General features: G+C 36.9%; 49 protein-coding genes, 1 tRNA gene, 5 rRNA genes and 1 other annotated feature (1 of these 56 only partly in view). Of the genes, 48 read left to right on the top strand and 7 right to left on the bottom strand.

The window, feature by feature from the left end; all coding sequences use genetic code 11:
- The first annotated feature begins 267 nt into the window (after positions 1 to 267).
- From ISP02_RS10585 to rrf (ISP02_RS10560), 6 genes are all read left to right on the top strand, one after another.
- Positions 268 to 3,190, top strand: a 23S ribosomal RNA gene (locus ISP02_RS10585).
- Positions 3,191 to 3,266: 76 nt separating this feature from the next.
- A 5S ribosomal RNA gene (rrf, locus tag ISP02_RS10580) occupies positions 3,267 to 3,381 on the top strand.
- A gap of 244 nt (positions 3,382 to 3,625) precedes the next feature.
- Positions 3,626 to 5,177: ribosomal RNA gene (locus ISP02_RS10575) — 16S ribosomal RNA — on the top strand.
- Between the two features lie 109 nt (positions 5,178 to 5,286).
- Positions 5,287 to 5,363 (top strand) — tRNA-Ile (locus tag ISP02_RS10570).
- A gap of 192 nt (positions 5,364 to 5,555) precedes the next feature.
- Positions 5,556 to 8,478 (top strand): 23S ribosomal RNA (locus ISP02_RS10565).
- Positions 8,479 to 8,554: 76 nt separating this feature from the next.
- Positions 8,555 to 8,669: ribosomal RNA gene (gene rrf / locus ISP02_RS10560) — 5S ribosomal RNA — on the top strand.
- The 16S, 23S and 5S rRNA genes sit together here with 1 tRNA gene alongside, the layout of an rRNA operon.
- Before the next feature lie 234 nt (positions 8,670 to 8,903).
- On the opposite strand, the gene pdxR is transcribed toward rrf (ISP02_RS10560), so the two are convergent.
- On the bottom strand, positions 8,904 to 10,277 hold the full coding sequence (gene pdxR / locus ISP02_RS10555) for a MocR-like pyridoxine biosynthesis transcription factor PdxR (RefSeq protein WP_195721526.1): 1,374 nt from the start codon (positions 10,275 to 10,277) through the stop codon (positions 8,904 to 8,906).
- A gap of 97 nt (positions 10,278 to 10,374) precedes the next feature.
- Here pdxR and pdxS point away from each other — a divergent pair, with 97 nt between their 5' ends.
- Together pdxS and pdxT are read left to right on the top strand one after the other, a co-directional pair.
- Positions 10,375 to 11,262: a pyridoxal 5'-phosphate synthase lyase subunit PdxS gene (pdxS, locus tag ISP02_RS10550; protein WP_195721525.1), complete on the top strand. Its 888-nt coding sequence runs from the start codon at positions 10,375 to 10,377 to the stop codon at positions 11,260 to 11,262.
- Position 11,263: 1 nt separating this feature from the next.
- On the top strand, positions 11,264 to 11,842 hold the full coding sequence (pdxT, locus tag ISP02_RS10545; protein ID WP_195721524.1) for a pyridoxal 5'-phosphate synthase glutaminase subunit PdxT: 579 nt from the start codon (positions 11,264 to 11,266) through the stop codon (positions 11,840 to 11,842).
- A 52-nt stretch (positions 11,843 to 11,894) separates the two neighbouring features.
- On the opposite strand, the gene ISP02_RS10540 is transcribed toward pdxT, so the two are convergent.
- Positions 11,895 to 13,109, bottom strand: coding sequence for a NupC/NupG family nucleoside CNT transporter (locus tag ISP02_RS10540; RefSeq protein ID WP_195721523.1), 1,215 nt, complete (start codon positions 13,107 to 13,109; stop codon positions 11,895 to 11,897).
- Positions 13,110 to 13,265: 156 nt separating this feature from the next.
- Here ISP02_RS10540 and ISP02_RS10535 point away from each other — a divergent pair, with 156 nt between their 5' ends.
- The 28 genes from ISP02_RS10535 to tuf all read left to right on the top strand — a co-directional run bounded on the left by ISP02_RS10535 (position 13,266) and on the right by tuf (position 44,296).
- The gene (locus ISP02_RS10535; protein ID WP_195721522.1) at positions 13,266 to 13,727 is read left to right on the top strand and encodes a CtsR family transcriptional regulator; all 462 of its coding nucleotides are present in this window, start codon (positions 13,266 to 13,268) and stop codon (positions 13,725 to 13,727) included.
- Between the two features lie 15 nt (positions 13,728 to 13,742).
- Positions 13,743 to 14,309: a UvrB/UvrC motif-containing protein gene (locus ISP02_RS10530; RefSeq protein WP_195721521.1), complete on the top strand. Its 567-nt coding sequence runs from the start codon at positions 13,743 to 13,745 to the stop codon at positions 14,307 to 14,309.
- Complete coding sequence (locus tag ISP02_RS10525) at positions 14,290 to 15,300, top strand: protein arginine kinase (RefSeq protein ID WP_195721520.1); 1,011 nt, start codon at positions 14,290 to 14,292, stop codon at positions 15,298 to 15,300. The genes ISP02_RS10530 and ISP02_RS10525 overlap by 20 nt, the downstream gene beginning before the upstream one ends.
- A 12-nt stretch (positions 15,301 to 15,312) precedes the next feature.
- Positions 15,313 to 17,775 carry an ATP-dependent Clp protease ATP-binding subunit gene (locus ISP02_RS10520; RefSeq protein WP_195721519.1) on the top strand — a complete coding sequence of 821 codons (2,463 nt, stop codon included), beginning with the start codon at positions 15,313 to 15,315 and terminating at the stop codon, positions 17,773 to 17,775.
- 336 nt (positions 17,776 to 18,111) lie between these two features.
- Positions 18,112 to 19,479: a DNA repair protein RadA gene (gene radA, locus ISP02_RS10515; RefSeq protein ID WP_195721518.1), complete on the top strand. Its 1,368-nt coding sequence runs from the start codon at positions 18,112 to 18,114 to the stop codon at positions 19,477 to 19,479.
- A 75-nt stretch (positions 19,480 to 19,554) separates the two neighbouring features.
- Complete coding sequence (locus ISP02_RS10510) at positions 19,555 to 20,619, top strand: PIN/TRAM domain-containing protein (RefSeq protein WP_195721517.1); 1,065 nt, start codon at positions 19,555 to 19,557, stop codon at positions 20,617 to 20,619.
- A gap of 356 nt (positions 20,620 to 20,975) precedes the next feature.
- Positions 20,976 to 22,430: a glutamate--tRNA ligase gene (gene gltX, locus ISP02_RS10505; RefSeq protein ID WP_195721516.1), complete on the top strand. Its 1,455-nt coding sequence runs from the start codon at positions 20,976 to 20,978 to the stop codon at positions 22,428 to 22,430.
- Between the two features lie 325 nt (positions 22,431 to 22,755).
- The gene (cysE, locus tag ISP02_RS10500; RefSeq protein ID WP_195721867.1) at positions 22,756 to 23,385 is read left to right on the top strand and encodes a serine O-acetyltransferase; all 630 of its coding nucleotides are present in this window, start codon (positions 22,756 to 22,758) and stop codon (positions 23,383 to 23,385) included.
- Complete coding sequence (cysS, locus tag ISP02_RS10495) at positions 23,369 to 24,769, top strand: cysteine--tRNA ligase (protein WP_195721515.1); 1,401 nt, start codon at positions 23,369 to 23,371, stop codon at positions 24,767 to 24,769. The genes cysE and cysS overlap by 17 nt, the downstream gene beginning before the upstream one ends.
- Positions 24,770 to 24,809: 40 nt before the next feature.
- The gene (locus ISP02_RS10490) at positions 24,810 to 25,160 is read left to right on the top strand and encodes a Mini-ribonuclease 3 (RefSeq protein WP_195721866.1); all 351 of its coding nucleotides are present in this window, start codon (positions 24,810 to 24,812) and stop codon (positions 25,158 to 25,160) included.
- A gap of 4 nt (positions 25,161 to 25,164) precedes the next feature.
- On the top strand, positions 25,165 to 25,911 hold the full coding sequence (gene rlmB, locus ISP02_RS10485; RefSeq protein WP_195721514.1) for a 23S rRNA (guanosine(2251)-2'-O)-methyltransferase RlmB: 747 nt from the start codon (positions 25,165 to 25,167) through the stop codon (positions 25,909 to 25,911).
- Positions 25,911 to 26,438 carry an NYN domain-containing protein gene (locus ISP02_RS10480; RefSeq protein ID WP_195721513.1) on the top strand — a complete coding sequence of 176 codons (528 nt, stop codon included), beginning with the start codon at positions 25,911 to 25,913 and terminating at the stop codon, positions 26,436 to 26,438. The genes rlmB and ISP02_RS10480 overlap by 1 nt, the downstream gene beginning before the upstream one ends.
- Before the next feature lie 68 nt (positions 26,439 to 26,506).
- The gene (locus ISP02_RS10475) at positions 26,507 to 27,088 is read left to right on the top strand and encodes a sigma-70 family RNA polymerase sigma factor (protein ID WP_195721512.1); all 582 of its coding nucleotides are present in this window, start codon (positions 26,507 to 26,509) and stop codon (positions 27,086 to 27,088) included.
- Between the two features lie 119 nt (positions 27,089 to 27,207).
- Entirely contained in the window at positions 27,208 to 27,351 is a 144-nt protein-coding gene (gene rpmG / locus ISP02_RS10470) for a 50S ribosomal protein L33 (RefSeq protein ID WP_195721511.1), read from the top strand.
- 88 nt (positions 27,352 to 27,439) lie between these two features.
- The gene (gene secE / locus ISP02_RS10465) at positions 27,440 to 27,619 is read left to right on the top strand and encodes a preprotein translocase subunit SecE (RefSeq protein WP_195721510.1); all 180 of its coding nucleotides are present in this window, start codon (positions 27,440 to 27,442) and stop codon (positions 27,617 to 27,619) included.
- Between the two features lie 14 nt (positions 27,620 to 27,633).
- A complete protein-coding gene (nusG, locus tag ISP02_RS10460; RefSeq protein WP_061855468.1) occupies positions 27,634 to 28,182 on the top strand; it encodes a transcription termination/antitermination protein NusG in 549 nt (182 codons plus the stop codon).
- Positions 28,183 to 28,361: 179 nt separating this feature from the next.
- Positions 28,362 to 28,784 (top strand): 50S ribosomal protein L11, encoded by a 423-nt coding sequence (gene rplK / locus ISP02_RS10455; RefSeq protein WP_195721509.1) that lies wholly within the window; start codon positions 28,362 to 28,364, stop codon positions 28,782 to 28,784.
- A gap of 185 nt (positions 28,785 to 28,969) precedes the next feature.
- Positions 28,970 to 29,665 (top strand): 50S ribosomal protein L1, encoded by a 696-nt coding sequence (gene rplA, locus ISP02_RS10450; RefSeq protein ID WP_195721508.1) that lies wholly within the window; start codon positions 28,970 to 28,972, stop codon positions 29,663 to 29,665.
- A gap of 85 nt (positions 29,666 to 29,750) precedes the next feature.
- Positions 29,751 to 29,894 (top strand) — a sequence feature (ribosomal protein L10 leader region).
- A gap of 75 nt (positions 29,895 to 29,969) precedes the next feature.
- On the top strand, positions 29,970 to 30,470 hold the full coding sequence (rplJ, locus tag ISP02_RS10445; protein WP_195721507.1) for a 50S ribosomal protein L10: 501 nt from the start codon (positions 29,970 to 29,972) through the stop codon (positions 30,468 to 30,470).
- 37 nt (positions 30,471 to 30,507) lie between these two features.
- Positions 30,508 to 30,876: a 50S ribosomal protein L7/L12 gene (rplL, locus tag ISP02_RS10440; RefSeq protein ID WP_195721506.1), complete on the top strand. Its 369-nt coding sequence runs from the start codon at positions 30,508 to 30,510 to the stop codon at positions 30,874 to 30,876.
- A 219-nt stretch (positions 30,877 to 31,095) separates the two neighbouring features.
- Positions 31,096 to 31,716, top strand: a complete 621-nt coding sequence (locus tag ISP02_RS10435) for a class I SAM-dependent methyltransferase (protein WP_195721505.1) — start codon at positions 31,096 to 31,098, stop codon at positions 31,714 to 31,716.
- Between the two features lie 192 nt (positions 31,717 to 31,908).
- A complete protein-coding gene (gene rpoB / locus ISP02_RS10430) occupies positions 31,909 to 35,460 on the top strand; it encodes a DNA-directed RNA polymerase subunit beta (protein ID WP_195721504.1) in 3,552 nt (1,183 codons plus the stop codon).
- A 198-nt stretch (positions 35,461 to 35,658) separates the two neighbouring features.
- Complete coding sequence (gene rpoC / locus ISP02_RS10425; RefSeq protein WP_195721865.1) at positions 35,659 to 39,255, top strand: DNA-directed RNA polymerase subunit beta'; 3,597 nt, start codon at positions 35,659 to 35,661, stop codon at positions 39,253 to 39,255.
- Between the two features lie 137 nt (positions 39,256 to 39,392).
- The gene (locus ISP02_RS10420) at positions 39,393 to 39,647 is read left to right on the top strand and encodes a ribosomal L7Ae/L30e/S12e/Gadd45 family protein (protein ID WP_195721503.1); all 255 of its coding nucleotides are present in this window, start codon (positions 39,393 to 39,395) and stop codon (positions 39,645 to 39,647) included.
- Positions 39,648 to 39,741: 94 nt separating this feature from the next.
- Positions 39,742 to 40,155, top strand: a complete 414-nt coding sequence (rpsL, locus tag ISP02_RS10415; protein WP_195721502.1) for a 30S ribosomal protein S12 — start codon at positions 39,742 to 39,744, stop codon at positions 40,153 to 40,155.
- 60 nt (positions 40,156 to 40,215) lie between these two features.
- Positions 40,216 to 40,686: a 30S ribosomal protein S7 gene (rpsG, locus tag ISP02_RS10410; RefSeq protein ID WP_048792368.1), complete on the top strand. Its 471-nt coding sequence runs from the start codon at positions 40,216 to 40,218 to the stop codon at positions 40,684 to 40,686.
- Between the two features lie 118 nt (positions 40,687 to 40,804).
- Positions 40,805 to 42,895, top strand: coding sequence for an elongation factor G (gene fusA / locus ISP02_RS10405; protein WP_195721501.1), 2,091 nt, complete (start codon positions 40,805 to 40,807; stop codon positions 42,893 to 42,895).
- Between the two features lie 213 nt (positions 42,896 to 43,108).
- Positions 43,109 to 44,296 carry an elongation factor Tu gene (gene tuf, locus ISP02_RS10400; protein ID WP_195721500.1) on the top strand — a complete coding sequence of 396 codons (1,188 nt, stop codon included), beginning with the start codon at positions 43,109 to 43,111 and terminating at the stop codon, positions 44,294 to 44,296.
- A gap of 316 nt (positions 44,297 to 44,612) precedes the next feature.
- On the opposite strand, the gene ISP02_RS10395 is transcribed toward tuf, so the two are convergent.
- A complete protein-coding gene (locus ISP02_RS10395) occupies positions 44,613 to 45,785 on the bottom strand; it encodes a M20 family metallopeptidase (RefSeq protein WP_195721499.1) in 1,173 nt (390 codons plus the stop codon).
- A 166-nt stretch (positions 45,786 to 45,951) separates the two neighbouring features.
- Here ISP02_RS10395 and ISP02_RS10390 point away from each other — a divergent pair, with 166 nt between their 5' ends.
- The 3 genes from ISP02_RS10390 (at position 45,952) to ISP02_RS10385 (ending at position 47,618) form a co-directional block, all read left to right on the top strand.
- Entirely contained in the window at positions 45,952 to 47,139 is a 1,188-nt protein-coding gene (locus ISP02_RS10390; RefSeq protein ID WP_195721498.1) for a glycine C-acetyltransferase, read from the top strand.
- 114 nt (positions 47,140 to 47,253) lie between these two features.
- Entirely contained in the window at positions 47,254 to 47,343 is a 90-nt protein-coding gene (locus tag ISP02_RS13210) for a sigma 54-interacting transcriptional regulator (RefSeq protein WP_328806048.1), read from the top strand.
- Positions 47,340 to 47,618, top strand: coding sequence for a P-loop NTPase family protein (locus tag ISP02_RS10385; protein WP_195721497.1), 279 nt, complete (start codon positions 47,340 to 47,342; stop codon positions 47,616 to 47,618). The genes ISP02_RS13210 and ISP02_RS10385 overlap by 4 nt, the downstream gene beginning before the upstream one ends.
- 116 nt (positions 47,619 to 47,734) lie before the next feature.
- On the opposite strand, the gene ISP02_RS10380 is transcribed toward ISP02_RS10385, so the two are convergent.
- Entirely contained in the window at positions 47,735 to 48,178 is a 444-nt protein-coding gene (locus ISP02_RS10380) for a hypothetical protein (protein WP_195721496.1), read from the bottom strand.
- Positions 48,179 to 48,397: 219 nt separating this feature from the next.
- On the opposite strand from ISP02_RS10380, the gene ISP02_RS10375 reads away from it, so the two are divergent.
- The 5 genes from ISP02_RS10375 to ISP02_RS10355 all read left to right on the top strand — a co-directional run bounded on the left by ISP02_RS10375 (position 48,398) and on the right by ISP02_RS10355 (position 52,056).
- Complete coding sequence (locus tag ISP02_RS10375; protein ID WP_195721495.1) at positions 48,398 to 48,976, top strand: GNAT family N-acetyltransferase; 579 nt, start codon at positions 48,398 to 48,400, stop codon at positions 48,974 to 48,976.
- Between the two features lie 4 nt (positions 48,977 to 48,980).
- A complete protein-coding gene (locus ISP02_RS10370; protein WP_195721494.1) occupies positions 48,981 to 49,484 on the top strand; it encodes a GNAT family N-acetyltransferase in 504 nt (167 codons plus the stop codon).
- A 183-nt stretch (positions 49,485 to 49,667) separates the two neighbouring features.
- Positions 49,668 to 50,372 carry a CoA transferase subunit A gene (locus ISP02_RS10365; RefSeq protein ID WP_195721493.1) on the top strand — a complete coding sequence of 235 codons (705 nt, stop codon included), beginning with the start codon at positions 49,668 to 49,670 and terminating at the stop codon, positions 50,370 to 50,372.
- Positions 50,365 to 51,012, top strand: a complete 648-nt coding sequence (locus ISP02_RS10360; protein WP_195721492.1) for a 3-oxoacid CoA-transferase subunit B — start codon at positions 50,365 to 50,367, stop codon at positions 51,010 to 51,012. The genes ISP02_RS10365 and ISP02_RS10360 overlap by 8 nt, the downstream gene beginning before the upstream one ends.
- 84 nt (positions 51,013 to 51,096) lie before the next feature.
- A complete protein-coding gene (locus ISP02_RS10355) occupies positions 51,097 to 52,056 on the top strand; it encodes an ornithine cyclodeaminase family protein (protein WP_195721491.1) in 960 nt (319 codons plus the stop codon).
- A gap of 57 nt (positions 52,057 to 52,113) precedes the next feature.
- Here the strand turns inward: ISP02_RS10355 and ISP02_RS10350 are convergent, their stop codons facing one another.
- Positions 52,114 to 52,347 (bottom strand): hypothetical protein, encoded by a 234-nt coding sequence (locus tag ISP02_RS10350; protein ID WP_208455793.1) that lies wholly within the window; start codon positions 52,345 to 52,347, stop codon positions 52,114 to 52,116.
- Between the two features lie 446 nt (positions 52,348 to 52,793).
- Here ISP02_RS10350 and add point away from each other — a divergent pair, with 446 nt between their 5' ends.
- Positions 52,794 to 53,771: an adenosine deaminase gene (gene add, locus ISP02_RS10345; RefSeq protein ID WP_195721489.1), complete on the top strand. Its 978-nt coding sequence runs from the start codon at positions 52,794 to 52,796 to the stop codon at positions 53,769 to 53,771.
- 84 nt (positions 53,772 to 53,855) lie between these two features.
- A complete protein-coding gene (locus ISP02_RS10340) occupies positions 53,856 to 54,197 on the top strand; it encodes a DoxX family protein (RefSeq protein ID WP_195721488.1) in 342 nt (113 codons plus the stop codon).
- Between the two features lie 70 nt (positions 54,198 to 54,267).
- Here the strand turns inward: ISP02_RS10340 and ISP02_RS10335 are convergent, their stop codons facing one another.
- Together ISP02_RS10335 and ISP02_RS10330 are read right to left on the bottom strand one after the other, a co-directional pair.
- The gene (locus tag ISP02_RS10335) at positions 54,268 to 55,653 is read right to left on the bottom strand and encodes a GntT/GntP/DsdX family permease (protein WP_195721487.1); all 1,386 of its coding nucleotides are present in this window, start codon (positions 55,651 to 55,653) and stop codon (positions 54,268 to 54,270) included.
- 177 nt (positions 55,654 to 55,830) lie between these two features.
- The gene (locus ISP02_RS10330; RefSeq protein WP_195721486.1) at positions 55,831 to 56,775 is read right to left on the bottom strand and encodes a LacI family DNA-binding transcriptional regulator; all 945 of its coding nucleotides are present in this window, start codon (positions 56,773 to 56,775) and stop codon (positions 55,831 to 55,833) included.
- Between the two features lie 123 nt (positions 56,776 to 56,898).
- Here ISP02_RS10330 and eda point away from each other — a divergent pair, with 123 nt between their 5' ends.
- Both eda and ISP02_RS10320 read left to right on the top strand, forming a co-directional pair.
- Positions 56,899 to 57,516: a bifunctional 4-hydroxy-2-oxoglutarate aldolase/2-dehydro-3-deoxy-phosphogluconate aldolase gene (gene eda, locus ISP02_RS10325; RefSeq protein WP_195721485.1), complete on the top strand. Its 618-nt coding sequence runs from the start codon at positions 56,899 to 56,901 to the stop codon at positions 57,514 to 57,516.
- Positions 57,517 to 57,518: 2 nt separating this feature from the next.
- A protein-coding gene (locus ISP02_RS10320) for a sugar kinase (RefSeq protein ID WP_195721484.1) crosses the window boundary here: on the top strand, positions 57,519 to 57,671 show its 5' end (the start). It continues 819 nt past the right edge of the window; the window shows 153 of its 972 coding nt (coding positions 1-153); it begins with the start codon at positions 57,519 to 57,521; its stop codon lies off the right edge, out of view.

Below are 57,671 nucleotides of genomic sequence, written 5' to 3'. Positions count from 1 at the left end.
TATATTCGGAACATCTTCTACGAAGATGAGAGGGATAACGTAGACATATTGTATTCAGTTTTGAATGCTCATAGAGTATTCAAAGATTGTACATTGAAAACTAGATAAGTAAGTAAAAATAGATTTTACCAAGCAAAACCGAGTGAATTAGAGTTTTTAAAAGCTTGAATTCAAACTAAAATAATCGCTAGTGTTCGAAAGAACACTCACAGATTAATAACATTTTGGGTTTTGAGTTAAACATTGCGTTTGACTTAAAAACAAAAAGATTAAGTTATTAAGGGCGCACGGTGGATGCCTTGGCACTAGAAGCCGAAGAAGGACGTTACTAACGACGATATGCTTTGGGGAGCTGTAAGTAAGCGTTGATCCAGAGATTTCCGAATGGGGAAACCCTACACGAGTCATGTCGTGTAATCAACATGTGAATACATAGCATGTTTGAAGGCATACCCGGAGAACTGAAACATCTTAGTACCCGGAGGAAGAGAAAGAAAAATCGATTCCCTGAGTAGCGGCGAGCGAAACGGGAACAGCCCAAACCAACAAGCTTGCTTGTTGGGGTTGTAGGACACTCTATACGGAGTTACAAAAGTTATTGTTAGACGAAGCATCTGGAAAGATGCATCAAAGAAGGTAATAATCCTGTAGTCGAAAACGATAGCACTCTTGAGTGGATCCTGAGTACGACGGAGCACGTGAAATTCCGTCGGAATCTGGGAGGACCATCTCCCAAGGCTAAATACTCTCTAGTGACCGATAGTGAACCAGTACCGTGAGGGAAAGGTGAAAAGTACCCCGGAAGGGGAGTGAAAGAGAACTTGAAACCGTGTGCTTACAAGTAGTCAGAGCCCGTTAATGGGTGATGGCGTGCCTTTTGTAGAATGAACCGGCGAGTTACGATTTGATGCAAGGTTAAGCAGGAAATGTGGAGCCGTAGCGAAAGCGAGTCTGAATAGGGCGTTGAGTATTTGGTCGTAGACCCGAAACCAGGTGATCTACCCATGACCAGGTTGAAGTTCAGGTAACACTGAATGGAGGACCGAACCGACTTACGTTGAAAAGTGAGCGGATGAGTTGTGGGTAGCGGAGAAATTCCAATCGAACCTGGAGATAGCTGGTTCTCTCCGAAATAGCTTTAGGGCTAGCCTCAAGTGATGATTATTGGAGGTAGAGCACTGTTTGGACGAGGGGCCCTTATCGGGTTACCGAATTCAGACAAACTCCGAATGCCAATCAATTTAACTTGGGAGTCAGAACATGGGTGATAAGGTCCGTGTTCGAAAGGGAAACAGCCCAGACCACCAGCTAAGGTCCCAAAATATATGTTAAGTGGAAAAGGATGTGGCGTTGCCCAGACAACTAGGATGTTGGCTTAGAAGCAGCCATCATTTAAAGAGTGCGTAATAGCTCACTAGTCGAGTGACACTGCGCCGAAAATGTACCGGGGCTAAACATATTACCGAAGCTGTGGATTGTCCGTAGGACAATGGTAGGAGAGCGTTCTAAGGGCGTTGAAGCATGATCGCAAGGACATGTGGAGCGCTTAGAAGTGAGAATGCCGGTGTGAGTAGCGAAAGACGGGTGAGAATCCCGTCCACCGATTGACTAAGGTTTCCAGAGGAAGGCTCGTCCGCTCTGGGTTAGTCGGGACCTAAGCTGAGGCCGATAGGCGTAGGCGATGGATAACAGGTTGATATTCCTGTACCACCTAAATTCGTTTTAAGCGATGGGGGGACGCAGTAGGATAGGCGAAGCGTGCTGTTGGAGTGCACGTCCAAGCAGTAAGACTGAGTGTTAGGCAAATCCGGCACTCATAAGGTCAAGCTGTGATGGGGAGAGGAAATTGTTTCCTCGAGTCGTTGATTTCACACTGCCAAGAAAAGCCTCTAGCTAGAATATTAGGTGCCCGTACCGCAAACCGACACAGGTAGTCAAGATGAGAATTCTAAGGTGAGCGAGCGAACTCTCGTTAAGGAACTCGGCAAAATGACCCCGTAACTTCGGGAGAAGGGGTGCTCTCTAGGGTTAACGCCCGGGAGAGCCGCAGTGAATAGGCCCAAGCGACTGTTTATCAAAAACACAGGTCTCTGCTAAACCGTAAGGTGATGTATAGGGGCTGACGCCTGCCCGGTGCTGGAAGGTTAAGAGGAGTGGTTAGCTTCTGCGAAGCTACGAATCGAAGCCCCAGTAAACGGCGGCCGTAACTATAACGGTCCTAAGGTAGCGAAATTCCTTGTCGGGTAAGTTCCGACCCGCACGAAAGGCGTAACGATTTGGGCACTGTCTCAACGAGAGACTCGGTGAAATCATAGTACCTGTGAAGATGCAGGTTACCCGCGACAGGACGGAAAGACCCCGTGGAGCTTTACTGCAGTCTGATATTGAAATTCGGCACAGTTTGTACAGGATAGGTAGGAGCCTTAGAAACGTGAACGCTAGTTTACGTGGAGGCGTTGGTGGGATACTACCCTCGCTGTGTTGGATTTCTAACCCGCACCATTTAGCATGGTGGGAGACAGTGTCAGATGGGCAGTTTGACTGGGGCGGTCGCCTCCTAAAGAGTAACGGAGGCGCTCAAAGGTTCCCTCAGAATGGTTGGAAATCATTCACAGAGTGTAAAGGCATAAGGGAGCTTGACTGCGAGACTTACAAGTCGAGCAGGGTCGAAAGACGGACTTAGTGATCCGGTGGTTCCGCATGGAAGGGCCATCGCTCAACGGATAAAAGCTACCCCGGGGATAACAGGCTTATCTCCCCCAAGAGTTCACATCGACGGGGAGGTTTGGCACCTCGATGTCGGCTCATCGCATCCTGGGGCTGTAGTCGGTCCCAAGGGTTGGGCTGTTCGCCCATTAAAGCGGTACGCGAGCTGGGTTCAGAACGTCGTGAGACAGTTCGGTCCCTATCCGTCGTGGGCGTAGGAAATTTGAGAGGAGCTGTCCTTAGTACGAGAGGACCGGGATGGACATACCTCTGGTGTACCAGTTGTCGTGCCAACGGCATCGCTGGGTAGCTATGTATGGACGGGATAAGTGCTGAAAGCATCTAAGCATGAAGCCCCCCTCAAGATGAGATTTCCCAACTTCGGTTATAAGATCCCTCAAAGATGATGAGGTTAATAGGTTCGAGGTGGAAGCATGGCGACATGTGGAGCTGACGAATACTAATCGATCGAAGACTTAATCAATTTTTAAATGTTTTGATTGGTTAATTTATATTTACTTACTATCTAGTTTTGAATGTATAAATGTTATACATCATTGTCTGGTGACAATGGCAAGGAGGTCACACCTGTTCCCATGCCGAACACAGAAGTTAAGCTCCTTAGCGCCGATGGTAGTCGGATTTACATCCCGCTAGAGTAGGACGTTGCCAGGCAATTCCATTTTTAGACCGCGAGGTCGTTTTTTTATGGAAGTTTTATTGAAAAGATTAAAAAGTTATTGACTTTGAAAGCTATTGTCTGTATAATTTATTCTTGTTGATTAAACAAATGAACATTGAAAACTGAATTGCAATATGTCAACGTTAATTCCAAACGCAACGATATAATCGTTGGTTTAAACGTGTTAGAGATAACACACAAATTAGTATTTTATGAGCTAATCAAACATCATAATTTTTTATGGAGAGTTTGATCCTGGCTCAGGATGAACGCTGGCGGCGTGCCTAATACATGCAAGTCGAGCGAACAGATAAGGAGCTTGCTCCTTTGACGTTAGCGGCGGACGGGTGAGTAACACGTGGGTAACCTACCTATAAGACTGGAATAACTTCGGGAAACCGAAGCTAATGCCGGATAACATGTAGAACCGCATGGTTCTACAGTGAAAGATGGTTTTGCTATCACTTATAGATGGACCCGCGCCGTATTAGCTAGTTGGTAAGGTAACGGCTTACCAAGGCAACGATACGTAGCCGACCTGAGAGGGTGATCGGCCACACTGGAACTGAGACACGGTCCAGACTCCTACGGGAGGCAGCAGTAGGGAATCTTCCGCAATGGGCGAAAGCCTGACGGAGCAACGCCGCGTGAGTGATGAAGGTCTTCGGATCGTAAAGCTCTGTTATTAGGGAAGAACATGTGCGTAAGTAACTGTGCGCATCTTGACGGTACCTAATCAGAAAGCCACGGCTAACTACGTGCCAGCAGCCGCGGTAATACGTAGGTGGCAAGCGTTATCCGGAATTATTGGGCGTAAAGCGCGCGTAGGCGGTTTCTTAAGTCTGATGTGAAAGCCCACGGCTCAACCGTGGAGGGTCATTGGAAACTGGGAGACTTGAGTGCAGAAGAGGAAAGTGGAATTCCATGTGTAGCGGTGAAATGCGCAGAGATATGGAGGAACACCAGTGGCGAAGGCGACTTTCTGGTCTGTAACTGACGCTGATGTGCGAAAGCGTGGGGATCAAACAGGATTAGATACCCTGGTAGTCCACGCCGTAAACGATGAGTGCTAAGTGTTAGGGGGTTTCCGCCCCTTAGTGCTGCAGCTAACGCATTAAGCACTCCGCCTGGGGAGTACGACCGCAAGGTTGAAACTCAAAGGAATTGACGGGGACCCGCACAAGCGGTGGAGCATGTGGTTTAATTCGAAGCAACGCGAAGAACCTTACCAAATCTTGACATCCTTTGACCACTCTGGAGACAGAGTTTTCCCCTTCGGGGGACAAAGTGACAGGTGGTGCATGGTTGTCGTCAGCTCGTGTCGTGAGATGTTGGGTTAAGTCCCGCAACGAGCGCAACCCTTAAGCTTAGTTGCCATCATTAAGTTGGGCACTCTAAGTTGACTGCCGGTGACAAACCGGAGGAAGGTGGGGATGACGTCAAATCATCATGCCCCTTATGATTTGGGCTACACACGTGCTACAATGGACAATACAAAGGGCAGCTAAACCGCGAGGTCATGCAAATCCCATAAAGTTGTTCTCAGTTCGGATTGTAGTCTGCAACTCGACTACATGAAGCTGGAATCGCTAGTAATCGTAGATCAGCATGCTACGGTGAATACGTTCCCGGGTCTTGTACACACCGCCCGTCACACCACGAGAGTTTGTAACACCCGAAGCCGGTGGAGTAACCATTATGGAGCTAGCCGTCGAAGGTGGGACAAATGATTGGGGTGAAGTCGTAACAAGGTAGCCGTATCGGAAGGTGCGGCTGGATCACCTCCTTTCTAAGGATATATTCGGAACATCTTCTATGAAGATGAGAGGGATAACGTAGACATATTGTATTCAGTTTTGAATGCTCATTTGAGCATTTTATTATTTTAACTAAAAAATGGGCCTATAGCTCAGCTGGTTAGAGCGCACGCCTGATAAGCGTGAGGTCGGTGGTTCGAGTCCACTTAGGCCCACCATTTATTTAAAATTGTACATTGAAAACTAGATAAGTAAGTAAAAATAGATTTTACCAAGCAAAACCGAGTGAATTAGAGTTTTTAAAAGCTTGAATTCAAACTAAAATAATCGCTAGTGTTCGAAAGAACACTCACAGATTAATAACATTTTGGGTTTTGAGTTAAACATTGCGTTTGACTTAAAAACAAAAAGATTAAGTTATTAAGGGCGCACGGTGGATGCCTTGGCACTAGAAGCCGAAGAAGGACGTTACTAACGACGATATGCTTTGGGGAGCTGTAAGTAAGCGTTGATCCAGAGATTTCCGAATGGGGAAACCCTACACGAGTCATGTCGTGTAATCAACATGTGAATACATAGCATGTTTGAAGGCATACCCGGAGAACTGAAACATCTTAGTACCCGGAGGAAGAGAAAGAAAAATCGATTCCCTGAGTAGCGGCGAGCGAAACGGGAACAGCCCAAACCAACAAGCTTGCTTGTTGGGGTTGTAGGACACTCTATACGGAGTTACAAAAGTTATTGTTAGACGAAGCATCTGGAAAGATGCATCAAAGAAGGTAATAATCCTGTAGTCGAAAACGATAGCACTCTTGAGTGGATCCTGAGTACGACGGAGCACGTGAAATTCCGTCGGAATCTGGGAGGACCATCTCCCAAGGCTAAATACTCTCTAGTGACCGATAGTGAACCAGTACCGTGAGGGAAAGGTGAAAAGTACCCCGGAAGGGGAGTGAAAGAGAACTTGAAACCGTGTGCTTACAAGTAGTCAGAGCCCGTTAATGGGTGATGGCGTGCCTTTTGTAGAATGAACCGGCGAGTTACGATTTGATGCAAGGTTAAGCAGGAAATGTGGAGCCGTAGCGAAAGCGAGTCTGAATAGGGCGTTGAGTATTTGGTCGTAGACCCGAAACCAGGTGATCTACCCATGACCAGGTTGAAGTTCAGGTAACACTGAATGGAGGACCGAACCGACTTACGTTGAAAAGTGAGCGGATGAGTTGTGGGTAGCGGAGAAATTCCAATCGAACCTGGAGATAGCTGGTTCTCTCCGAAATAGCTTTAGGGCTAGCCTCAAGTGATGATTATTGGAGGTAGAGCACTGTTTGGACGAGGGGCCCTTATCGGGTTACCGAATTCAGACAAACTCCGAATGCCAATCAATTTAACTTGGGAGTCAGAACATGGGTGATAAGGTCCGTGTTCGAAAGGGAAACAGCCCAGACCACCAGCTAAGGTCCCAAAATATATGTTAAGTGGAAAAGGATGTGGCGTTGCCCAGACAACTAGGATGTTGGCTTAGAAGCAGCCATCATTTAAAGAGTGCGTAATAGCTCACTAGTCGAGTGACACTGCGCCGAAAATGTACCGGGGCTAAACATATTACCGAAGCTGTGGATTGTCCGTAGGACAATGGTAGGAGAGCGTTCTAAGGGCGTTGAAGCATGATCGCAAGGACATGTGGAGCGCTTAGAAGTGAGAATGCCGGTGTGAGTAGCGAAAGACGGGTGAGAATCCCGTCCACCGATTGACTAAGGTTTCCAGAGGAAGGCTCGTCCGCTCTGGGTTAGTCGGGACCTAAGCTGAGGCCGATAGGCGTAGGCGATGGATAACAGGTTGATATTCCTGTACCACCTAAATTCGTTTTAAGCGATGGGGGGACGCAGTAGGATAGGCGAAGCGTGCTGTTGGAGTGCACGTCCAAGCAGTAAGACTGAGTGTTAGGCAAATCCGGCACTCATAAGGTCAAGCTGTGATGGGGAGAGGAAATTGTTTCCTCGAGTCGTTGATTTCACACTGCCAAGAAAAGCCTCTAGCTAGAATATTAGGTGCCCGTACCGCAAACCGACACAGGTAGTCAAGATGAGAATTCTAAGGTGAGCGAGCGAACTCTCGTTAAGGAACTCGGCAAAATGACCCCGTAACTTCGGGAGAAGGGGTGCTCTCTAGGGTTAACGCCCGGGAGAGCCGCAGTGAATAGGCCCAAGCGACTGTTTATCAAAAACACAGGTCTCTGCTAAACCGTAAGGTGATGTATAGGGGCTGACGCCTGCCCGGTGCTGGAAGGTTAAGAGGAGTGGTTAGCTTCTGCGAAGCTACGAATCGAAGCCCCAGTAAACGGCGGCCGTAACTATAACGGTCCTAAGGTAGCGAAATTCCTTGTCGGGTAAGTTCCGACCCGCACGAAAGGCGTAACGATTTGGGCACTGTCTCAACGAGAGACTCGGTGAAATCATAGTACCTGTGAAGATGCAGGTTACCCGCGACAGGACGGAAAGACCCCGTGGAGCTTTACTGCAGTCTGATATTGAAATTCGGCACAGTTTGTACAGGATAGGTAGGAGCCTTAGAAACGTGAACGCTAGTTTACGTGGAGGCGTTGGTGGGATACTACCCTCGCTGTGTTGGATTTCTAACCCGCACCATTTAGCATGGTGGGAGACAGTGTCAGATGGGCAGTTTGACTGGGGCGGTCGCCTCCTAAAGAGTAACGGAGGCGCTCAAAGGTTCCCTCAGAATGGTTGGAAATCATTCACAGAGTGTAAAGGCATAAGGGAGCTTGACTGCGAGACTTACAAGTCGAGCAGGGTCGAAAGACGGACTTAGTGATCCGGTGGTTCCGCATGGAAGGGCCATCGCTCAACGGATAAAAGCTACCCCGGGGATAACAGGCTTATCTCCCCCAAGAGTTCACATCGACGGGGAGGTTTGGCACCTCGATGTCGGCTCATCGCATCCTGGGGCTGTAGTCGGTCCCAAGGGTTGGGCTGTTCGCCCATTAAAGCGGTACGCGAGCTGGGTTCAGAACGTCGTGAGACAGTTCGGTCCCTATCCGTCGTGGGCGTAGGAAATTTGAGAGGAGCTGTCCTTAGTACGAGAGGACCGGGATGGACATACCTCTGGTGTACCAGTTGTCGTGCCAACGGCATCGCTGGGTAGCTATGTATGGACGGGATAAGTGCTGAAAGCATCTAAGCATGAAGCCCCCCTCAAGATGAGATTTCCCAACTTCGGTTATAAGATCCCTCAAAGATGATGAGGTTAATAGGTTCGAGGTGGAAGCATGGCGACATGTGGAGCTGACGAATACTAATCGATCGAAGACTTAATCAATTTTTAAATGTTTTGATTGGTTAATTTATATTTACTTACTATCTAGTTTTGAATGTATAAATGTTATACATCATTGTCTGGTGACAATGGCAAGGAGGTCACACCTGTTCCCATGCCGAACACAGAAGTTAAGCTCCTTAGCGCCGATGGTAGTCGGATTTACATCCCGCTAGAGTAGGACGTTGCCAGGCAATCAAGAGACCTAAAGGTCTCTTTTTTTTATGCCCAATAAGGAGCTTAACTTCTCAAAATAATGTTTTAAACACTATAAGACCGCAGGTCTGTTTATATAAAATGTAAATAGAATATTAAAACTTTGGCGTAGAGAGAAAAGGTAGTGGGACTTTAAAGTGAATACAAAGGATCACAGTTGCGGGTGCAACTGCATAAGTATCACTAACTTGATAAAATCAAGAAGTGATACTTTACTTTGTTAGTGATTGAATGAGTATGTCTGTATGAGCTTTTAGTTCGTTTTGAGGGATGCCACCAAATCCAATTATAAATTTTGGAGCTGTTTCGTCACTGTTATATTGTGCAAGTGGTACAATTTTTAATAAATTATCTTTAGCTTGAGCTAAACATTCTTCTAAGGTAAGCCCATTAGTTACTGTTAATGTGAAGTGCATCCCTGTCAGTGTCCCTTCAATTTGCAATTGATTATGATAGGGTTCTAATCTTTCTAATATATAACTTAATTTATTATTATAAACGGTTCTCATCTTGTTAAGGTGTCTTTCGAAGCTACCTGATTGCATAAAATTAGAAACTAGTTTTTGCATATGTACTGGTACGGTGTTACCCTCTTTGTGTTCTAATTGATGGTACTGATCCAATAATTTCTGAGGTAACACTGCATAAGCAACACGGCAACTTGGATATAACGACTTTGAAAATGTACTTATATAAATAACTTTGTCTTTTGTATCTAAACTTTGCAATGCAGGTAAAGGTTTACCTGAATATCTAAATTCTGAATCATAGTCATCTTCAATAATATATCGGTCATCGTTAAGTTGAGCCCAATGTATAAGTTGTGTTCTTTTCTTTAAATTCATTACATATCCAGTAGGAAATTGATGTGACGGCGTAACATATGCAATGTTATTATTGTTATGTTTAAATGCATCAATATCTATACCTGTTTGTGTTACTGGGACTTGAATATAATTTATTTGCTTCTTATCAAGTACTTGTTTAATAGGTGGATAGCTAGGATGTTCAATTATAAAGGAAGCGTTTTTTAAAATGTCAGTTACTAAATTAATCAGTTGCTCTGTAGAGCTTCCGATAATAATTTGATCGGGATGGCTACTTACACCTCTACTATTAAAGAGATAATGTGCGATTTGTTGTCTTAATTCCCATAAACCCTCTGAACTCCTGTGTTGAAGTAAGTCTATTTCATTATCTTCAAAAACATCACGAGCATACTTCCTAAATTGTTGCATTGGAAAATATTCTGAATCAATTTCTGACATATTAAAGGCATATTTATACTTAATATCAGATTTTTTCACACTAGTATTATTAATTTCGCTAAAATGTTGCGACTGATTTTTATAAATGACCGGTAGTGATTCTATATCTGATACAAAGTAACCGGAACGTGGTTTAGAATAAATAAATCCTTCGTCTAATAATAATTGATATGCATGTTCTATTGTTGTATTACTTACCGATAAATGCTCACCTAATACTCTTTTTGATGGAAATTTATCATGGGATGCATACTGTCCTTCAATTATTTGTTGTTTCAATGATTCATATAAATTAATATACAATGTTTGTTTACTCATAAACTGACCCCTAAAATTTATTTGAAATTGTACCTTTTTAAATACCAGTTTATCTCTTAAAATGAATTTAATCAACTAAGTAAAGGGGTAAGTATAAATGTCTAAAATTACCGGATCAGAGAGAGTAAAAAGAGGAATGGCTGAAATGCAAAAAGGTGGCGTTATTATGGACGTTGTCAATGCTGAACAAGCAAAAATTGCTGAAGAAGCAGGTGCCGTTGCAGTAATGGCATTAGAACGTGTACCATCTGATATCAGAGCAGCTGGTGGCGTAGCTAGAATGGCTAATCCTAAAATTGTGGAAGAAGTAATGAATGCAGTTTCTATACCTGTAATGGCTAAGGCTCGAATCGGACATATCACAGAAGCACGCGTGTTAGAATCAATGGGTGTAGATTATATAGATGAATCAGAAGTGCTAACTCCAGCGGACGAAGAATATCATTTATTAAAAGATCAATTCACTGTACCGTTCGTTTGTGGTTGTAGAAATCTAGGAGAAGCTGCTCGTCGTATTGGTGAAGGATCTGCGATGTTAAGAACTAAAGGTGAACCTGGAACTGGAAATATCGTCGAAGCTGTTAGACATATTCGCCAAGTTAATTCAGAAGTAAGTCGTTTAACTGTGATGAATGACGATGAAATTATGACTGAAGCTAAAAATATTGGGGCACCTTACGAAGTATTAAAAGCAATTAAAGACAATGGTCGCTTACCAGTGGTTAACTTTGCGGCAGGTGGCGTAGCAACACCTCAAGATGCCGCGCTAATGATGGAATTAGGTGCAGACGGGGTATTTGTTGGCTCAGGTATCTTTAAGTCAGAAGATCCTGAAAAATTTGCGAAAGCTATCGTACAAGCAACAACGCATTATCAAGATTACGAATTAATCGGTCGTTTATCTAAAGAATTAGGTACTGCTATGAAAGGTTTAGACATTAATCAACTTTCTTTAGAAGAACGTATGCAAGAGCGTGGTTGGTAATATGAAAATAGGTGTATTAGCGCTTCAAGGAGCAGTTAGAGAACATATTCGTCACATTGAATTAAGTGGACATGATGGAATTGCAATTAAAAGCGTTGGGCAACTTGAAGAAATCGATGGACTAATATTGCCAGGTGGGGAATCGACTACGTTACGTCGTCTGATGAACTTATATGGATTTAAAGATGCACTAAAAGAATCTAGTTTACCTATGTTTGGAACATGTGCTGGTTTAATTGTCTTAGCAAAAGATATCGTTGGTGAAGAAGGATATTTAAGTAAATTAGATATTACTGTACAGCGTAACTCATTTGGACGACAAGTAGACAGTTTTGAATCCGAATTAGACATTAAAGGTATTGCAGAAGATATTGAAGGTGTATTTATAAGAGCGCCGCATATAGAAAGCGTACGAGCTAATGTAGATGTATTAAGTAAAGTTGGAGATAAAATTGTAGCTGTTCAGGAAGGTAAGTACTTAGGCGTTTCTTTTCATCCTGAATTAACTGATGATTATAGAGTAACGCATTACTTTATTGAAAATATTGTGCGACCAAAAATAACTGAAAAAGTTAAATAATTAAAAAGTGATCATAGTGGATTATCCATTATGATCACTTTATTTTAGTTATTTAGATGAAGAAACCAGCGATAGCTGCTGAAATAAATGAAACAAGTGTTGCACCGAAAAGTAATTTCAAGCCAAAACGTGCAACCATATCTCCTTTTTCGTTATTAAGTGATTTGATAGCACCAGAAATAATTCCGATAGAACTGAAGTTGGCAAATGAAACTACAAATACTGAAACGATACCTTTAGCGTGATCGCCCATGCCACTCGCTTTCCCTAAGCTTTGCATTGCGACGAATTCATTTGATAATAACTTGGTTGCCATTATTGATCCGGATTGAACAGCATCGCTCCATGGTACACCAGCTAAAAATGCGAAAGGTGCAAAAACGAAACCAATTAATGTTTGGAAATCCCAGTGAAGGTGTCCACCGGATATACCAGAGAAAATAAAGCTTACTACGCCGTTAAGTAACGCAATGATTGCGATATATCCAATCAACATTGCGCCGACGATAACTGCTACTTTAAAACCATCTAAAATATATTCCCCTAAAACTTCGAAGAAAGATTGTTTTTGTGTTTCACTTTCTTGAACGATTAATTTATCTTCCTTTTCATCAACTTGATATGGATTAATAATTGAGGCAATAATAAAGCCACCAAATAAGTTTAATACAACCGCTGTTACGACATATTTAGGTTCAATCAATGTGAAATAAGCACCAATTATTGAAGCGGAAACAGTAGACATTGCCGAAGCTGTAAGTGTGTATAAACGCTGTTTAGGTATGTAAGCTAATTCTTTTTTTAAAGATATAAATACTTCGGATTGCCCTAGAATGGCTGCTGCTACAGCATTGTAAGACTCTAAACGCCCCATCCCATTAATTTTAGAAATTAAGAATCCCAAAACGTTAATAATTAAAGGTAAAATTTTTGTATATTGTAAGATACCGATAAGAGCAGAAATAAATACAATCGGTAATAATACGTTAAAGAAAAAAGGTGGGTTTTTTGGATCTACAAATTCAAAGCCACCAAACACAAAATTAACACCTTCAGCCGCTTTTGCTAATAAATAGTTAAAGCCGTCTGATATTCCTCCAATGACTGTTATTCCAGCTTTAGTTTTCAATAGAATAAATGCAAAAACTAATTGTATAAGTAACAGTAGGCCAACATATTTCCAACGAATATTTTTCCTGTCTGAGCTAAATAACACGGCTAGTACCAAAAATACTACTATCCCAATCAAGCCAATGATAATATGCATAATGTTCTCATCCCTTTATTTTTTTCTTATCATCTATAATACAATAAAAGTAATATTAGTAACATAGTTATTCAAAATTTTTAAATCATATTGGTTGAAAAAGGTCAAAGTTGGTCATATAATATAGTCAAAGAAGGTCAAAAAGAGGTGATAATCATGCATAATATGTCAGACATCATAGAACAGTACATTAAAAAGTTATTTGAAGACACCAATGAAGACGCTGTTGAAATTCAACGTGCACATGTCGCGCAACGTTTCGACTGTGTTCCTTCGCAATTAAACTATGTGATTAAAACACGTTTCACTAATAAACATGGTTATGAAATAGAAAGTAAAAGAGGTGGAGGAGGATATATTCGAATCACTAAGATTGAAAATAAAGACGAAACTGGTTATATTAATCACTTACTTCAAATTATTGGTCCTTCTATTTCACAACAACAAGCGTACTATATAATAGACGGATTATTAGAAAAGTCCTATATTACTGAGAGAGAAGCAAAAATGATTAGTGCAGTTATTGATAGAGAAACTTTAAAAATGGATATTGTAGCTAGAGATATTATTCGGGCTAACATTTTAAAACGATTACTGCCAATAATTAATTACTATTAAGGCGAGGTGATAGCCGTGTTATGTGAAAATTGCCATTTAAATGAGGCAGAAGTTAAAATATCGATTAAAGGTCAAGAAGGTACTCAAGAAAAGTGGGTATGCACTACATGTGCACAAGGTGGTAACCCTTGGACTCAAGATAAACAAGTAGAAAATCACCAAGATGATATCGAAGGTGCATTTGTTGTTAAGCAGATTTTACAGCACCTTGCTTCTAAACACGGTATCAACTTTGATGAAATAACTTTTAGAGAAGCAAAACGCTGTCCAACTTGTCAAATGTCATTAAGAGATATAGCACATGTAGGTAAGTTTGGTTGTGCAGAGTGTTATGATACATTTAAAGAAGACATTATAGATATAGTTAGACGTGTACAAGGTGGTCAATTTGAACATACTGGAAAAACACCACACTCGTCATATAAAAAATTAGCATTAAAGAAACAAATTGAAGACAAAACAAATTATTTAAGTCATTTAATTGAAGAACAAGAATTTGAACAAGCTGCAGTTGTAAGGGATGAAATAAAAGCATTAAAGTCAGATAGTGAGGTGTCACGTGATGAGCGAAAAGAAAATTAATTCACATATAAGTGAATGGATGCAAGACGAAATAGAACAACCAGTAGTCATGTCTTCAAGAATTAGATTAGCTCGTAACTTAGACAATCACGTACACCCGCTAATGTATCCTTCCGAAAAAGAAGGTGAAAGAGTGATTAACGAAGTTCAAGATGCGCTTCCCGAGTTAACTTTGCAAAGGTTAGATACTATGGACCAACAAAGTAAATATAAACTCGTTGCGAAACATCTTATAAGTCCTGAATTAATAAAACAACCTGCCGCAGCGGTACTATTAAATGATGACGAATCATTAAGTTTAATGATTAACGAAGAAGATCATTTGCGTATTCAAGCGATGGGTAATGATTTATCGTTGCATACGTTATTTGAAAAAGCTTCTAAAGTAGATGACCAAATAGATCAAGAATTAGACATTAGTTTTGATGAAAGTTTAGGCTATTTAACAACTTGCCCTACCAATATTGGTACTGGATTAAGAGCGAGCGTAATGCTTCACCTACCAGGGCTTTCAATCATGAAAAGAATGAACCGTATCGCTCAAACAATAAATCGTTTCGGTTTTACGATAAGAGGCATATATGGTGAAGGTTCTCAAGTTTATGGTCATATTTATCAAATTTCTAATCAATTGACGTTAGGTAAAACAGAGTTAGAAATTATTGATAGCTTGTCAGAAGTAGTGCAACAAATAATTAATGAAGAATTGCAGATTCGAGAACAATTAGATCGCCATAATCATGTTGAAACTTTAGATAGAGTTTATCGTGCATTAGGCATTTTGAAATATAGCAGACTGATTTCAATGGAAGAAGCTTCCTTCAGATTGAGTGAAGTGAAATTAGGTATCGATTTAGGTTATATTGAATTAGAAGACTTTAAATTCAATGAATTAATTATTGCCATTCAATCTGCATTTTTATTGGATAGTGAAGATGATAAATCAGTAAATGAAAAACGATCAGATATATTAAGAAAGTATATAAAATAGGAGGTCTCATTTATGTTATTTGGTAGACTTACAGAACGTGCGCAACGCGTACTAGCACATGCTCAAGAAGAAGCAATCCGTTTAAATCATTCTAATATTGGCACAGAACATTTGCTTCTTGGTTTAATGAAAGAACCGGAAGGCATCGCAGCAAAAGTTTTAGAATCATTTGACATTACCGAAGAAAAAGTAATTGAAGAAGTGGAAAAACTTATTGGTCATGGGCAAGAACAAATGGGTGCATTACATTACACACCTAGAGCAAAAAAAGTCATTGAATTATCTATGGACGAAGCAAGAAAATTACACCATAATTTTGTCGGAACAGAACACATTTTATTAGGTTTAATTCGTGAAAATGAAGGTGTAGCAGCACGCGTATTTGCTAACTTAGACTTAAATATTACAAAAGCTCGTGCGCAAGTAGTTAAAGCACTTGGTAGCCCAGAAATGAATAACAAAAATGCACAAGCAAACAAATCAAATAATACGCCAACATTAGATAGTCTTGCGAGAGATTTAACAGTTATTGCTAAAGATGGTACTTTGGATCCTGTAATCGGCAGAAATAGTGAAATCACACGTGTCATCGAAGTGCTTAGTCGACGTACTAAAAACAACCCAGTATTAATTGGTGAACCTGGTGTCGGTAAAACTGCCATTGCAGAAGGATTAGCACAAGCAATCGTTAACAATGAAGTGCCGGAAACGTTAAAAAATAAACGTGTTATGTCACTTGATATGGGTACAGTTGTTGCTGGTACTAAGTACCGAGGCGAATTTGAAGAACGCTTGAAAAAAGTAATGGAAGAAATTCATCAAGCTGGCAACGTAATTCTATTTATCGATGAATTGCATACGCTTGTAGGTGCTGGTGGCGCAGAAGGTGCAATCGATGCATCTAACATTTTAAAACCAGCATTAGCACGTGGAGAGTTACAATGCATTGGTGCGACAACTTTAGATGAATACCGTAAAAATATTGAAAAAGATGCAGCGCTTGAGCGTCGTTTCCAACCAGTGCAAGTTGATGAACCTACTGTAGAAGATACAGTTGAAATATTAAAAGGATTACGTGATCGTTATGAAGCACATCATCGCATTAATATTTCAGATGAAGCGGTGGAAGCTGCAGTTAAATTAAGTAATCGTTATGTGTCTGATCGTTTCTTACCAGATAAAGCAATTGACTTAATTGATGAAGCAAGTTCAAAAGTTAGACTAAAAAGTCATACAACACCACCAAACTTAAAAGAAATTGAACAACAAATTGAACAAGTTAAAAACGAAAAAGATGCTGCAGTGCATGCACAAGAATTTGAAAATGCAGCAAACTTAAGAGATAAACAAACTAAATTAGAAAAACAATACGAAGAAGCAAATAATAACTGGAAAAACACGCAAAATGGTGAAAGTACGTCATTGTCAGAAGAAGATATCGCAGAAGTTATTGCAGGATGGACAGGCATTCCATTAACTAGAATTAATGAAACAGAATCACAACGTCTATTGAACTTAGAAGAAGGGCTTCATGAAAGAGTTATCGGTCAAAAAGAAGCTGTTAATTCAATTAGTAAAGCTGTAAGACGTGCGCGTGCCGGATTGAAAGATCCTAAACGTCCAATTGGTAGCTTTATATTCTTAGGGCCAACGGGTGTTGGTAAAACCGAACTTGCTAGAGCTTTAGCTGAATCTATGTTTGGCGAAGAAGACGCAATGATTCGTGTCGACATGAGTGAGTTCATGGAGAAACATGCAGTGAGCCGTTTAGTCGGAGCTCCTCCAGGCTATGTAGGTCATGATGACGGTGGACAATTAACTGAAAAAGTTAGACGTAAACCTTATTCAGTAATCTTATTTGACGAAATCGAAAAAGCACATCCAGATGTATTTAATATCTTGTTACAAGTGCTTGATGATGGTCACCTTACAGATACAAAAGGTCGTCGCGTAGACTTTAGAAATATAGTAATTATTATGACTTCTAACGTCGGTGCACAAGAATTACAAGATCAACGGTTTGCTGGTTTCGGCGGTGCTGCGGAAGGCCAAGAATACGAAACAATTCGCAAAACAATGTTAAAAGAATTAAAAAATGCATTCCGTCCAGAATTCTTAAACCGTGTAGATGACACAATTGTCTTCCACAAATTAGATAAAGAAGAACTAAAAGAAATTGTTACTATGATGGTTAATAAATTAACTGAACGCTTAACTGAACAAGACATCAACATCAAAGTAACTGAAAAAGCCAAAGAAAAAATAGCTGAAGAAGGTTACGACCCTGAATATGGTGCAAGACCATTAATTAGAGCTATCCAAAAAACTGTGGAAGATAACCTAAGTGAACTTATCTTAGACGGTAATAAAATTGAAGGTAAAGATGTTGTTATCGACCACGATGGTGAAGAATTTAAATATGATATTAATAAGCGTAAAAAAGCGAGCAAAAGAAAAGAAACAACTGAATCATAATTTGTAACTTAAGAATTGGATTAGCGTTTTATAGGACTAAAGCAATATCCGCATTTCCATTCTTGTACAGTAGTTAATGCTACTTTATAAATAGAGGCTGAGACATGATTATGTCTCAGTCTTTATTTATATATTATTATAGTTGGATAGATAAATAAGTTTTGTTTGTAAATGATGACAAAAATATTCTTTTATAACATGGTTGTTTGTACGAAAAAATAGTTAGGCATAAGAAGTACTTGGAATGATTTTTTTAATAGAATAGCATTTTGATTTGTCTTTAAAGAAAGAGAAGTATAAAATAGATTTGTTCTATATAAAGTTGGAGGTGCAAATTTGGCCAAAAAGAAAGTAATATATGAATGTATGGCATGTGGCTATCAATCTCCGAAATGGATGGGAAAATGTCCGAATTGTGGTGCATGGAATCAAATGGAAGAGAGTATAGCGCAGAAAGAGAGCAGTCCGAAACACGGTGTTAGAAGTAAATCTACATCAGCTAAAGTACAGAAACTTAATGAAGTTCAACATGAAACGACGCCTAGGATTAAAAGTAAATCTGAAGAATTTAATAGAGTGCTCGGTGGCGGTGTGGTAAGTGGCTCATTAGTACTCATTGGTGGAGATCCGGGTATCGGTAAATCTACATTATTATTGCAAATCTGTGCAGCTTTATCTCAAGATTACAATATTTTATACATAACTGGAGAAGAATCCTTAAATCAAACTAAGCTAAGAGCTGAAAGATTAGAAGAAGATTCAAGTCAGTTAAATGTGTTTGCAGAAACCGATTTAGAAATCATTCACGAAACGGTGAAACAAATACAACCAGATATGATTGTTGTAGACTCAATTCAAACGATTTTCCATCCAGAAATCAGTTCTGCTCCAGGTTCTGTTTCTCAAGTTAGAGAGAGTACACAAAGTCTTATGAATATAGCTAAACAGATGAACATTGCCACATTTATCGTTGGCCATGTAACAAAAGAAGGTCAAATTGCAGGGCCTCGTTTGCTTGAACATATGGTTGATACGGTATTGTATTTTGAAGGTGATGAACACCATGCTTATCGTATTTTAAGGGCTGTTAAGAACCGTTTCGGTTCAACAAATGAGATGGGTATTTTTGAAATGAAACAGAGTGGATTGAAAGGTGTTAAAAATCCTTCCGAAATGTTTTTAGAAGAACGTTCTACAAATGTACCTGGATCTACAATTGTATCCACAATGGAGGGAACGCGACCGTTACTAATAGAAGTACAAGCTTTAGTTACGCCAACTACATTTAACAATCCTAGACGGATGGCTACTGGTATAGATCATAACCGTTTAAGTTTATTAATGGCAGTATTAGAGAAAAAGGAAAATTATTTATTACAACAACAAGATGCTTATATTAAAGTAGCAGGGGGCGTTAGATTAACTGAACCAGCAGTTGACCTAGGTATTATAATAGCGACAGCATCTAGTTTTAAAGATAAGGCAGTAGATGGTTTAGATTGTTTTATAGGTGAAGTAGGTCTTACTGGAGAAGTTAGACGTGTATCTAGAATTGAACAACGCGTTCAAGAAGCAGCTAAACTCGGTTTTAAAAAGGTGATTATACCTGAAACAAACATAGGGGGATGGACATTCCCAGATAACATAAAAGTAGTAGGAGTAAAAAGTGTTCACGAAGCTTTAAAATATGCTTTAAAAAGTTAACATAAATTAAATAACAATGGCTCTATTCATAGTAGTACATATGAATGAGCGTTTTGCAGAAAGGAGATTACTAGTGTGAATATGGTAAAATTCATTGTAATCTTGTGCTATATAATACTAGGTGCAAGTTTAGGTGTATATTTTATTCCAGCCATCACTACTGATGCTGGTTTAGGAGATATAGCATTATTAACTAATAGCTATTTTACTGGTCTCATTGGTATTATTTTGTTCTTTTTAATTTTTGGGTGGTTTATTAATAAAATCACTGTTGGTATGAAAGAATTAGAGCAAACATTTATGCGTCAAAGTGCAGTAGAAATATTATTTGCAACGATTGGACTTATTATAGGTTTATTGATTTCGGTTATGATATCATTCATTTTTCAAATTATAGGAAATAACGTCTTAAATCATTTTGTGCCAATCATTATTACTATTGTACTAGGTTATTTAGGATTCCAATTCGGCTTGAAAAAACGGGATGAAATGTTGCTGTTTTTTCCAGAAAATATGGCACGTTCAATGTCAATAAACGCTAGGAATGCCGTGCCCAAAATTATTGATACAAGTGCAATTATAGATGGAAGAATAGTAGATATTATTAATTGTGGTTTTATTGATGGAGAAATATTAATTCCACAAGGCGTTATAAATGAACTTCAAATTATAGCTGACGCTAACGACAGCGTTAAACGTGAAAAAGGGCAACGAGGTTTAGACATTTTGAACGAATTATATGACACTGATCATCCTACTAGAATTATTCATCCGACTAAGACACACAGTGATATCGATGCAATGTTAATAAAATTAGCGCAACATTATAGAGCACATGTAATAACAACTGATTTCAATTTAAATAAAGTGTGTCATGTGCAAGGCATTCAAGCTTTAAATGTAAATGACTTATCTGAAGCAATCAAACCAACTGTACATCAAGGAGACCGCTTTAGCCTGTTATTAACAAAAATGGGTAAAGAATCTGGCCAAGCTGTGGGCTACTTAGATGACGGTACGATGGTGGTAGTCGACAATGCTAAAAAACATATCGGTGAACATATCGATTTAGAAGTGATTAGCTTATTACAAACATCTTCTGGTAGAATAATTTTCGCCAAAAAATTAGATGCGATTTAATTATAAGGTTTCATATAAAAGGTTGTGGTAATAATAATCTTTTTATATGAAATCTTATTTTTTATAATATTAAGCATGTTGTTATCAAAATAGGGGGCGACGTGCTACAATGGATAGCGAAAAATTGTTGCTTATTTTGATGATGGTATTTTGATGATGGTTAATTTAAAGTATTTATTATTTTGCATAAAAGACTTAAGCAAAATAAGTCGAGCTATGGTATTATTAATTAGAAAATATTAAAAGGCGCGCATTGTAGATATTACATTGTGATGAATACAAATTGGAGTTGATACGCAAGTTTCAACTTTTTTGATGCGCCGTGAAACAGAAAAAGTTAAATTGGAGTGAACATAATGAGCGATCGTGTAAGAGTTAGATACGCACCTAGCCCAACAGGTTATTTGCATATTGGTAATGCAAGAACAGCATTATTTAACTATTTATTTGCCAAACATTATGATGGAGACTTTGTTATTCGTATAGAAGATACAGATAGCAAACGTAATTTAGAAGATGGTGAATCTTCTCAATTTGAAAACTTAAAATGGTTAGGTATTGAATGGGACGAATCAATTGATAAAGATAAAGGATATGGTCCATACCGCCAGTCAGAACGTGCTGAAATTTATAACCCATTAATTCAACAATTATTAGATGAGGATAAAGCTTATAAATGTTATATGACTGAAGAGGAATTAGAGGCAGAACGTGAAGAACAAATTGCTCGCGGTGAAATGCCAAGATATGGTGGTAAACATGCGCACTTAACTGAAGAAGAACGCGCACAGTTTGAAGCTGAAGGGCGTAAACCTTCTATTCGATTCAGAGTTCCTCAAGATACTACATTTAAATTCGATGATATGGTTAAAGGCGAAATTTCATTTGATTCAAACAATATGGGTGACTGGGTAATCGTTAAAAAAGACGGTGTTCCTACTTACAACTTCGCTGTAGCAGTAGACGATCATTTCATGGAAATTTCAGATGTTATTCGAGGCGATGACCATATTTCTAATACACCGAAACAAATCATGATTTATGAAACATTTGGTTGGGAGCCTCCTCGCTTTGCACATATGTCATTAATTGTTAATGAAGAACGTAAAAAATTAAGTAAGCGTGATGGTCAAATCTTACAATTTATCGAGCAATATCGTGATTTAGGTTACTTACCAGAAGCGTTATTTAACTTTATTACTTTATTAGGTTGGTCACCAGAGGGCGAAGATGAAATTTATTCTAAAAAAGAATTTATTAAAATATTTGATGAAAAGCGCTTATCAAAATCACCTGCTTTCTTCGACAAACAAAAGCTAGCTTGGATTAACAACCAATATATGAAACAAAAAGACGCTGAAACAGTATTTGAACTAGCATTACCACACTTAATCAAGGCTGAATTATTACCAGAAAATCCTTCTGAGACAGACTTAGATTGGGGACGTAAATTAGTTGCGTTATATCAAAAAGAAATGAGTTATGCAGGTGAAATTGTGCCATTATCTGAGATATTCTTCCGTGACGAACAAGCACTCGGTAAAGACGAACAAGAAATATTAGATGGTGAACAAGTTCCTGAACTAATAAATCACTTATATGGTAAATTAGAAGTTTTAGAACCATTTGAAGCGGCAGAAATCAAAAAAACAATTAAAGAAGTACAAAAAGAAACTGGTATTAAAGGTAAACAACTATTCATGCCAATCAGAGTAGCAGTTACCGGTCAAATGCATGGACCAGAATTACCAAATACGATTGAAGTACTAGGCAAAGACAAAGTGTTATCAAGACTAAAAAAATATTTATAAAGTAGTTGGATTTTGAAACTTGAAAAATTACAACAAACCACTTATGATTAATGTTGAATAACAGAGGATTAGTAAATAGTTGATAGTGTTAAGAGAGTGTACGGTTGCTGGAAGTACATCACTACGATTATGGAATGCACCTCCGTATCTTTATAATTAAATAAATACAAATGAGCGTATACTAGTTAACAGTTCGGATTTTTATAAATTTGGGCTATCACTATTATAAAAAAGAGTGGAACCGTGCAAAAGCACCTCTAACATATATTGTTAGGGTGCTTTTTTATTAGGGAGGGAATATACCTTGTTTAAAGTAATAAAAAGAATGAAAGACGATATTAATATGGTATTTGAGCAAGACCCCGCAGCAAAAACAACATTTGAAGTTGTTACGTCATATGCTGGATTACATGCAATATGGAGCCATTTAATAGCGCATGAATTATATAAAAAAAAGAAATACGTTGTCGCAAGATTAATTTCTCAAATAACACGTTTCTTTACGGGCATTGAAATTCATCCTGGTGCCCAAATTGGTAAACGTCTATTCATCGACCACGGTATGGGTGTTGTCATTGGAGAAACTTGTAGAATCGGTGATAATGTCACAATCTATCAGGGCGTAACTTTAGGTGGTACAGGTAAAGAAAAAGGGAAAAGACACCCTGATATTGGCAATAACGTTTTAATTGCAGCGGGTGCTAAGGTTTTAGGCAATATTCAAATTGATTCAGATGTGAATATTGGTGCGAATTCGGTAGTGCTTACTTCAGTTCCAAGTTATTCAACGGTAGTAGGAATACCTGGGCATATAGTTAAACAAGATGGTAGACGTATTGGTAAAACATTTGACCATTTAAATTTACCAGATCCAATTTATGAACAAATGAAAGAATTAGAGCGTCAGCTGGAGAAAACGAGAAATGGAGAGATACAAGATGATTACATTATATAATACGCTAACACGTCAAAAAGAGACGTTTAAGCCTATTGAGCCAGGAACAGTTAAAATGTATGTTTGTGGACCAACAGTTTACAACTATATTCATATAGGTAACGCACGTCCAGCTATTGTATATGATGTTGTACGTAGATACTTTGAATATCAAGGTTATAAAGTGATTTACGTATCTAATTTTACAGATGTTGATGATAAATTGATAAAACGTTCTAAAGAACTAAATGAGTCTGTAGAAACGATTGCCGAGCGTTATATTAACGCATTCTATGAAGATACTGGTGCACTTAACGTAAAAAGGGCGACTTCAAACCCGCGAGTAATGAATCATATGGATGATATTATTCAATTTATTCAAGATTTAGTAAATGAAGGTTATGCGTATGTTAGTGGTGGTGATGTTTACTATAGAACACGTAAATTTGAAGATTATGGTAAATTAAGTCACCAATCGTTAAATGATTTAAAAGTTGGCGCACGCATTGAACAAGGTGAACATAAAGAAGATGCGCTAGACTTTACGCTATGGAAAGCCGCAAAAGAAGGAGAAATCAGTTGGAATAGCCCATTCGGTGTAGGACGACCAGGATGGCACATAGAATGTTCGGTAATGGCATACAAAGAGCTTGGTGCAACGATGGATATTCACGCAGGTGGTACTGATTTACAATTTCCTCATCATGAAAATGAAATTGCTCAATCTGAAGCACATAACCACGCTACATTTGCTAATTATTGGATGCATAATGGTTTTATCAATATAGATAATGAAAAAATGAGTAAGTCATTAGGCAACTTTGTACTTGTTCATGACATTATTAAAGAAATAGACCCCGATGTTTTACGATTTTTCATGATTAGCGTACATTACCGAAGTCCAATTAATTATAATATGGAACTAGTTAATGCAGCTAAAAATGGTCTGGAACGTATCCGTAATAGTTACAAAGCCATTGTAGATCGTGCTGAGATTGCTACGGACGTTGAGGATCAAACAGAATACATTTCAGAAATCAATAATATATTAGCCCAATTTGAAGCAGTCATGAACGACGATTTTAATACTGCAAATGCTATTACGGCATGGTTTGAATTGACAAAATTAGCTAATAAATTTGTATTAGAGAACACGACTTCATTAGCCGTACTAGAAAGGTTTAAAGAAGTGTACCAAATATTTAGCGATGTGTTAGGTGTGCCACTTGTTGGTCAAGAATCTGAAGTTTTATTAGATGAAGATATAGAAGCGCTTATCGAAGAACGTAACGAAGCTAGAAAAAATAAAGACTTTGTTAGAGCTGATGAGATTCGCGATTCATTGAAAGAACAAAACATTATTTTAGAAGATACGCCTCAAGGTGTGAGGTTTAAACGTGGATAAAATAAATGCGAAATTGTTAAATCCTTTAACCTTAGCATACATGGGAGATGCAGTTCTAGATCAACATGTACGTACTTATATTGTTTTGAAGCTAAAAAGTAAGCCAAATAAATTGCACCAACTCTCAAAAAGTTATGTATCAGCTAAAAGCCAAGCTCAAACGTTAGAAACCTTAATGGGGGCAAAATGGTTTGCCGACGAAGAATTAGATATCGTGCGACGTGGTCGCAATGCTAAAAGTTATACTAAAGCGAAAAACACCGATATACAAACTTATAAGAAAAGTACGGCTTTAGAAGCGATAATCGGCTATTTATATTTAGAGGGGCATAGCGAGAGAGTAGAGCAATTATTAACAACAATAGTAAATATAGTTGATGAAAGGGCGTAATAAATTGGAAGACATGGTAATCGTTGGTCGTCATGCAGTTAAAGAGGCAATCATTTCTGGACATACTATAAATAAAATACTGATTCAAGATGGTGTAAAAAAACAACAATTGAATGAGATTTTAAAAAAAGCAAAAAGTGATAAACTTATAGTGCAGACTGTTCCAAAATCTAAATTAGACAACCTTTCAGATGCGCCTCACCAAGGAGTCGCTGCATTCGTAGCGCCATATGAATATGCTGATTTTGATAACTTTATTCATGAACAGCAAAATAAGGAAAAACTATCAACAGTTATCATTTTAGATGGTTTAGAAGATCCTCATAATTTAGGTTCAATTATTCGTACGGCAGATGCTTCGGGTGTTGATGGTATAATCATTCCGAAACGTCGTTCAGTTGCTTTAACTCAAACGGTAGTAAAAGCAAGTACAGGTGCTATACAGCATGTACCTGTAATGAGGGTGACAAATTTAGCTCAAACAATTGAAACATTAAAAGATAGAGGGTATTGGATAGCCGGTGCAGAAGCGGATAACGCGACGGATTATCGTCAGTTAGATGCTAGCATGTCACTTGCAATCGTCATCGGCAGTGAAGGTCAAGGAATGAGCAGACTCGTAAAGGATAAATGTGATTTTTATATTAAGATTCCTATGGTAGGTCATGTGAATAGCCTCAATGCATCAGTGGCAGCTAGTTTAGTGATGTATGAAATATATCGTAAACGAAATCAGATAGGAGATAGCTAATGAAATCTCGTTACTTGATCATTGATGGTTATAACATGATTGGGCAATCAACTGAGTTAAGTAAATTAGCCCAAGGAAACCTAGAAGAATCTCGAGAAAAACTACTTATTACCATTGCTAATTATAGTGCTGTGATTGCAGATGAAGTGCTTTGTGTATTTGATGCTTACGATCAATCTGGTATGCAGTCCGAATACATGTACCATGGTGTTAAAGTCGTTTTTACAAAAGAAAAAGAAACTGCCGATAGTTATATTGAAAAATATGTTTATGATTTGTATGACAAATATACTACACACATTACAGTTGTAACGAGTGATATGAGTGAACAACACGCCATATTTGGAACGGGTGCTTATAGAATTTCTTCTAGAGAAATGTGGCGAGATTTAAAAGAAAGCGAAGCAACAATTTCAAAGTCGCTTGATGGCTTCAAAGAACGCAAACCACGTACTCGTATTGAACTTTCAAATGACATATTAGAAGAATTTGAAAAAATAAGACGTGGGGATCGTAAAAAAGACTGATTTAGCAGTATTGATTTAACAAGAGGAATTATGTATGATGTCTGTAATTTTAAGAAAGGACTCTACATATGGTACGTAATAAAACAACTGAAGAACACAAGCAACCGAGTAAGTTATGTATTGAAAATAGTACAGATTTAGCACAGTACTTAAAACAGCTAGAACCTAAAATCAGAAAGAGATTAAATCATTACGCCATAGATAGTTATGTTAGAGATGATTTATATCAAGAAGTAGTAGTCAAAATATTTTTGGCAATGGGCCATTTTGACTTCCGTCAGGCGATTCCATTTGAACACTATATAAATAAAATAGTGAGATCAGTAAAATATGATTATTTACGCAAAAAAACTAGTCTTTATAATAAACAAGAAATGCTAATTAATGAATATAAAGTAGATTATAATTATTTCAAACACTATCATTTAGTGGAACAGCTTGTTCTTAAAAACGAAATTGTAGATCAAGTTACTCAAAGTCTGTCAATATTAAGTGATTTTGAAGGTTCTGTCGTTGCATTGTTACTGCAAGGATATTCGCCTCATGAAATTGCAGCAAAGTTAAATGTTAATAATAAAAATATTTATAATGCTATCCAAAGATGCAAATTGAAATTGAGAAAAAAATTAACAATATATTTAGCCGATTGAGTATCACATATAATGAATTCATATCATTATTAGTTTAACAATCAATGAGTTGAGGTTTGACATTTATCCTGCTGTTTATGTATAGTATATTGGTATTATAATGAATAAGGTGAAGTCTAGTGAAAAAAGTACCGCTTAGTTGCGAAGAATGTGGTAACCGAAATTATAACGTTCCAAAGCATAACGATGCTACGATGAGATTAACTCTGAAAAAATATTGTCCGAGATGTAACGCACACACCGTTCATAAAGAAGCGAAATAATACTTAGAATGTTTTCTTACCTACTTCATTTAATCAATAGAGTAGTAAGATAATAATTTAAGATTGAATTGAGATGGAGGTCTGTAATATGGCTAAAAAAGAAAATTTCTTTCAAGGCGTTAAGTCAGAAATGGAAAAAACAAGTTGGCCTACTAAAGAAGAATTGTTTAAATACACAGTTATCGTTGTATCAACGGTAGTATTCTTCTTAGCTTTCTTCTATGCCTTAGATTTAGGGATTGGCAGAATCATAGAAATAATTAAATAATAAGGAGTGACGACATGTCTGAAGAAGTTGGCGCAAAGCATTGGTATGCCGTGCATACGTATTCTGGATATGAGAATAAGGTTAAAAAGAATTTAGAGAAACGTGTAGAATCTATGAATATGACAGAACAAATTTTTAGAGTTGTCATACCAGAAGAGGAAGAAACACAAGTAAAAGATGGGAAAGCAAAAACATTAACGAAGAAAACATTCCCTGGTTATGTATTAGTTGAATTAGTGATGACTGATGAGTCATGGTATGTAGTGAGAAACACACCAGGAGTGACTGGTTTTGTCGGTTCTGCTGGATCAGGTTCTAAACCCAATCCATTATTACCCGATGAAGTGCGCTATATTTTAAAACAAATGGGTCTAAAAGAAAAAACTATCGACGTTGAAGTTGAAGTAGGGGAACAAGTTACAATCAAATCAGGGCCTTTTGCGAATCAAGTGGGAGAGGTTCAAGAGATTGAAGCCGATAAATTCAAACTTACAGTGTTAGTGGACATGTTTGGTAGAGAAACTCCTGTCGAAGTAGAATTTGATCAAATAGAGAAATTATAATAAACAAAATCGTAACATCAGCTGCAAATTAGAAAAAATACTATTGCTTTCTAATCTTAGTTGATGTTATAATACTGTGGTCGCGCTTAAGAGCGTTTCATTTCGTCACGAAATGTTGAAGAGTGGGAGGGCAAAACTTAGTCCTATGACCACATCACGATATCAAGGAGGTGCACATCGTGGCTAAAAAAGTAGAAAAAGTAGTTAAATTACAAATTCCTGCAGGTAAAGCAAATCCAGCACCACCAGTTGGACCAGCATTAGGTCAAGCAGGTGTGAACATTATGGGATTCTGTAAGGAATTCAACGCACGTACTCAAGAGGATGCAGGTTTAATCATTCCAGTAGAAATTAGTGTATATGAAGATCGTTCATTTACATTCATTACTAAAACACCACCTGCGCCAGTACTACTTAAAAAAGCAGCAGGAGTTGAAAAAGGTTCAGGTGAACCTAATAAAAACAAAGTTGCTTCAGTAACCAAAGATCAAGTACGCGAAATTGCTAACAGCAAAATGCAAGATTTAAATGCTGCAGACGAAGAAGCAGCAGTGCGTATAATTGAAGGTACTGCACGTAGTATGGGCATTACAGTCGACTAATAACATTAATATTGAAACGATAAATTATAATAGCAGATAACAAAAGTTATATTTTATTTATGGCTTGATGAATGAGCGAGGAACATCCTTTTAATTCTCGAAAAATTTGTTGTCTGCTCTTAACTTGTGTACACAAGTAAACGTGGGAGGAAATTCCGCTAAAACCACTAAAGGAGGAACTTAAAATGGCTAAGAAAAGTAAAAAGTATCAAGAAGTAGCTAATAAAATCGATCGCCAAAAACATTATAGTGTTGAAGAAGCGGTTGCATTAGCTAAAGAAACAAGCATTGCTAACTTTGATGCTTCGGTTGAAGTAGCATTCCGTTTAGGCATTGATACACGTAAAAATGACCAACAAATCCGTGGAGCTGTAGTGCTACCAAACGGTACTGGTAAATCACAACGTGTATTAGTATTTGCTAAAGGTGACAAAGCGACAGAAGCAGAAGAAGCAGGAGCAGATTATGTAGGCGAAGGCGACTACGTAACTCAAATCCAACAAGGTTGGTTCGACTTCGATGTCGTTGTTGCTACACCAGACATGATGGGTGAAGTTGGTAAATTAGGTCGTGTATTAGGACCTAAAGGTTTAATGCCAAACCCTAAAACTGGTACTGTTACAATGGATGTGAAAAAAGCTGTTGAAGAAATTAAAGCAGGTAAAGTAGAATACCGTGCTGAAAAAGCTGGTATTGTCCACGCTTCAATCGGTAAAACATCATTCGATACAGACAAATTAGTAGAAAACTTTAAAGCTTTACAAGATGTTTTAACAAAAGCTAAACCATCTTCAGCTAAAGGTACTTACTTTAAATCTGTTAACTTAACTACAACTATGGGGCCTGGTATCAAAGTTGATACTTCAAGCTTTAAATTGTAATTTTAAAGAAAATGATATTAGACTGGAAGATGCCCTTTCAGTCTATAATTAAATATTGACTTATTTACATAAACAAGTTATATTGGTTTATGTGATTATTTTACCTAAGACAGTAGGAGTTATCCGTAACTTAAAAATTATCCTGCCGAGGCTAAAATTGACTTGAACGTGATAAAAAAACTTTCAAGCACTTTTTGCCGCGGGTAGAAAGTGCTTTTTTTATTGCTTATTGGTTACTACATATATTTGTTTTGCCAATATCAAAATTAAAAGCACCAAAATTAAACTATATGGAGGTGTCTAAATGTCTGCTATCATTGAAGCAAAACAACAACATGTTGATGTTATCGCTGATCAACTTAAAAATTCGGTTTCAACTGTTATCGTTGACTATCGTGGATTAAGCGTATCTGAAGTTACAGAATTACGTAATCAATTACGTGAAGCTGGTGTTGAGTATAAAGTATACAAAAACACAATGGTACGTCGCGCAGCTGAAAAAGCAGGTATCGAAGGTTTAGACGAATTTTTAGTTGGACCTACAGCTGTTGCTACTTCAACTGAAGATGTTGTTGCACCAGCAAAAGTACTTGCAGGATTTGCAAAAGAACATGAAGCGTTAGAAATTAAGACAGGCGTTATGGAAGGTAGCGTAATCTCAGCTGAAGAAGTTAAAACAGTTGGTTCATTACCATCTCACGACGGTCTTGTATCTATGCTTTTATCTGTATTACAAGCTCCAGTACGCAATTTCGCTTATGCGGTTAAAGCTGTTGGAGAACAACAAGAAGAAAGCGCTGAATAATCGCGCAAAAATTTTAAATTAACGGAGGAATAATAAAATGGCTAATCATGAACAAATCATTGAAGCAATTAAAGAAATGTCAGTATTAGAATTAAACGACTTAGTAAAAGCAATTGAAGAAGAATTTGGTGTAACTGCAGCAGCTCCAGTAGCAGCTGCCGGCGCAGCAGGTGGCGCAGACGCTGCTGAAGAACAAACTGAATTTAACGTTGAATTAACTTCAGCTGGTTCATCTAAAATCAAAGTTGTTAAAGCTGTTAAAGAAGCAACTGGCTTAGGATTAAAAGATGCTAAAGAATTAGTAGATGGAGCTCCTAGCGTAGTTAAAGAAGGATTATCTAAAGATGATGCAGAAGCACTTAAATCTCAATTAGAAGAAGTTGGCGCTTCAGTAGAATTAAAATAATTCGAGCCTTAATACTCAAAAATAATTTTATATTGCAGTAACAAAGATATTTCACTATTAGAGATACACCTTGCAGTCTAAGATTTTGAGAAGTGAAAACCCCGTTATACATATAACGGGGTTTTATCTTTTTTGGTTTGAAATGAGATAGTCCTTTAAGCCGAACGACGTAAAATATTATATAATTCATTTAACAATTAATATTTAAGAGGTGAAGTCATGAGCCATTATTATGATGAAAATCCTGAGGTTGCAAGCGATGAAACAACTTTTACATACTCCTATGATAAACATAATATAACATTAACAACTGATAAAGGTGTATTTTCTAAAGATAAGTTAGATTATGGCTCTGATTTATTAATCAGAACTTTTTTGAAATCTAATCCGCCAGGTCCAAAAAAGAAAATAGTTGATGTTGGCTGTGGGTATGGTCCAATAGGTTTGATGATAGCTAAAAGCGCACCACATCACGAAGTTACGATGGTAGATGTTAATGAACGTGCATTGGCATTAGCTGAAAAAAATAAAAGCATTAATCATATTGACAATGTGCTGATTTTGAAAAGTGACGGTTTAGCGCAAACTGTTGACAATAATTATGATTTTGTCATAACTAATCCGCCTATTAGGGCAGGGAAGCAAGTGGTACATGGCATATTAGAAGATGCATATAGTAAATTAAGTGGTGATGGATCCTTGTATGTAGTCATACAAAAAAAGCAAGGTATGCCATCTGCGAAGAAGAAAATGCACGAAATATTTAATAACGTTGAAGTGATTGAAAAAAGTAAAGGATATTACATTTTGAAAAGTGTGAAGGTTGATTTCAGAGTGTAATTCTGATATAGTTATAGAATGTAAAAATTTATGTTCAATAAGTGTGTACTTTTATCAACAATACAGCAATGCAAATTGTAAATATAGTAAATCGAAAATGGTGTCATAAGGAGTGCTACCGTTTTCTTTTTGTCTTATTATATTGAGTTATTCGTTAAAAGTAAACACACAATTTTTGAGGGGTGAATCTGTTTGGCAGGTCAATTTGTCCAATATGGAAGACATCGTAAACGTAGAAACTACGCGAGAATTTCAGAGGTATTAGAGTTACCGAACTTAATAGAAATCCAAACGAAATCATATGAATGGTTTTTAGAAGAAGGATTATTAGAAATGTTCCGCGACATCTCACCAATTGAAGATTTCACTGGAAATCTTTCATTAGAGTTTGTTGATTATAGACTTGGTGAACCAAAATATGATTTAGAAGAATCAAAAAACCGCGATACAACTTATGCGGCTCCACTACGTGTTAAAGTACGTTTAATTATTAAAGAAACTGGTGAAGTGAAAGAGCAAGAAGTATTTATGGGTGATTTCCCATTAATGACTGACACCGGAACATTTGTAATTAATGGTGCTGAGCGTGTAATCGTATCTCAATTAGTGCGTTCACCATCCGTTTATTTTAATGAAAAATTAGATAAAAATGGTCGTACAAACTATGACGCAACAATTATTCCAAACCGTGGTGCATGGTTAGAATATGAAACAGACGCAAAAGATGTTGTATATGTACGTATCGATAGAACAAGAAAGTTACCTTTAACAGTTCTTTTAAGAGCTTTAGGGTTCTCAACAGATCAAGAAATCATTGATTTACTTGGAGACAATGAATATTTACGTAACACATTAGAGAAAGATGGTACAGAAAATACTGACCAAGCATTATTAGAAATTTATGAACGTTTACGTCCTGGCGAGCCACCTACGGTAGAAAATGCAAAAAGCTTATTATATTCACGTTTCTTCGATCCAAAACGTTATGATTTGGCAAGTGTAGGTCGTTATAAAGCAAACAAAAAATTACATTTAAAACATCGTTTGTTCAATCAAAAATTAGCTGAACCTATCGTTAATGCTGAAACAGGTGAAATAGTAGCAGAAGAAGGTACTGTTTTAGACCGTCGCAAAATCGATGAAATAATGGATGTTTTAGAATCAAATGCTAATAGTGAAGTTTATGAACTTGAAGGTACGGTTATTGATGAACCCGTTGAAATTCAATCTATTAAAGTTTATGTTCCTAATGATGAAGAAGAACGTAAAACAACAGTGATTGGTAATGCATTCCCTGACTCAGAAGTTAAATGTATTACTCCAGCAGATATCATAGCATCAATGTCTTATTTCTTTAACTTATTAAGTGGCATTGGTTTCACTGATGATATTGACCATTTAGGTAACCGTCGTCTACGTTCAGTAGGTGAGTTGTTACAAAACCAATTCCGTATTGGTTTATCAAGAATGGAACGTGTTGTAAGAGAAAGAATGTCTATTCAAGATACAGACTCAATCACACCACAACAATTAATCAATATTCGTCCAGTTATTGCTTCTATCAAAGAATTCTTTGGTAGCTCTCAATTATCACAATTCATGGACCAAGCTAACCCGTTAGCCGAGTTAACGCATAAACGTCGTCTATCTGCGCTTGGACCAGGTGGTTTAACACGTGAGCGTGCTCAAATGGAAGTACGTGACGTACACTATTCTCACTATGGTCGTATGTGTCCAATCGAAACGCCAGAGGGTCCAAATATTGGACTTATTAACTCTTTATCTAGTTACGCTAGAGTTAATGAATTTGGCTTTATCGAAACGCCATATCGTAAAGTTGATTTAGAAACTAATGCAATTACAGATCAAATTGACTATTTAACAGCTGACGAAGAAGACAGTTATGTAGTAGCTCAAGCGAACTCTAAATTAGATGAAAATGGTCGTTTCTTAGATGATGAAGTTGTTTGTCGTTTCCGTGGTAACAACACTGTTATGGCGAAAGAAAAAATGGATTATATGGACGTATCACCTAAACAAGTCGTTTCGGCTGCGACGGCATGTATTCCATTCTTAGAAAACGATGACTCTAACCGTGCGTTAATGGGTGCGAACATGCAAAGACAAGCGGTACCATTGATGAACCCTGAATCACCATTTGTTGGTACAGGAATGGAACATGTTGCTGCACGTGACTCTGGAGCTGCAATTATTGCTAAGCACAAAGGCCGCGTTGAACACGTAGAATCTAACGAAATTTTAGTGCGTCGACTTATTGAAGAAGACGGCAAAGAATACGAAGGCGAATTAGATCGTTATCCACTATCTAAATTCAAACGTTCAAATACAGGTACTTGTTACAACCAAAGACCAATCGTCGCGTCAGGTAATGTCGTAACTAAAGGCGAAATTTTAGCTGATGGACCTTCAATGGAATTAGGCGAAATGGCATTAGGCCGTAACGTCGTTGTTGGTTTTATGACTTGGGACGGATATAACTATGAAGATGCTGTAATAATGAGTGAACGCCTTGTTAAAGATGACGTATATACTTCTATTCACATTGAAGAATATGAATCAGAAGCGAGAGACACTAAATTAGGACCTGAAGAAATTACAAGAGACATTCCAAATGTTTCTGATAGTGCATTGAAAAACTTAGATGATCGAGGCATTGTTTATGTTGGTGCAGAAGTTAATGATGGTGATATTTTAGTAGGTAAAGTAACTCCTAAAGGTGTAACTGAGTTAACTGCTGAAGAACGCTTACTACATGCAATTTTTGGTGAAAAAGCTAGAGAAGTTCGTGATACTTCATTACGTGTACCTCACGGTGCAGGCGGTATCGTACTTGATGTAAAAGTATTTAACCGTGAAGAAGGCGACGATACTTTATCTCCTGGTGTAAATCAACTAGTACGTGTATATATCGTTCAAAAACGTAAAATTCATGTCGGTGACAAAATGTGTGGTCGTCACGGTAACAAAGGTGTTATTTCTAAAATTGTTCCTGAAGAGGACATGCCTTATTTACCAGACGGTACGCCAATTGACATCATGTTAAACCCATTAGGTGTGCCATCACGTATGAATATCGGACAAGTACTTGAATTACACTTAGGTATGGCCGCTAAAAATCTAGGCATTCACGTTGCATCACCGGTATTTGATGGTGCTAATGATGAAGACGTTTGGTCTACGATTGAAGAAGCAGGTATGGCTAGAGATGGTAAGACTGTACTTTATGACGGCCGTACTGGTGAGCCATTTGATAATCGTATTTCCGTTGGTGTAATGTATATGCTTAAACTTGCTCACATGGTTGATGACAAATTACATGCTCGTTCAACTGGACCATACTCACTTGTAACTCAACAACCACTAGGCGGTAAAGCTCAATTCGGTGGACAACGTTTCGGTGAAATGGAAGTATGGGCACTTGAAGCATATGGTGCTGCTTATACGTTACAAGAAATCTTAACTTATAAATCTGATGACACTGTAGGTCGTGTTAAAACATATGAATCTATCGTCAAAGGTGAAAATATTACTAAACCAAGTGTTCCTGAATCATTCCGAGTATTGATGAAAGAATTACAAAGTTTAGGATTAGACGTTAAGATTATGGATGAACATGATAATGAAATTGACATGCATGATAACGAAGATGAAGATACGACAGAGCGCAAAGTTGACTTACAACAAAAAGACGCGCCAGAATCTCAAAAAGAAATCACTGACTAATTGTATTTAAGTTTTAATAGTCTTGCGATTGAGCAATGAGGCAATACATTAATAGTGCTTATATTAGATAAAATTATTTGATGGTTGCCTTTATCTCACTTGCAAACTATTGATCGATATAAGCTAATCAATCAATTTGCACAGTAATCTAAATTGAAGGAGGTAGGCTCCTTGATTGATGTAAATAATTTCCATTATATGAAAATAGGACTTGCTTCACCTGAAAAAATCCGTTCATGGTCATTTGGGGAAGTTAAAAAGCCAGAAACAATTAACTATCGTACGTTAAAACCAGAAAAAGATGGTCTTTTCTGTGAAAGAATATTCGGACCTACTAAAGACTGGGAATGTAGTTGTGGTAAATACAAGCGTGTTCGTTATAAAGGCATGGTTTGTGATAGATGTGGTGTTGAAGTAACTAAATCTAAAGTACGACGTGAAAGAATGGGTCATATTGAACTAGCTGCACCCGTTTCTCACATTTGGTACTTCAAAGGTATTCCAAGTCGCATGGGGCTATTATTAGATATGTCTCCTAGAGCTCTAGAAGAAGTAATTTACTTTGCATCATATGTACTTGTTAATCCAGGTCCAACTGGATTAGAGAAGAAAACTTTATTATCTGAAGCTGAATTCAGAGAATACTATGATAAATTCCCTGGGCAATTCAATGCCAAAATGGGTGCCGAAGGTATTAAAGAATTATTAGAAGAAATCGACTTAGATGAAGAACTTAAACAGTTGCGTGATGAATTAGAATCCGCAACAGGTCAAAGACTTACTCGTGCAATTAAACGTTTAGAAGTTGTAGAGTCATTCAGACATTCTGGTAATAATCCAGCTTGGATGATTTTAGACGTACTTCCAATTATCCCACCTGAAATTAGACCAATGGTTCAATTAGATGGTGGACGTTTTGCTACAAGTGATTTGAATGATTTATATCGTCGTGTCATTAACCGTAATAATCGTTTGAAACGCTTATTAGATCTAGGCGCACCTGGTATCATCGTGCAAAACGAAAAACGTATGTTACAAGAAGCTGTTGACGCATTAATCGATAATGGCCGTCGTGGTCGTCCAGTAACTGGACCAGGAAATCGTCCTTTAAAATCACTTTCACATATGTTGAAAGGTAAACAGGGTCGTTTCCGTCAAAACTTACTTGGTAAACGTGTAGATTATTCAGGTCGTTCTGTTATTGCGGTAGGACCAAGCTTGAAGATGTATCAATGTGGTCTCCCTAAAGAAATGGCTTTAGAATTATTCAAGCCATTTATCATGAAAGAATTAGTTCAACGTGAAATTGCTACCAACATTAAAAATGCGAAAAGCAAGATTGAACGTATGGACGATGAAGTATGGGATGTATTAGAAGACGTTATCGTCGAACATCCGGTGTTACTTAACCGTGCGCCTACACTTCACAGACTAGGTATCCAAGCATTTGAACCTACATTGGTTGAAGGCCGCGCTATTCGTTTACATCCACTTGTTACTACAGCATATAACGCTGACTTTGACGGTGACCAAATGGCTGTTCACGTACCATTATCAAAAGAAGCGCAAGCTGAGGCACGTATGTTAATGTTAGCAGCACAAAATATCCTAAATCCTAAAGATGGTAAACCAGTTGTTACACCATCCCAAGATATGGTATTAGGTAACTACTACTTAACATTAGAACGTAAAGGCGCTGTGAATACTGGAACAATATACAACGATACTAACGAAGTGTTAAAAGCATACGCAAACGGCTATGTTCATTTACACACTCGTATTGGTGTACATGCTAGATCATTCAATAATCCGACATTTACAGAAGAACAAAATAATAAAATTTTAACAACTTCTGTAGGTAAAGTTATATTCAATGAAATCATCCCGGATTCATTTGCTTATATTAATGAACCAACACAAGCTAACTTAGAAGATAAAACACCGGATAAATATTTCGTATCTGCAACTGAACTAAGTGAAGGTGGATTAGCGGAATACTTTGAAGATAAAGAACTTATTGAACCATTCAATAAAAAATTCTTAGGTAATGTCATTGCAGAAGTGTTTAATCGTTTCAGCATAACTGATACATCTATGATGCTTGATAGAATGAAAGATTTAGGTTTCAAATTCTCTTCTAAAGCTGGTATTACTGTTGGTGTATCTGACATTGTTGTATTACCAGACAAGAAAGATATTTTAGATGAACATGACGAACTTGTTGAAAGAGTAACTAAACAATTTAATCGTGGTTTAATCACTGAAGATGAACGTTATAACAGAGTCGTTGAAATTTGGACTGACGCAAAAGAACAAATTCAAGGCGAGTTAATGCAATCATTAGAAAAAACAAACCCAATCTTCATGATGAGTGATTCTGGTGCCCGTGGTAACGCGTCTAACTTTACTCAGTTAGCTGGTATGCGTGGACTTATGGCTGCCCCATCAGGTAAGATTATTGAATTACCGATTACATCATCATTCCGTGAAGGTTTAACAGTATTAGAGTACTTCATTTCTACTCACGGTGCACGTAAAGGTCTTGCCGATACAGCACTGAAAACTGCCGATTCAGGGTACCTTACTCGTCGTCTTGTGGACGTTGCACAAGATGTTATCGTACGTGAAGAAGATTGTGGAACTGACCGTGGCTTACTTGTTTCAGATATTAGAGAAGGTACTGAAATGATTGAACCATTTATCGAACGTATCGAAGGTCGTTATTCTAAAGAAACAATTCGTCATCCTGAGACAGATAAAATTATTATTCGTCCAGACGAATTAATCACACCGGAAATTGCTAAGCAAATAACTGATGTTGGTATCGAACAAATGTATATTCGTTCAGCATTTACATGTAATACTAGACATGGTGTTTGTGAAAAATGTTACGGTAAAAACCTTGCTACAGGTGAAAAGGTTGAAGTTGGTGAAGCAGTTGGTACAATCGCTGCCCAATCAATCGGTGAACCTGGTACCCAACTTACAATGCGTACATTCCATACTGGTGGTGTAGCAGGAAGTGATATCACTCAAGGTCTTCCTCGTATCCAAGAGATTTTTGAAGCGCGTAATCCAAAAGGACAAGCGGTTATTACAGAAATCGAAGGTGTTGTAGAAGATATTAAATTAGCTAAAGACCGTCAACAAGAAATTGTTATTAAGGGTAGTAACGAGGTTAGATCTTATCTTGCTTCAGGTACTTCAAGACTTAAAGTTGAAATTGGACAAAGCGTAGAACGTGGCGAAGTATTAACTGAAGGTTCAATTGAACCGAAAAATTACTTGTCAGTTGCTGGTCTAAATGCTACTGAAAGTTACTTATTAAAAGAAGTACAAAAAGTTTACCGTATGCAAGGTGTTGAAATCGACGATAAACACGTTGAAGTTATGGTACGACAAATGTTACGTAAAGTACGTATCATTGAAGCAGGAGATACAAAATTATTACCTGGTTCACTAGTAGATATTCACAACTTTACTGATGCTAACCGTGATGCGTTTAAAGAACGTAAACGTCCAGCGACAGCAAAACCAGTATTATTAGGTATTACGAAAGCATCTCTTGAAACTGAAAGCTTCTTATCAGCGGCTTCATTCCAAGAAACAACTCGTGTACTTACTGATGCTGCAATTAAAGGTAAACGTGATAACTTACTAGGTCTAAAAGAAAATGTAATTATCGGTAAACTTATCCCAGCGGGTACTGGTATGAGACGTTATAGAGACGTTGAATACGATAAAACAGAGCCAGAACAAGAGGTTGAAGAATCGATAGAATTTACTGAATCATAAAGCTTAAATAACAGTGACCGAAAGCTATTTCGGTCACTCGTTTTTTTGTTTTAATAGTCCAAATTAAAGTTGACTATGTACAATATCGATGTTATTATTATTAAGGTTGATGCAAGCAGAACTTTGGAGGATATTCAATGTCTAATGAAAAAGTTGCACGCTTTAACAAACAACACTATGTTATTGGTCTCAAACAGACGCTAAAAGCTCTGAAGAAAGATCAAGTGACATCATTGATTATTGCTCAAGACGTACAAGTTTATTTACTTACTCGCGTGTTAAGCCAAATCAATCTACAAGCAATGCCTATTACTTTTTTTAGTAGCAAAGAAGCACTTGGAGAGTATGTAGGTATTAATGTTAGTGCTACTATCGTAGCATTATTGAAATGAGATTAGTAAGAATTTTTCTTACTAAATTTTATTTACTCTGAAAATGAACCACCTGGATGTGTGGGATTATAAATCAAGAGAGGAGGACATTCACATGCCAACTATTAACCAATTGGTACGTAAGCCAAGACAAAGTAAAAGCAAACAATCAGATTCACCAGCTTTAAATAGAGGTTTTAACAGTAAAAAGAAAAAATTTACTGAGTTAAACTCTCCACAAAAACGTGGTGTTTGTACTCGTGTCGGCACAATGACACCTAAAAAACCTAACTCAGCTTTACGTAAATATGCTCGTGTTCGTTTATCTAACAACATCGAAATTAATGCGTATATCCCTGGTATCGGTCATAACTTACAAGAACACAGTGTTGTACTTGTACGTGGTGGACGTGTAAAAGACTTACCTGGTGTGCGTTATCACATTGTTCGTGGTGCGCTAGATACTTCAGGCGTTGACGGACGTAGACAAGGTCGTTCATTATACGGAACTAAAAAACCTAAAAACTAAGTTTAAAGTTAACTTATAACTTTATAAATCTCATTATAATAGGAAGGGAGGACTTATTTTATGCCTCGTAAAGGATCAGTCCCAAAAAGAGACGTATTACCAGATCCAATTCATAACTCAAAATTAGTTACGAAATTGATTAACAAAATTATGTTAGATGGTAAACGTGGAACAGCTCAAGGAATTCTTTATTCTGCATTTGAACTAGTACAAGAACGTAGTGGTAGAGATGCATTAGAAGTATTCGAAGAAGCTATCGAAAATATTATGCCAGTTTTAGAAGTTAAAGCTCGTCGTGTTGGTGGTTCAAACTATCAAGTACCTGTAGAAGTACGTCCAGAACGTCGTACTACTCTTGGATTACGTTGGTTAGTTAACTATGCACGTCTTCGTGGTGAAAAAACTATGGAAGAGCGTTTAGCTAATGAAATCTTAGATGCAGCTAACAATTCAGGTGGCGCAGTTAAGAAACGTGAAGACACTCACAAAATGGCTGAAGCAAACAAAGCATTTGCCCACTATCGTTGGTAAAATGGTAGTTGTTTCCTAAGTATTTTTAAGAATGATAGTTCGCTATCATTAGGTTGTACTTAGGGCACCGCCGTATTTATAGTATTTATTCACAGTAATACTGGAAGGAGAAAAATACATGGCTAGAGATTTTACTTTAGAAAAAACTCGTAATATCGGTATCATGGCTCATATCGACGCTGGTAAAACAACTACGACAGAACGTATTCTTTACTATACTGGCCGTATCCACAAAATTGGTGAAACACATGAAGGTGCTTCACAAATGGACTGGATGGAGCAAGAGCAAGACCGTGGTATCACAATTACATCAGCTGCAACAACTGCACAATGGGATGACCACCGTGTAAACATTATCGATACTCCTGGACACGTAGACTTCACTGTAGAAGTTGAACGTTCATTACGTGTACTTGATGGTGCAGTTACAGTACTTGATGCGCAATCAGGTGTAGAACCTCAAACTGAAACAGTTTGGCGCCAGGCTACAACTTATGGTGTACCTCGTATCGTATTTGTTAACAAAATGGATAAATTAGGTGCAAACTTTGATTATTCTGTAAGTACAATTCACGATCGTTTACAAGCTAATGCTCAACCAATCCAACTACCAATTGGTGCAGAAGATGAGTTTGAAGCTATTATCGATTTAGTTGAAATGAAATGTTACAAATACAACAATGACTTAGGAACTGAGATTGAAGAAATCGAAATTCCTGAAGACCAACAAGACAGAGCTGAGGAAGCACGCGCTAACTTAATTGAAGCAGTTGCTGAAACAAGTGATGAATTGATGGAAAAATATCTTGGAGATGAAGAAATCTCTATAGATGAATTAAAAGCTGCTATCCGTAAAGCAACAACTGACGTAGAATTCTATCCAGTTCTTGTTGGTACAGCATTTAAAAACAAAGGTGTTCAATTAATGCTAGACGCAGTAATTGACTATTTACCATCTCCTTTAGATGTTAAACCAATCGTTGGACACCGCGCTAATAATCCAGATGAAGAAGTTATTGCAAGACCAGATGACAGTGCAGAATTTGCTGCATTAGCATTCAAGGTTATGACTGACCCTTACGTTGGTAAATTAACTTTCTTCCGTGTATATTCTGGTACTTTAACATCAGGTTCATACGTTAAAAACTCTACTAAAAACAAACGTGAACGTGTTGGTCGTTTATTACAAATGCATGCCAACTCACGTCAAGAGTTAGACACTGTATATTCTGGAGATATCGCTGCTGCGGTAGGTCTTAAAGATACAGGTACTGGTGACACTTTATGTGGTGAGAAAAATGACATTATCTTGGAATCAATGGTATTCCCAGAGCCTGTTATTCACTTATCAGTTGAACCAAAATCTAAAGCTGACCAAGATAAAATGACTCAAGCTTTAGTTAAATTGCAAGAAGAAGACCCTACATTCCATGCACACACAGATGAAGAAACAGGACAAGTTATCATCGGTGGTATGGGTGAGCTTCACTTAGACATCTTAGTTGACCGTATGAAAAAAGAATTTAACGTTGAATGTAACGTAGGTGCGCCAATGGTTTCTTACCGTGAAACATTTAAGCAAAGCGCACAAGTTCAAGGTAAATTTGCGCGTCAATCAGGTGGTCGTGGACAATACGGTGACGTTCAAATCGAATTCGCTCCAAACGAAACTGGCGGTGGGTTTGAATTTGAAAATGCTATCGTTGGTGGTGTAGTTCCTCGTGAATACATTCCATCTGTAGAAGCTGGTCTTAAAGATGCAATGGAAAACGGTGTATTAGCTGGTTACCCATTAATCGATGTTAAAGCTAAATTATTTGATGGTTCATATCATGATGTCGATTCATCAGAAATGGCCTTCAAAATCGCTGCATCATTAGCACTTAAAGAAGCTGCTAAAAAATGTGATCCAGTTATCTTAGAACCAATTACAAAAGTTACAATCGAAATGCCTGAAGAATACATGGGTGATATCATGGGTGACGTAACAGCTCGTCGTGGACGTGTTGATGGTATGGAACCTCGTGGTAATGCACAAGTTGTTAACGCCTTTGTACCACTTTCAGAAATGTTCGGTTATGCAACTTCATTACGTTCTAACACTCAAGGTCGCGGTACTTACACTATGTATTTTGACCACTATGCTGAAGTTCCTAAATCAATTTCTGATGAAATTATCAAGAAAAACAATGGTAACAAAGCTGATTAATTAGACTTGTATTGATTGGCTAAAGTCGATAAAATACATTAAGAGTTTAATTTAACTTTATAATTGTTTGAATTGATTTTTTGGATTAAATGCATTATAAAGGAACTATGTTACTTTATGTAAAATGCAAACCATCTTCTCATGATGGTGAGAAACTGTCATGAGAGATAAATTATTAAATAAATTTTTTAAGAGAATAGGAGAGATTTTATAATGGCTAAAGAAAAATTCGATCGCTCAAAAGAACATGCCAATATTGGTACTATCGGTCACGTTGACCATGGTAAAACAACTTTAACAGCTGCTATCGCAACTGTATTAGCAAAAAATGGTGACACTGTAGCACAATCATACGACATGATTGACAACGCTCCAGAAGAAAAAGAACGTGGTATTACAATCAATACTGCTCACATTGAATATCAAACAAGCAAACGTCACTATGCTCACGTTGACTGCCCAGGACACGCTGACTATGTTAAAAACATGATTACTGGTGCTGCTCAAATGGACGGCGGTATCTTAGTAGTATCTGCTGCTGACGGTCCAATGCCACAAACTCGTGAACACATCTTATTATCACGTAACGTTGGCGTTCCAGCATTAGTTGTATTCTTAAACAAAGTTGACATGGTTGACGACGAAGAATTATTAGAATTAGTTGAAATGGAAGTACGTGACTTATTAAGCGAATATGACTTCCCTGGCGACGACATTCCGGTAATTGCTGGCTCTGCATTAAAAGCGCTTGAAGGCGACGAAGAATATGAACAAAAAATCTTAGACTTAATGCAAGCAGTTGATGACTTCATCCCAACTCCAGAACGTGACTCTGATAAACCATTCATGATGCCAGTTGAGGACGTATTCTCAATCACTGGTCGTGGTACTGTTGCTACAGGCCGTGTTGAACGTGGTCAAATCAAAGTCGGTGAAGAAGTTGAAATCATCGGTATGCAAGAAGAATCAGGTAAAACAACAGTTACAGGTGTAGAAATGTTCCGTAAATTATTAGACTATGCTGAAGCTGGTGACAACATTGGTGCTTTATTACGTGGTGTTGCACGTGAAGACATCCAACGTGGTCAAGTATTGGCTGCTCCTGGTTCAATTACACCACACACTAAATTTAAAGCAGAAGTTTATGTATTATCAAAAGACGAAGGTGGACGTCATACTCCATTCTTCAGTAACTATCGTCCACAATTCTATTTCCGTACTACTGACGTAACAGGTGTTGTTACTTTACCAGAAGGTACTGAAATGGTTATGCCTGGTGATAACGTTGAAATGGACGTTGAATTAATTTCACCAATCGCTATCGAAGACGGTACTCGTTTCTCAATTCGTGAAGGTGGCCGTACTGTAGGATCAGGCGTTGTTACTCAAATCGAAAAATAATAAATCATAGTTTTTAACAACTATAATTTAAGCCCCCATTATGGGGGCTTTTTTTTGCATAAAATGACATCTCATAGTCAAATAACAAAACAACATGTTTGAAAAGCAATCTCTTTATTAAGATTACTTTTTATATTTTTGTATTATTGGGTACACTTTTTTAGGGGATAGTCCTATCTATAGATTTAAATTAATCAATACATAATATGGACCAATAAAAAATGGTAATTTCTAACTTTTGATAGAAATTACCATTTTTGCGTTAATATTGCTCGTTTTAATGTTGAAAATTACGTTATCACTATAAACATAACAACTACTTTTTGATGACTTCTTCTAATTCTAATATCTTTAAAAATGTACTTGCTGCATATTTCATTGATGATTCGTCAATATCAAAATAAGGACTATGGTGTGCAGCCGTAATATCCTTTTGTAGATTACCACAACCTGTTAAAAAGAAGGCGCCGGGTCGGACTTTTAAATAGTGTGAGAAGTCTTCACCTATCATCATAAGTTCTGAATCATTGAATCTGAAGTTTAAAGCATTGGCAGCAGTCTTAATTGTGTTATAAGATTTAGGGTTGTTGTGTAATGGTAAATAACCTCTTACGTAATTTAAGGAATACTTTATATCATTTGCTACTGCTAACCCTGCCAATAGCTTCTCCAACTTATCTATAACATGCTGCTGTATTTCTGTATCAAATGTACGTACAGTGCCTTTGCAATATGCAACATCTGGAATGACATTATCTGTACTGCCTGCCTGTATCATACCAAAACTTACTACAGCTTGTTTTACAGGATCTATCGTACGTGACACAATTTTTTGTGCGCTTAAAATAAATTCAGCCAAAATGACTACAGGATCAATAGTTTCATGAGGTTTAGCTCCATGACCACCTTTACCCTGTATTTTAATACTAAATTCGTCAGGTGAAGCCATCATCGCGCCTTCTCTTGAATAAATGGTGCCAGTAGGATAACCACTCCATAAATGATGTCCATACACTTTATCTACCCCGTTAAGACAATCATCGTCAATCATTTCTTGAGAACCACCAGGCATCATTTCTTCTCCATATTGGAAAATAAGTACGACATTACCTGCTAAATATTCAAGGTTATCATTTATTATTTCGGCAACTGCTAATAAAATAGCAGTATGACCGTCATGACCGCAGGCATGCATTACACCGTCGTTTTGCGACTTGAAGCCGTGGCTGGTAAGCTCCTTAACAGGAAGCGCATCAAAATCTGCACGCAATGCGATGGTTGGAGCTTCACCTTTACCTTTGAAGGTAGCTACGATACCATTACGCCCTACAGGCTCAGTTATATCACATGACCATTGTTTTAATTGATTTACGATAAATTCATGTGTATGTGTCTCCTCGAATGATAATTCTGGATATTGATGCAAATATCTACGAATTTGAATCATTTTATCTTCTTTTTTAGACGCAAGTTGATACCAATCAAACAACGTAAGCCCTTCTTCCTATTGCAATTTATACATAGTATAACATGATATATAGTAAGAGGTATATGTTCATTAATTTGCTATAAGGTAGACTTGTTAGTGCTTTTATATTAAGTGAAAATAAGGTATCATTGTGATAGTAGATAGATAACTCAAAGGGGGATTTGAAGTGGTACAATCACTTACTGACTTTTTATCAGAAAATATTAATTACTTGAAAGATAATGGACTTTATAACGAAATAGATACAATTGAAGGTGCCAATGGGCCTGAAATTAAAATTAACGGCAAAAATTATATTAACTTATCTTCAAATAACTATTTAGGACTAGCAACAGACGAAGATTTAAAAGAAGCAGCTAAAAATGCAATAGATACACATGGTGTAGGTGCAGGTGCTGTACGTTCAATTAACGGTACATTAGACTTACATGATGAATTAGAAGAAACATTAGCTAAATTTAAAGGCACAGAAGCAGCAATCGCTTATCAATCAGGATTTAATTGTAATATGGCAGCTATTTCTGCTGTAATGAACAAAAATGATGCGATTTTATCAGATGAATTAAACCACGCGTCTATTATTGATGGTTGTCGTTTATCACGTGCGAAAATTATTCGTGTAAACCATTCAGATATGGAGGATTTACGTGCGAAAGCAAAAGAAGCTGTAGAATCAGGCCAATATAACAAAGTAATGTATATTACTGATGGTGTATTTAGTATGGACGGTGACGTTGCAAAGCTACCTGAAATCGTAGAAATCGCTGAAGAATTTGGTCTACTAACATACGTAGATGATGCACATGGTTCAGGCGTTATGGGTAACGGTGCAGGCACTGTTAAACATTTTGGTTTACAAGATAAAATTGATTTCCAAATCGGTACTTTATCTAAAGCAATCGGTGTTGTAGGTGGCTACGTTGCTGGTACACAATCATTAATTGATTGGTTAAAAGTACAATCACGACCATTCTTATTCTCAACTTCATTAGCACCTGGAGACACTAAAGCAATCACTGAAGCTGTGAAAAAATTAATGTCTTCTACAGAATTACATGATAAATTATGGGAAAATGGTAATTATTTAAAAGAAAATTTACAAAAACTTGGTTTTGACATCGGTCAATCAGAATCGCCAATTACACCCGTTATTATTGGTGATGAGAAGAAGACGCAAGAATTTAGCAACCGTCTAAAAGAAGAAGGCGTATATGTTAAATCAATCGTCTTCCCTACAGTTCCAAGAGGTACTGGTAGAGTGAGAAATATGCCTACTGCTGCACATACAAAAGAAATGTTAGATGATGCAATTGCAGCATTTGAAAAAGTTGGTAAAGAATTAGACATTATTTAATTATTCATAGTTAAGATATTATAGTCGAGATATAAGTATCAGCAAGAAACTTAGCATAAGTTTCGAAGCACTACTTCATATCTCGACTATTTTTATATATTGTGAGGTGTTGAGATGGATTTGATTATAATAAGAGGCAATTCTGGTAGTGGCAAAACTACAATCGCAAAGGCATTACATAATGAACTTGGTGAAGATGCGTGATCGTCTCTCCGCGTAATTTAGCGATAACTCTTATCCAACAAATCACACTATATGCTATACAACACTGTCTATATGGCATTATAGAAGGGAAATTAAACAAAGATAAATATAATCATATGCTACAATCATTAATTGATTTGCCTGAAGTAACTGCACATATTTATTATTTTGATTTACCTTTTGAAGAAACTGAACGTCGACATAACGCTAAAGAGAATACTGATATTGGAGAGGGAAAAATGAAATCTTGGTTTGTATACCATGCGATTATTTAAATAATAATCAAGAATATGTGTTCGACTTTTGGATAAGCTGTTTGAGCAAGAATAATTAATCGTTTAAAAAAGCTTAGGTTGTGATAATAAAATCACGGCCTAAGCTTTTAGCGTTGTTAATGTTTGTCACTAGTTTGATTATTTTCTCTTTCAGCTTTCGTTTGCATAAATGGTATTGCACACCATAGTATGTGCAATAAAATAGTTAGAATGACTAATACTATTGGGATAAACACCTCAATAATACTAATGTCTATAATAAATGACACGATAATAAACGCAGTTATAGATGGTAATGCACAGATAACTACAAGTGATAATAATATGAATTGCAATACTTGTGTGGCAAAGGTGTTATATATATCTAGTATTAGAATACCAATATAAAATAACGTGATTATGACGAGTAATACTACAATCCAACCTTCGGAAATACCGCTTTGACTCTCGATATAATGTTGATAAGGTGTTAAAGTTGGTAAAATAAAAATTATCATTGTCGCTAACCAAGCTAATATGCCAAAGAACGTGAATAGTATTTTTGATAGACTTTTGTTCATCGTTACCGCCCCCTAAATTGTTGCCTTATTGTAGTTGTTAAATAAGCTAACAATTATTTATGTCTTATCGACAAGCGCCACATTTTAATTGTTTATTATTTAATATACCCAAGTGATAAATATTGTAATCACTTACATTTACTACTGACATAATAGTGACTTATATGCTATATTCTAGCTAATGTATACTATTAAAAATGTCGTTTAAGGGGATAAAATATGGATAAATTGTCACGGTTGCATTTTACTACACCGCGTCTTATCATAAGACCGTTAGCTAAAAATGACTATGAAGCTTGGTTAAAAGGTTTCAAAGATAGACTACCAGCACAATATAAGCATGATAAGGGTCAATTAGATATGTCGGATGCTACCGTTACTTGGTTTTATGACTTGGTTGAACGACAAACTATGTCTGCTGAACAAGATGATTTGTATATTTGGGGTATTTTTGACCGTAATAATAATCACTTAGGAATGTTAGATATAAAAACGCTTAGTAGGGATAATTTTCAATGGGCTGAGATCGGTTATTTTATGCATAACCAGTATTGGAGAAATGGTTATTGCTATGAAGCTGTAGCAGAATTAGTCTTTCAAGCTTATGAGACGTTAAAATTTCATAGAATCGAAGCACACGTTAACATTGATAATAAACCATCTATAAAATTATTAGAAAAGGTAGGTTTTAAATTTGAATGTTTACGTGAAGGTTTTATTTATGAAGATGGGAAATGGACTGACAACTATGTCTACTATATAAATACACATAATAATGACTTGCACGGGGAGGCGTAATGTAATGGCAGAATTTAGAGAATTAACGATGGGTGATGAAGAGTTGTACTGTAATTATATGGAAGAGTGGTTAGATAATGATGAACATATCGTGCCAACAGTTACTAACATTGCAAAGTATGACAATTTTGAAGACTTAGTGCATAAATTAGAAGATAATAAGTCACACGACCAAAAAATTGATAATACAACACTATTTTTAATTGGCGAAGAAATTATTGGCGCTGCCAATATACGTCACAATTTAAATGACGCATTGAAAAAACACGGTGGCCATATAGGTTATGGTGTAAGTAAAAAATATCGTCAACAAGGATATGGCACAAAAATTCTTAAAAAGTCATTAGATTACCTGTCTAGAATAGGTGTTCAAGAAGCATTAATTACTTGTGATGATGGTAATAAAGCTTCGGCAACTGTAATTTTAAATAACGGTGGCGAAGAAATTGAATCATATCAACATGAAGATGGTACCATTATACGTAGATTTATGATAGAAATCGCATAAAATTAATAAGTAAAGCTAGCTTAACGTATTCCATTAATACGTTAAGCCTTTTTAATGAAAAATATAACATTTCCCAAAGCAATAGTAGCTACAAATGAAAGCGTAATCATAATTAAAAGACTTTGCTTATTTATTCAAGTATAATGACAGTTGAATAAATAATGAAATAGAAAGAGGGATTGCATGTCAAAGGTTATTCAAGACATCAACGAGGCGTTTGTTGATTTAAAAGATGGGATGACCGTTTTAGCGGGTGGTTTTGGACTTTGTGGTATACCTGAGTATGCTATTGAAGCTATTCGATATAAAGGAACAAAAGGTTTAACAGTAGTTAGTAATAACTGTGGTGTAGATGATTTTGGACTTGGTAGACTGTTAGAATATCAACAAATTGATAAAATGATAAGCTCCTATGTTGGTGAAAATAAGATTTTTGAACGTCAACTCATTAACGGTGAGTTAGAAGTAGAGTTAACACCACAAGGTACTTTAGCTGAACAATTACGTGCAGGTGGTGCAGGTATTCCTGCATTTTATACTAAGACAGGTGTAGGTACACTAATTGCTGAAGGCAAAGAAACACGAGAATTTGATGGTGAAAATTATCTTATGGAACTTGCTATCAAGGGAGATTATGGAATCGTTAAAGCGGCTAAAGCAGACGAATTTGGTAATTTAATATTTAATAAAACAGCGCGTAACTTTAATCCTCTATGTGCAATGGCTGCTAAAACTACTGTTGTAGAGGTTGAAGAAATTGTAGAGATTGGGGAAATTGATCCTGACGATGTTCATTTATCAGGTGTGTATGTCGATTATATATATTTAGGACAGAATTACGAAAAACGCATTGAAAAACGTACAGTTAAGGAGGCTAATCATGGATAAATCGACACAAAGGAAAAAAATAATACAACGTGCTGCACAAGAGATTAAAAGTAGTATGGTTATTAATTTAGGTATCGGCATGCCTACTTTGGTAGCAAATGAGATTAACGACCACGTTGAAAATGTTTATTTCCAATCTGAAAATGGCTTGCTTGGTATTGGTCCATATCCAACCGAAGACGAAGTGAATCCTGACTTAATCAATGCGGGCAAAGAAACAGTCACAGCTGCTAAAGGTGCCTCCTATTTCGATAATGCTGAGTCATTTGCCATGATAAGAGGTGGTCATATTGATTTAGCCATTTTGGGTGGTATGGAAATCTCACAACGAGGAGATTTAGCCAATTACATGATACCTGGAAAATTAGTTAAAGGTATGGGGGGCGCTATGGATTTAGTGGTTGGTGCTCAAAAAGTCGTCGTTATTATGGACCATATGAATAAACATGGAGAATCAAAAGTAAAAAAAGAGTGCGAGTTACCTTTAACAGGTAGCGAAGTTGTTCATACGTTGATTACAGATTTAGCAGTTTTTCATTTTGAGGATGGTATCATGAAATTAGTAGAACTACAAGAAAGTGTCACACTCGAAGATGTTGAAAAATATACTGATGCTGACTTCGAAAATCATTTAAAATAATATATTTTATAAATTAAGTGACATAGTGTATGAAGCATGGTAAGTCATAAAAATTCACAATCATACATAGGGAGGTGAATCAACATGCAATTTATAAGTGAACAGAAACAAGCTGAATTACTAGACATGGCAGAAGTTGTCAAAGCAGTTGAAGAAGCATTGCAAGCTTATTCTGAGGGACAAACTAAAAATCCTCTACGCCATGTATTACCATTTAATGAGGAAAATAAATATTTAGTGATGCCGGCATTATCTGACAAATTAGGTATAGTAGGATTGAAAACAGTAACATTTGCACCTAATAATCCGCAACAAGGGAAAAATACCATAGTTGGTTCAGTTATTTTATCGGATTACGAAACGGGTGAAACGTTAGCTGTCTTAGAGGGATCATATCTGACTAAAATACGTACAGGTGCAATTTCTGGTGTAGCAACAAAACATCTTGCGCAACAAAATGCCAAAACGTTATGTGTTATTGGGACTGGTGAACAGGCTGAAGGTTTAGTCCAAGCGGTTCTTGCAGTGAGAAAAGTTAATCATATACAACTTTTCAATCGGACATATGATAAAGCAGTAACTTTTGCTAACAAATTAGCGGCACAATATGATATAACTGCAGAGGTATTTGAAGACGTTGAAGATGCGATGCATAATGCCGATGTTATTGTTACTGCTACAAATGCTGTAACGCCAGTATTTCAGAACGCATTAACAGCCGGTGTACATGTCAATGCGGTAGGTTCTTTTAAACCGGATATGCAAGAATTACCATCTGTCACACTGCAACAAGCAGACAAAGTCGTTGTTGAATCAAGTGATACAGCGTTAGAAGAGACAGGGGATCTTATAACACCAATAAATGAGGGCGTATTTAAGCGCGATGATCTATACGGAGAATTGGGCAATATCGTAGCAGGTAAGCTTGAAGGTAGATTGAATAATGAGGAAATAACTGTTTTTAAATCAGTAGGATTAGCCATTGTAGATATAGTTGTAGCAAACTATTTTTATCAAAAATTGCTACAATTAGATAGTAAATAAAGAAGGTATAATGAAGAGGTCGCATACTTCGTCATTATACCTTTTGTGCTCGAACAATTATTTAATTAGATTCATTCCTTCTTGCCAATCAAAATCAATTAAACTTCTCTCATGTTGTCTAAATGTCTTACTACTTGCAACACGTTTGAAATCAGCAGCGGGTTCAATGTTAAGCTTAGGATTATCCTGAGTAAACCATTTAGCCCGTGTTTCTCTGTTTACTGGATTATCATCAGTTATATTTATTTGGTTCAAATGATAGGACTTGTATAACTGTTTCAACGGCATCATCGATATGGACAAAAGATTGAACACCGTTAGACATAGATAATGAGCCATACATAAATTGCTTATAAAGCATAACGCCTATACTAAACCAAGTGATAAAGTAAGTTATAACATAGTATGACTTGAATTGGTAAATGTGCAGTTTATTGTTCTAATGCTTCCACACCATCTACAGTTACTTTGTTATCTCCGCTCGCTAGATAATTTAGAGGTGTATTCCTAGAGGTTACCAGCTACAAAATTTAGACGCCTTTTTCTTTTAAATATTATATCTATATTGCTCGTAAAGCTTAGCTTAAACTCGTTAACCTTAAAACATTTCAATTGGAAAAATTAATTTATTTTATTATACTATTATGTGCTATCTAGCTATATGATGTATAATGTTAAACGTTATGATTACAAAGTAATGTATGTCATATAACTATTAAAGAAACAAGGAGTAAAGAATGGAACAACAACTATATACTATCCCCAAAATTGAATTGCATTGCCATTTAGATGGATCAGTTAGTATTGCATTGCTTAAGCAACTAGCCCTTGAACAAGGAATTACTTTGAATGAACAAAACCTTCAAGTCGACCAAAATTGTGAAAACTTAGAAGAATACTTACGTTGCTTTGACGAAATTCAAAAGGTCTTACAAACTGCCGATAGCTTACAACGTTCTGTGATTGATGTAGCTTCTCAAGTAGTAAAAGATAACGTTAAATACATAGAAATTAGATTTGCACCATTATTTCATATGGAGAAGGGTCTTAGTATAAATGAGACGATTCAAGCAGTTATAGCAGGTGCTAAACTGGCAATGACTCAATACAATATTAAGATTAATATTTTAGTTTGTGCAATGCGTCAACATAGTAATGCAATTAACATAGATCTATTTGACCACGTGCTTCAAGCAGACAATGAACATATCGCTGGTATTGATTTTGCTGGCCCAGAGGCAGCATTTCCGCCAGAAGCAATACAAGAAGCGGCTCAGTATGGTGTTGAGAAAGGATTAAATCTAACGCTACATGCGGGAGAATGTGGTTGTATTTATAATGTAGTAGAATCAATTAAGTTAGGTGCAAAAAGGATTGGCCATGGCGTTGCAATTAACAATGACCAACAAGTTTTAGAAGAAGTAAAAGCACAACAAGTATTATTAGAAATTTGTCCACGTAGTAATTTGCAAACACAAGCGATTAGCGATGTTTCGGAATTAAATTTACCGTATTTACTATCAAACGGTGTTCCTTTTCTTATAAATACGGATAATAGAACAGTTACACAAACAACATTAATAGCAGAGTATGACCTCCTTCTTAAAGCACAGCAGCTTACGATGGAAGATATTGAAGCAATTAATAAAAATGCCGTGAATCATACATTTCTCTCAACGGAGGAAAGGGAAGAATTACGACTAATTATGAAATAATAATAAATCACTATAAATAACAAATTATTTTGCTTATAATGTAAATATGCATTAATTAAGTAGGGCATAAAACGAGGTGTATATATGGGTGTAGTAATTATTATCTTGCAAGTACTACTTGGGATAATATTTATCATAACAGGATCGAAAATAGTTTCGGGGGCTATGAACGAAGAATTTGTACGTATGGGTTATCCACAAATATTTAACCAAATAACTGGTGCGATTGAATTATTAGGCGCTTTAAATATGTTGTTTGGTATTTTTAATCACTACTTAGCTATAGGGGCTAGTGTCTTACTAGGATGTACAATGTTAGCAGGCGCTTTATCACTAATATTTTTAGCTAAAGATCCTCTGATTAAAGCATTACCTGCAACGATATTATTATTGCTTAATGTACTTATATTTTGTTATTACATATAAAAGTAACGATATCACTAAACTTAGAAATAAGGGAGTGATATCGTTTTTGTTTATTATAAGTCTAATGCAATTAAAACAAATGAATAATATAATTTAATAGTAACGTCATAACGAGGCCACATATTCCTACGATTGATTGTACGATGGTAATCGTTTTAAACGTTTCACCCATTGACATACCAAAGGATTCTTTTACTAACCAAAAGCCACCATGATTAACATAGTTAAAAAATAGTGAACCGGAACCAATAGCAACTGTTAGTAATTCTTTGTTAATAGAAGGATCAGATTGTAATAACGGATAAAGTAAATTTGTGGCCCCCACTATACCTACTGTTGCCGAGCCTGTAGAGATTGATAGTAGTGCGGCTACAAGCCACCCCATAAGTATTGCGGATAATGAGAAGTTATCAGCTAAGTGCACGATAGCCTTACCAACACCAGAATCTTCTAATACTTGTCCAAAGGCTCCGCCTCCTGCAATAATTAGCATAATGCCTGCAATTGGTTTTAAACTAGCGCCTAGTGAATCTCTTAATTTTTTAGCATCCGTGTGACGTAAATAGCCAAGTGTTATTAAGGCATACAAAACACCTATGAACATAGCTATAATAGGACTTCCTAGAAATTCAAAAGTCTTATATTGCAAAGTATGCTCTTCGAAAAAAATACCAGCTATAGCATGAAGTAACATCATAACTACAGGAACTAAAATAGTAGAAAAAGCTAAAAATGTTGATACTGGTCGTTCATTTTTAGCTTTTTCAGTCGTAGCATATTGTGCCAATAAATCTTGATTGGGTTTTACTGACAATCTTGGCGTAATAAATTTGCCGTAAAGTGGTCCTGCAATAATAATCGTTGGTATTGCACAGATTATGCCATAAATCATCGTAATACCGATATTTGCTTTAAACTGATTAATTGAAATTAATGGTCCTGGATGAGGCGGTACCATACCGTGCATCGTTGCTAATGCTGCAATTACAGGTACGCCTATAGCAACGTATGTAGACCCTTTAAAATCATGTTGTTCTTCTAATTTCTTAGCTATTGTAAAAATAAGTGGGAGTAACATAATTAATCCAACTTCAAAGAACATTGGAATACCTATAATGAATGCCGCTAGTGCCATTAACCATGGTAATTGTTTATATGATGCATTACTTAATATCGTCGAAGCAATTTTGTCGCTTGCGCCTGTATCAGATAAAATTTTACCTAACATTGCTCCTAATGCTATTGTGACACCCGTCTCACCAAGTGTAGATCCGGCACCTTGCTCAATAGAATCAACAATTTTCCCTATATCTAAACCTGCCGCAAATCCAACGAATATTGCTGTTAATAACAAGGCAAGCAACGGATGGAATCGTAATTTAGATGTAATCAGGAAGATAAGTAATAAAATACTAATAACCGTGATGATAAGTAATCTATAGTCTTGAATTGCCATAAAACAACTCCCTTAATAAATTGTAATAGTATGCATTATTTATTACATTATGAAAATGTTAAATACTAACCCATTATAACTTAATGAAAAGGCTTACACATGATATTTGATTATGACCACAGCATAACAAACGAAAAAGTAGCGATTAAAATGTAATTAGTTTAATCGCTAGGCGTATCATTTTTCGTTTAAATGGGGTTCTAAATTATAAACATTTTCTATAGAACCGTTTGTAATAACTTGGTTTAAAACTTCTACGACTTTATTTGCAATTTCTGTAGTAGGTACACCAATAGCATGTACTGGGTAATTTAATTTAGTAATATGAGGAATGTTGTCATAAGAGTAAATAATTGGTTGATTGTAATCTAAGTCTATCGCGTTTAATGTGCCTAATGTGATATCATAACTCCCACAAATAATGCCTGGCGCCAGTTCATTTTGAGCATAAAACTGTTTTACAGCTGATTCTGCTTCTAATGCTGACAAGCCATGAGAGTCAATTATACGATAATATATATGATGCTGCTGACAGTAATCGACGATTGCATTTTTTTTGGCAATTTGTCTCGAATCAGAGGTGTTAATGTCTCCAATATAGTCTATTTGTGTTACGCCTTTAGCGAGTAAAGATTCTATGGCCATAATCATAGCTTTATAGTGATTGACATTAATAATAGGATAGTCAATATCTCTATCAACACCATAAGCAACAACCGGAATATTTTGATACACTTCTGGCGACAAATTAGTGCTAGGACCTTCGTCAAAAATAATTATGCCATCACAGCCGAACTCAAGAAATTTTTTTGAGGCAACATCTATACCATCGATTGACAATATCATGGCATAACCTGATAGCTTTAAGGCTTGATTAATTTCGGAAACTAAATGGGTGACGGCAACACGATCTACGGATGGCCAAATAAGTCCGATAGTATTGCTGCGTTTAGAAACGAGTGCACGAGCAGAATGATTAGGGATATAATTCATCTCGGCAGCTTTTTGTTGTATATATGCTTTAGTATTTGGTTTTACAAGTGGTGAATTTTTTAATGCTTTACTGACGGTTGAATAACTCACACCACAGGCTTTTGCAACATCTTTGAGTGTAACAGCCATAAAAATACTCCTTCAAAGGGATTGATTTAATTTGATTTTAATTATACCATATAGACAAGAAAGAAAATATTTTTTTATCGCAAAATAACAACGTTGTTATTTTGTGAAAAAGGGGATGCTGAGATGAATTCGACAGAGACAATGAACAAAATTAATAGCTCTAAACACATAGCTGTTATAAGAACAGACGATAAACAGGATTTTATTGATATCGCCAATATAATTATAGAAAAAGGGTTAGATGTCATAGAAGTAACGCTAACTACGCCTCAAGCAATGGATATTATAACAACGTTGTCTAAAAATGATAACGCACTTATAGGGGCAGGTACTGTACTTGATAGTGTATCGGCAAGGGTGGCTATTTTAAATGGTGCGAAATTTATAGTTAGTCCCTCGTTTGATAAAGAAACGGCAAAAGTTGCCAACTTATATGATGTACCTTATGTACCCGGAGTGATGACGGTAAAAGAAATGATAGAAGCAATGGAATACGGTTGCAAAGTGCTCAAACTATTTCCTGCGACACAGTTTACACCTTCATCAATAAAAGATTTTAGAGGTCCTTTACCTACAACAGAATTTATTCCTACAGGTGGTGTTGGTAAGCAAAATCATCGAGAATGGTTAGACGCCGGCAGTTTTGCGGTAGGCATCGGTAGTGAAATTACGAAAGTATACCAACAAGATGGAGCTGACGGTCTAAAACAATATGTAAGTGAACTTAAAGGTGGTGAGTGAAGATGACTATCTATGGCTTAGGGGAAGTCTTGCTACGCTTAACGCCACCGAATTACGAACAACTGAAAAATACACGTTCATTAAATATACAAACGGGTGGTGCAGAATTAAATACACTCGTGACGTTAGCTGGATTTAGGCAAAATACTGCTATG

Origin of the sequence: Staphylococcus durrellii (genome assembly GCF_015594545.1) — a bacterium.
GTDB lineage: Bacteria > Bacillota > Bacilli > Staphylococcales > Staphylococcaceae > Staphylococcus > Staphylococcus durrellii.
Note: the sequence above shows the minus strand (reverse complement) of the source record. Positions and strands in the feature narration are given on the sequence as shown.

Excerpts from the sequence above, each read along its gene's own strand:
- pdxR (WP_195721526.1), bottom strand. The coding sequence starts at position 10,277 with ATGAGTAAACAAACATTGTATATTAATTTATATGAATCATTGAAACAA.
- pdxS (WP_195721525.1), top strand. The coding sequence starts at position 10,375 with ATGTCTAAAATTACCGGATCAGAGAGAGTAAAAAGAGGAATGGCTGAA.
- pdxT (WP_195721524.1), top strand. The coding sequence starts at position 11,264 with ATGAAAATAGGTGTATTAGCGCTTCAAGGAGCAGTTAGAGAACATATT.
- ISP02_RS10540 (WP_195721523.1), bottom strand. The coding sequence starts at position 13,109 with ATGCATATTATCATTGGCTTGATTGGGATAGTAGTATTTTTGGTACTA.
- ISP02_RS10535 (WP_195721522.1), top strand. The coding sequence starts at position 13,266 with ATGCATAATATGTCAGACATCATAGAACAGTACATTAAAAAGTTATTT.
- ISP02_RS10525 (WP_195721520.1), top strand. The coding sequence starts at position 14,290 with ATGAGCGAAAAGAAAATTAATTCACATATAAGTGAATGGATGCAAGAC.
- ISP02_RS10520 (WP_195721519.1), top strand. The coding sequence starts at position 15,313 with ATGTTATTTGGTAGACTTACAGAACGTGCGCAACGCGTACTAGCACAT.
- gltX (WP_195721516.1), top strand. The coding sequence starts at position 20,976 with ATGAGCGATCGTGTAAGAGTTAGATACGCACCTAGCCCAACAGGTTAT.
- cysE (WP_195721867.1), top strand. The coding sequence starts at position 22,756 with ATGAAAGACGATATTAATATGGTATTTGAGCAAGACCCCGCAGCAAAA.
- cysS (WP_195721515.1), top strand. The coding sequence starts at position 23,369 with ATGATTACATTATATAATACGCTAACACGTCAAAAAGAGACGTTTAAG.
- ISP02_RS10490 (WP_195721866.1), top strand. The coding sequence starts at position 24,810 with ATGGGAGATGCAGTTCTAGATCAACATGTACGTACTTATATTGTTTTG.
- ISP02_RS10480 (WP_195721513.1), top strand. The coding sequence starts at position 25,911 with ATGAAATCTCGTTACTTGATCATTGATGGTTATAACATGATTGGGCAA.
- ISP02_RS10475 (WP_195721512.1), top strand. The coding sequence starts at position 26,507 with ATGGTACGTAATAAAACAACTGAAGAACACAAGCAACCGAGTAAGTTA.
- secE (WP_195721510.1), top strand. The coding sequence starts at position 27,440 with ATGGCTAAAAAAGAAAATTTCTTTCAAGGCGTTAAGTCAGAAATGGAA.
- nusG (WP_061855468.1), top strand. The coding sequence starts at position 27,634 with ATGTCTGAAGAAGTTGGCGCAAAGCATTGGTATGCCGTGCATACGTAT.
- rplA (WP_195721508.1), top strand. The coding sequence starts at position 28,970 with ATGGCTAAGAAAAGTAAAAAGTATCAAGAAGTAGCTAATAAAATCGAT.
- rplJ (WP_195721507.1), top strand. The coding sequence starts at position 29,970 with ATGTCTGCTATCATTGAAGCAAAACAACAACATGTTGATGTTATCGCT.
- rplL (WP_195721506.1), top strand. The coding sequence starts at position 30,508 with ATGGCTAATCATGAACAAATCATTGAAGCAATTAAAGAAATGTCAGTA.
- ISP02_RS10435 (WP_195721505.1), top strand. The coding sequence starts at position 31,096 with ATGAGCCATTATTATGATGAAAATCCTGAGGTTGCAAGCGATGAAACA.
- rpoC (WP_195721865.1), top strand. The coding sequence starts at position 35,659 with ATGAAAATAGGACTTGCTTCACCTGAAAAAATCCGTTCATGGTCATTT.
- ISP02_RS10420 (WP_195721503.1), top strand. The coding sequence starts at position 39,393 with ATGTCTAATGAAAAAGTTGCACGCTTTAACAAACAACACTATGTTATT.
- rpsL (WP_195721502.1), top strand. The coding sequence starts at position 39,742 with ATGCCAACTATTAACCAATTGGTACGTAAGCCAAGACAAAGTAAAAGC.
- rpsG (WP_048792368.1), top strand. The coding sequence starts at position 40,216 with ATGCCTCGTAAAGGATCAGTCCCAAAAAGAGACGTATTACCAGATCCA.
- fusA (WP_195721501.1), top strand. The coding sequence starts at position 40,805 with ATGGCTAGAGATTTTACTTTAGAAAAAACTCGTAATATCGGTATCATG.
- tuf (WP_195721500.1), top strand. The coding sequence starts at position 43,109 with ATGGCTAAAGAAAAATTCGATCGCTCAAAAGAACATGCCAATATTGGT.
- ISP02_RS13210 (WP_328806048.1), top strand. The coding sequence starts at position 47,254 with ATGGATTTGATTATAATAAGAGGCAATTCTGGTAGTGGCAAAACTACA.
- ISP02_RS10380 (WP_195721496.1), bottom strand. The coding sequence starts at position 48,178 with ATGAACAAAAGTCTATCAAAAATACTATTCACGTTCTTTGGCATATTA.
- ISP02_RS10375 (WP_195721495.1), top strand. The coding sequence starts at position 48,398 with ATGGATAAATTGTCACGGTTGCATTTTACTACACCGCGTCTTATCATA.
- ISP02_RS10370 (WP_195721494.1), top strand. The coding sequence starts at position 48,981 with ATGGCAGAATTTAGAGAATTAACGATGGGTGATGAAGAGTTGTACTGT.
- ISP02_RS10365 (WP_195721493.1), top strand. The coding sequence starts at position 49,668 with ATGTCAAAGGTTATTCAAGACATCAACGAGGCGTTTGTTGATTTAAAA.
- ISP02_RS10360 (WP_195721492.1), top strand. The coding sequence starts at position 50,365 with ATGGATAAATCGACACAAAGGAAAAAAATAATACAACGTGCTGCACAA.
- ISP02_RS10355 (WP_195721491.1), top strand. The coding sequence starts at position 51,097 with ATGCAATTTATAAGTGAACAGAAACAAGCTGAATTACTAGACATGGCA.
- ISP02_RS10350 (WP_208455793.1), bottom strand. The coding sequence starts at position 52,347 with ATGATGCCGTTGAAACAGTTATACAAGTCCTATCATTTGAACCAAATA.
- add (WP_195721489.1), top strand. The coding sequence starts at position 52,794 with ATGGAACAACAACTATATACTATCCCCAAAATTGAATTGCATTGCCAT.
- ISP02_RS10340 (WP_195721488.1), top strand. The coding sequence starts at position 53,856 with ATGGGTGTAGTAATTATTATCTTGCAAGTACTACTTGGGATAATATTT.
- ISP02_RS10335 (WP_195721487.1), bottom strand. The coding sequence starts at position 55,653 with ATGGCAATTCAAGACTATAGATTACTTATCATCACGGTTATTAGTATT.
- ISP02_RS10330 (WP_195721486.1), bottom strand. The coding sequence starts at position 56,775 with ATGGCTGTTACACTCAAAGATGTTGCAAAAGCCTGTGGTGTGAGTTAT.
- eda (WP_195721485.1), top strand. The coding sequence starts at position 56,899 with ATGAATTCGACAGAGACAATGAACAAAATTAATAGCTCTAAACACATA.